This window comes from Flavobacterium aeripolare (assembly GCF_013294025.1).
GTDB lineage: Bacteria > Bacteroidota > Bacteroidia > Flavobacteriales > Flavobacteriaceae > Flavobacterium.
This window is the reverse complement of sequence record NZ_JABSNL010000001.1, coordinates 168,095-225,765: the sequence shown is the minus strand read 5'-3', so window position 1 is coordinate 225,765 and position 57,671 is coordinate 168,095. Positions and strand designations below refer to the sequence as shown.

Sequence of the window (57,671 nt, the reverse complement as noted above, 5' to 3'; positions counted from 1 at the left end):
GAATGATAGTCCTATAGTCAGAATATCCTCGTACTTCTTTAAAGTTTTTACTAGTTGCCATGATCGCAAAGTTTCTAACCTTAGGGTTTTTATACTCTATAGAAGAAAGAATCTTAGACTTATTAGGGAACGGTAATAATTTAGAAATGATAATATCCTGAGGGTAGGGATTATCAGACATGGTGTAAATCATAGAATCGTAATCTTCATAAACGCTATTAAAACCGTAGTTCCCAAAAACAGTTCCGTAGAAAAGCACCAAGATATATACAATCATACAAATGATTATAATGGTTCTTAGTAGCCTTAAAACAAGTTGGATTACAATTATTAAAAGGATAAACAATAAAATTCGATCTAAATTGAATTCCCAGTTTAGCTCTATTAAATTTTGATGCGCAATGATGAAAACCGGAACAGCTATCAAAATATTCAAAACAAAGATTATCACATCATCCCACGGCTTTTGAACCCTGAGTTTCTGCTTAATATCTTGAAAAGAAAAGTTTTTAATATCCATTTTGTATTTTCGAAAATGTAAAAATCAAAACGTTTTTACAATTTCATCAAAAGTAACTTTTTTATCAATGATTTTGAGATCAAATAACTGATTTTGGACATTGTTTAACAAATTTTTAGCCAATGGTTTTTGTGACCATGTTGTTAATGAGAGCCACTCCTGAATGTCAGCTGTTTTTTGATGGTATTTGTGGGCTAGAATTTGATCTATGTTGGTAATGTCCTTAAATCCTTCGGTTTTATGATTGATGATTTCGAGAATCGTCTTAATGACTTCAGGTTGCTGTTCTAAAAGTTCTTCACGCACAGCAATCACAAAGCAAGGCCATGGAGTAGGGCAGTCACCCACACGTCTAAACGTACCTTTGTCAACCAGTGGTTTTGTCATGAAACGTTCCCACATGAAATAATCTGCGGTTCCCGCAGTTAAAGCTTCTACAGCGCCATCGATAGTATTGATGATTTCAAATTGCAGATCGTTAGTATTCCAATTTTGATTTCCCGCATTGGCATAAGCCATCAATTGCGAGCCAGAACCTACTCTTGAAATAGCACATTTAGTGTTTTCTAAGTCGGCTATTGTTTTATAAGGCGACTTTGTAGCTACGTGAATTCCCCATATTAAAGGAGAATCAACATACACTTGAACAATCTTTGTAGGGCTACCTGCAACAATATCCTTAACAACACCTTCAGTTAAAATCACAGCAATATCTGTTTCTCCTGAACGTAACATTTGGCACATTTTACCTGTTCCTTCTGGCACATCTGTCCATTGTAGATCTATGTTTTTTGCCTGAAATTCGTTATTATCTATGGCTAAATGCCAAGGCAGATTAAAGTGTTCTGGTACTCCTGCTATTTTAATTGTAGTCATATTAAATCGTTTTATTTTCTAATTCGAACCAAATACACGGAATTTTATTCCACTCAAACTCGTTTTTTGTTTGCATCCCTAATTTTCCCAGAATGTGGCGCGAACCTTTATTATCAATATGTGCCGAAGCATAGATGGTTTTTATATTCATGGTATTAAAACCGTAATCGAGCCAGGCTTTAGCCGATTCATAACCGTAGCCTTTCCCCCAATAGTCTTCGATAAAACGATAGCCTATTTCGTGAAAATTGACATGTCCATTCTCAGGTTCTGTTATGTATTTTATACCACACCAACCTATAAATTGATTGGTTTCTTTAAGAATAACGGCATATCTGCCAATACCGTGCGCTACATACTGTTCCCGGATGTTGTTGATATACTCTTGACTTTTATCAATAGTCAGTATCGGGTTTTTACCCAAATACCTGTGCACATTTGGATTATTGTCTAATGCAAACATTCCTTCGAGATCAGTATCGAGAATTTCTCTTAAAAGCAGTCTTTCGGTTTGGAGGATGATACTCATGGTTATTCATTTTTAGCCCTGATAGGAGCGGCATCTCCCGATATAGAAAAACAAGGCTTTTTTAAGCCGTAGTTTTTATTTATCGGGAATACAGCGGATAGCAGGAAACAGCTCCTAAATAAATTAATTAGTAGCTAATTTGTCTAATGTATAAGCAATTAAGGCGTCGACTGCTTTGTACGGATCAGCACTAAAAGTCCCATTAGCACGATTAGCAATAATTGCGTTTAGTGATAGTGCATGGTGTCCTAAAAGCGCCGAAAGACCATATATTGCTGCCGTTTCCATTTCGAGATTCGTAATGCGATTATTTTCAAATGTAAAGTTGTCCATTTTAGAATTTAAACTTTCATCCTGAATATTAAGACGTAATACACGCCCTTGTGGTCCGTAAAAACCTCCAGCTGTAGCTGTGATTCCTTTGTGCATTTTATCGCTTTCAATAACTTTTTCTAATTTCTCTGAACACGCAATAACATATGGTTTCCCTTTGCGTAAATCCCAATTAGTATGGCTTACAAAAGCATCTTCTATTTTCTCGTTTGATACTTCGTCAATCAAATAAGAACGTAGCATGTTATCTAGTCCTAGACCAAATTTTGACATCACAAAACTATCCACAGGAATATCTGCGTGAAGCGAACCCGAAGTTCCTATACGAATGATGTTTAGACTAGTTAATTCTTTTTTTGGTTGGCGCGTTTCTAAATCGATATTCACTAATGCGTCTAGTTCGTTGACCACAATATCGATATTATCAGGACCTATTCCTGTTGACATCACAGTGAAACGTTTCCCTTTGAACATACCGGTTTGAGTTTTAAACTCTCTTTTTTGAGTCGAAAACTCTACACTGTCAAAAAACTGTGTGATTTTCTCCACACGATTTTGGTCACCCACAAAGATGATGTCGTGTGCAATATTTTCTGGTTTAAGGTTTAAGTGATAAACACTTCCGTCTGGGTTTAATATTAATTCTGATGATTGTATCATAATTTGAGCCCCTATCCCCCGAAGGGGGAATTCCTATTAGAGGTCAATAGGTTTAGTTATAAATTTCTCTTTTGTTCCCCCTTCGGGGGTTAGGGGCTATCCACCCACACGTTTAACTTTGAAACCTTTTAGTTTCAATATTTCCATTATTTTATCGCGGTAATCGCCTTGTATGATAATAGAATCATCTTTGAAGGTACCACCAACACTTAATTTGGTTTTGATTTCTTTGGCTAGGATTTTAAAATCTTCATCAGATCCTTCATAGCCTTCGATAATAGTGGTTGCTTTGCCTTTCCTTTTTTCGAACTTACAAATCATAGGTTCTTTTTGAACGTATAATTCATGAGGTACTTCCGCTGCTTTCTCTTCGGGAAGTGGTTCGTGATCTGGGAAAAGGTTTTTTACTTGGTCTGCTAAGTCCATAACTTATATTTATATTTTTTTTGCTGATGCTTATGTGTCAGTGCCTATTATCCGTTAAATGGAACGCGGATTAAACAGATTGTCACGGATTTTTTTTTATTTGTTTTTTCTTTTAAATGTCAGCGAATTATAATTCGATTAATATTCAAAAAGAAAAAAGACATCAAGTAAACTCAATGTCTTTTATTACTAGTAGTAAAATTAGGAATTATTTTTTTATTAAACCTAAATCTACTAAACGTTCATACAAATATTCACCTGAAGTAATGTCTTCAAATTGCTTAGGATTTTCTGCATCGATACAGTTTTCTAAACAGTTTAACGGCATATCACTAACAGGATGCATAAAAAATGGAACGGAATATCTTGAAGTACCCCATAATTCTCTTGGCGGATTAACCACTTGGTGAATTGTAGATTTCAATTTATTATTAGTATGGCGCGATAACATATCTCCCACATTAATAACTAGTTCGTCCGGTTCAGCAATGGCATCGATCCATTCACCTTCATGGTTTTGAACTTGTAATCCTTTTCCTTGCGCTCCCATTAACAAAGTGATCAAATTGATATCACCATGCGCTGCAGCACGAATTGCATTTGCAGGTTCAGATGTAATAGGAGGGTAGTGAATAGGTCTTAGAATTGAATTTCCATCTTTAGCATAATTGTCAAAGTAGAATTCGTCTAGTCCTAAACGTAAAGCTAGTGCTCTTAAAACATAAACTCCTGTTTTCTCAAGCATTTGATACGCTTCCTTACCTACAGCATTGAATTTAGGCAGTTCTTTTACCTGCACATTTTCAGGATATTCTGAAGCATATTTTGAATTTTCGCTCACATACTGACCGAAATGCCAAAATTCTTTCAAATCACCTTCTTTTCTTCCTTTTGCATGTTCTGTCCCAAAAGATACATAACCGCGTTGTCCTCCAATTCCTGGAATCTCATAACTGCGTTTTGTTTCTAATGGTAAAGAGAAAAAATTTCTAATTTCGCCATACAGTTCCTCCACTAATTGATCATTTAAAAAATGACCTTTAAGTGCTACGAAGCCAATTTCTTCAAAAGCACTTCCGATTTCATTTACAAATTTTTGTTTACGTGCCGGATCATCCGACAGGAAATCACGTAAGTCAACACTAGGAATTTGTTGCATACTTATAAATTTATTTATTAATATAATAGCTATATTAATTTCATTGCCGTAAATGTAATAATTTAATTTGTATTACTTTTTTTATCCAATAACAATTTTTAGTATTCATTAACAGCTAGCAATACTAGATATAGCGTATATTATACTACTTTTGAATTCTATTAACTTAAAGAAAATGCCTTGTTAGATCATTTAAAAATTGCCACAAAAACAAACCATAGTAGCGTTGAGAAGGTATTAGTTCAAAAACTGAAAAACCTCTCTTCACAGGAGGAATATGCTAATTTACTTTTTCAGCTATACGGATTCTATTTTGAATTAGAGAAAAAGGTACACAGCATTATAGATAATACCCTACTTCCTGATATGAGTAAACGTGTTCATGTAGCTAATTTACATACTGATTTAATAAACTTAAATCACAGCGCGGCCATTACTACTGTCAACAATTATCCTGATACGATTAGCTCTATTTCTGAAGCGATTGGGGTTTTGTATGTTATCGAAGGCTCTACTTTAGGTGGACAATTTATCGCAGGAATGTTAAAAAAGCAATTGCCAACATTGACTGACTCCCAAATAAACTATTTTCTATCCTATGGCGAAAACACCATGAAAATGTGGAAGCAATTTAAAATTTCGATAGAAAACACAACGGTAGTCTTAGATGAAGAAAGTGCTTTAAATGCGGCACAAAACACATTTAAAGCACTTGAAATTTGGCTGCAAACTAAGCAATAGGGAAATAGAGGTGTATTTTTACTCCTTGTCCTACTGTACCATCTGCAGTGACAAAGCCATCGTGCTTGGTCATTATTTTTTTACATAAAGCGAGACCTATTCCTGAGCCGTCGTACTCTTCTTTATTATTAAGTCGAGAGAATATTTTAAAAATTTTCTCTTTGTATTCGTTGTCAAAACCTATTCCGTTATCTGCTATTTCGATAATGTGGTAGCGAGGTCCGTCGTTATTGAAAGCCTCCGTTTGATCACTTATGCTGACTTCTAAATTACGAAGCGGACTTTTGAATTTTATAGAATTGTTAATTACATTCGAAAACAACTGCTTAAGTAAAAAGGGAACTCCGTTTATATTAGGCAATTTACCCACAAGCAACGTAGCCTCATTAGTGGTAAAACTATCGATTAACTCCTCCTTATTAAGCTCAGCAAAAAGAATATTCAAGTCAATAGATTCAAAATTAGAATTTTGAGCACCCGTTTTAGTATATTTTAGAATATCGGTGATTAAGTTTTGCATGCGCTCAGCTGAACTTTGCATTTTCAAAATCTTACTTTGTACATCCTCTGGTAAAGCTTTTAACTCATTTCCTCCCACAAGGACCGATGCCATCATCCTAATTTTACGCAGCGGCTCTTGTAAATCATGCGTGCTAATCCAGTTGATGTTTTCTAGCTCTGCATTAGTATCCTTTAAGATGGTATGCAAACGCTTTTGGTTTTCCTTTTCTTCTAATAGCAAAATAGTTCGCAACTGAATTTGGAGGAAATTATGGAAATTAGTAGTAGTACTTAGCTCTGATTTTAACCAAACACGACTGTGGTTTTTTATTGAATCGGCATATTTAGCAAATGATTTTCGTGGTGTCAAACGCTCGATACTGTCGTCACTAATTTTAGGATCACCACCCCAGAAGATGTCTTTGATATATTCTTCACGGTACCAAATAATACAATCTGTCTCGTTATTTAAGGAGTAATAATTTATTCCAGGAAAATACGACGAAATAAAGGAAAGATCGTTACTAATCGAAAGCAAAGAGTCTGTTTGAAAATGATCTCCCTTGACATATTCTGATAGAAATAATGCCAGTCTTTTAGTATTTTCCTCTGAAGGTGTTTTACCTACGCCATATACTTTATCAGCTATAATGGCTGTAAAACCTGCACTGTTACATAATTTTAGTACCGACTCATTTTCGATTAAATGTTGAATATCCGTTCGCTCTAATTCAAATCTTTTTGATATTAGGTCATCTAAGGCAGCGGTAGCTTTTCCTGCAATTTCAAATTCTTCATTCAGTAACCTTACATCAATTTGAGAAGTAATAAAATGCCCGTGTAATTTTACTGCCGATTTTATCTCTTCACTTAAATATTTAGGTTCAGAATGATGACAAGTGATCAACCCCCAAAGTTTGTTTTTATGAAGCAATGAAATCGTTAGCGTGCTTGCTACTTCCATATTTTTAAGGTACTCAATATGTATGGGTGAAACACTACGAAGCACAGACAGACTTAAATCTAATCTAGTACTTTCCTTAGTCTCTAATTTAAAAAGCGGAACAGGAACGTAATCAACATCACCAATAATTCGCAAGTGATTGCGTAAATATAGATCTCTAGCTTGAGCTGGAATATCTGTGTGAGGATAATGCAATCCTAAATAAGAATCTAAGTGCGCTTCTTTGCTTTCGGCAATTACTTCTCCGTTATAATCCTTATCAAAGCGATAAACAAGTACACGATCATACTTGGTTATTTCCTTAATGCCTAATGCCACTACAGCTGCAAGGTCTAGTAGACTATTGGTATTTTCAATGTAAGAAAGTAACTTTTTTGAGGAATTGTAAAGGGAGTTCTTTTCGTCAAACTGTGCGTGTAAAGGCTCAAATTCGATGATAATCTCAGCTACACTTCGATGGATACTAATAATATAATCAGTCTCCTTGAGCGTGTAGTTTATCGTTCTAACCTGCTTAGTATCTTCAACTTTAAATGATTCGATAAAATCTAAAATTGCTGTATCAAATAATTGCGATAAGCTTTTACCTAGCGCCTGCTCATGTGTAATTCCAATGAATTCCTGGCAATTTGCGCTACAAACCGTTATTATTGATGTGCTAGAATCAATTGCTAGTAGAAAACCATGAGGTTGAATTGATCCGGGAATGTGTATTGGTTCGTCGCCGCAATTGTCTAAATTAACGAGACTATCATTAAGAATATTTCTAAAACTCATTAGTATAAAGTATCTTAAGTAAAGTAGGTTTTTAAGTTTAATTATTTGTACAAGAAGTTCTTACAATCAATTATGTGGTTTTCCCAATTAATATCAGCAAATGAAGTAATCAGTTTTATCAAGTCGTTAAAGTCGTAGGGTTTTATAGCATAATAGCTCGCACCTAGTTTTTTGCATCTTTCAATAATCAAATGATCAGAACTCGTTGAATACATTACCACAGGAAAATCTTCTAATTTAGGATCATTTCTAATCTCTTCTAAGAACTGAAAACCCGATTTTAAAGGCATGTTGATATCTAAAAATAGCACGGAATTATGCTCCTCATTATTTTTGATTCCTTCAATTAAATTTTCACCGTCTTTAAAAATATCTAAGCTAATAGGGGAGTGAATAGCCTCAGATATTTGTTCGACAGCCTCATTGAAGAACATCAAATCATCCTCGTCGTCGTCTGCATAAAATATTTTAATATGTCCCATAATATCCCAAGAGTTATTTGATGCGATTAACATTATTTTATGAACCGTGGGCAAAAATAAAACTTTAACATCAAATTACTACTTAAATTTATGATAAAATTGACTGGTACTTAGTAATCAGTTATTTATAATGCTGTAATACTGATATAAATAAAAATATAACATTTTGCGTTGCAAATGTTATATTTCTGTATATTTGATAGATGCAAAAATAGCTAACAATGAAATTTGAAAGAGCCAATTTAACTGATGATGTACTACTAGATCTGTACAAAAAAATACTCAAGCCAAGATTAATAGAGGAGAAAATGCTCATCTTGATAAGACAAGGGAAAGTTTCAAAATGGTTTTCTGGTATTGGTCAGGAAGCAATCGCTGTAGGGGTCACCGCTGCCCTAGACTCAGATGAGTATGTATTACCCATGCACCGCAACCTAGGGGTTTTTACAACCAGGGAGATTCCATTACATCGCCTTTTTTCACAATGGCAAGGTAAGGCAAGTGGTTTTACCAAAGGTCGTGATCGAAGTTTTCACTTTGGTACACAACAGTACAAAATTATAGGTATGATTTCGCATCTGGGTCCGCAGCTAGGAGTTGCAGACGGAATCGCATTAGCAAATAAGCTCAAAAATAATGGAAAAGTAACTGCCGTATTTACTGGTGAAGGAGCTACCTCTGAAGGGGATTTTCATGAAGCATTGAATATTGCTTCTGTGTGGGAATTGCCCGTTTTATTTGTTATCGAAAATAATGGGTACGGACTTTCAACTCCTACAAATGAACAATATCGTTGTGAAAATTTAGCAGATAAAGGCATTGGTTACGGAATGGAAAGCCATATTGTAGATGGAAATAATATTCTAGAGGTCTATAATTTAATTACAGAATTAAAAGCTTCGATGAAAATAAATCCGAGACCTATTTTACTCGAATTCAAAACTTTTAGAATGCGTGGTCATGAGGAGGCGAGTGGCACTAAATATGTTCCTCAAGACCTTATGGATGAATGGGCAGTAAAAGATCCGGTTGAAAATTACAGACAATATTTAAAGGATAATAAAATTCTAATAAACGAGTTTGATGAGAACTTACGCGCAACAATCAAAAAAGAAATTGACGATAGTTTATCTATCGCTAATGCTGAACCTGAGATTGAAGCTTCTTTGAGTGAAGAGTTAAACGATGTTTACAAAGCATTTGACTATAAGGAAGTTGCTCCTTCCCAAGAAAAAGAAAAAATCCGTTTTATTGATGCTATTTCAACTAGTTTGAGAGAGTCAATGGAACGTCATGAGAATTTAGTAATCATGGGTCAGGACATTGCTGAATATGGTGGAGCATTTAAAATCACCGATGGATTTGTGGCTAAATTTGGTAAACAGCGAGTAATCAATACCCCTATTTGTGAGAGTGCTGTAGTTTCAGCTGGAATGGGATTGTCGATCAATGGACACAAAGCAATTGTAGAAATGCAATTTGCAGATTTTGTTTCCACAGGTTTCAATCCAATCGTAAATTTATTAGCAAAGTCTCACTATCGCTGGCTAGAAAAAGCAGATGTGGTGGTACGAATGCCTTGCGGTGGTGGTACACAAGCGGGACCGTTTCATTCACAAACAAATGAAGCATGGTTTACTAAAACTCCTGGTTTAAAAGTGGTTTATCCTGCTTTTCCTTATGATGCTAAGGGTTTACTAAATGAGGCTATAAATGATCCTAATCCCGTGTTGTTTTTTGAACACAAGCAATTGTATCGTTCTGTTTATCAAGCAGTACCTACAAATTATTACACGTTGCCATTGGGTAAAGCGGCATTATTAAAAGAAGGCGAGGAGGTTACCATTATTGCTTTTGGGGCTGCTGTTCATTGGGCTTTAGAAACCTTAAATCAAAATCCTGAGATAGCTGCTGATTTATTAGATTTGCGCACGCTACAACCTTTAGATACGGAAGCTATTTTTAAATCTGTAAAGAAAACCGGACGCGTAATTATCTACCAAGAGGATTCCCTTTTTGGCGGAATTGCGAGTGATATTTCAGCTTTGATTATGGAGGAGTGCTTTAAATATCTAGATGCCCCTGTAAAACGTGTGGGGAGTCTTGATTCTCCCATCCCGTTTACTAAGGCTTTAGAAGATCAGTATTTGCCAAAAGGCCGCTTTGAAAAAGAACTATTGGCATTATTAGCCTATTAAAGATACAACAATACTAGAGACATCCTTTTATGAGTAGCATCATTAAAGGATGTTTGCTTTAACAAAGGTTTGGGATTTTATAGCGCGCAGCCGCCAATTTTTTTTATCTTTATTTCTTTAAATCGTACAAACATGAAAAAACTCGTAGTATCACTTTTTATTTTGGGTGCACTAGCTTCTTGTAAAAAGAAGGAAGACATAAAAAAAACGGAAACGGTAGACTCTAAATTCGAAAAATATAAAGAACATTTTATCAGTAATTTATGGGAAGTTTATCCTGACTGGGCTTCTAGTCAAGGGTACCACAAAGGCGATAGCATTTTAATTGTGGCTGATTCTGCGTATACAAAAATGCAGCTGGATTTTGCACACGTACAGTTGGATTCGCTTCGTTCTTACCCGTTAGAAAAACTTTCGAATAATAATAAAACCGACTTACACCTTATACAAAATCAATTACAAAGTACGATTTTTAACATTGATAATTTAAAATCAGCAGAGTGGAACCCATCGCAGTATAATGTTTGCGGCTCTTTTGCTGAGATTTTGAATGGCAATTACGATTCATTAGAGGCACGTTTGCATAATTTTAATAGCAAACTTAAAAATGTACCTGCCTATTATGAAGCCGCAAAAAAGAATATTAAGAACCCAACAGTAGAACACACTGATTTAGCGATTGCTCAAAATTTAGGTGGGATTTCTGTTTTCGAAAAAGATTTAAATAATGCTTTAAGCAAAAGCAAATTAAAAACAGCTGAGAAAAACCAAATCAAAGAGCGCGCAAAATTAGCAATAACTGCAGTTAAGGATTATGCTAAATGGTTGCAGGAACTAGACAATAGTACGCCCCGTTCGTTTAGATTGGGTGCAGATTTATATGCAAAAAAGTTTGACTTAGACATACAGTCAAGCTTAGAGGTAGATTCAATTTATAGCATTGCAATGACACACAAGAGAGAATTGCATCAAAAAATGTTTGTTATTGCTGATCGACTTTGGGAAAAATACAACAAGAAAGTGGTAAAACCCGCAGATAGCTTGGTATTGATTCGCTCTGTTATCGATAAAATCTCTTTACAGCACACCACTCCAGCTAATTTCCAGTCAGAGATTGAGAAACAAATTCCAGAGTTGGTTGCTTATGTAAAAGAAAAAGACCTACTGTATATTGATCCTTCTAAGCCATTAGTAGTTAGAAAAGAGCCTAGTTATATGGCAGGTGTAGCTGGTGCTTCGATTTCGGCTCCTGGACCATATGATAAAAATGCCAATACCTACTATAATGTAGGGAGTATGGCAGGTTGGGACAAAGCAACATCTGAAAGTTACTTAAGAGAATACAACGATTACATTTTACAAATACTAAATATTCATGAAGCAATTCCTGGACATTACACACAGTTAGTTTATAGCAATCAATCCCCTAGTATTATCAAATCTATTCTAGGTAATGGCGCTATGATTGAGGGGTGGGCAGTATACACTGAGTTGATGATGCTAGAAAGTGGCTATAAAAATTCTGACGAGATGTGGTTAATGTATTATAAGTGGAATTTGCGTACTACTTGCAATATGATTTTAGATTACAGTGTGCACACTAAGGAAATGACAAAAGAAGCTGCTATGCACTTATTAATAGATGAAGCTTTTCAGCAACTAGCAGAGGCAGAAGGTAAGTGGAAGCGTGTTACTTTATCACAAGTCCAACTTAGTTCGTATTTTACAGGTTACACTGAAATTTACGATTTTAGAGAGCAACTTAAAAAGGAGCAAGGAGCACAATTTAATCTTAAGCAATTTCATGAAAAGTTTTTAAGCTACGGTAGTGCTCCAGTGAAATACATAAAAGGACTGATGCTACAAGAAGTTAAAAAGAAATAAAATTTCTAGACATAAAATGAAAAGACCCAATTGGCAAATGCTAGTTGGGTCTTTTGTTATATTAAAAGTATCCTAATATCCAGTAGATAATAACAAAGAGGATGATGGTACCAAAGCAGCCACCACCTAATTTTTTTGCACCCCAGCCTGCGAGTATTGTTTTGAAGAATCCGTTCATGGTAATAATATTGGTTAGTATTTGTTTATTTTTTATAAAAGTAGCCATTAATTAGATTGTTGGTCATTTATAGCAAAATCTTATAAATATTGATGCTAATTGTGATAGAATAGGGGGTATTTAGCATGAAATCAGTCTAAAACACAGTATGTTGAAAATTAAAAACCGTTTGCATAGGCCTTTTTGGCGTGTAGCCAAGTCAAAATCAGGAACGAATTACTTTAATAGATTTTTAATAATTGTGTATTTGCTAAAAAATGATTTAAATGTACCTTTGTTACTTACTAGCCTATTAACTATTCAAATTTTCATGAAGCCGCTACTCGAAAAAAATATTTTAAAAGATGCCACTATAAATAAGGTACAATTTGATCAAGAATGGTTCTATAATTTTGATGATATCGCATTTTACTTGAAAGAAGATTTATCAGAGGTAGATACTATTTTTTTACCCATGACAATTGATGGCGAACAAGAATTTGTAAAATGCTGCACCTATGAAGATATTATAAGAGGTAGAAAAGAATTCAAATAAGCGCTTACCACGGTCCTGACTAGCCATTATAGTCCTATCCTCCATATTTAATAGTAGCAAGCTATAATATTGATTTAATCATTTTCGAATAAAAAGAAAACCTTTAAAAGTACAACAATACCCTTTACTCGTACTGAATACAATAGCTACTTCCTCCATAACTTTGCTACATCACTAATTAAGCTATTTGTACACTATTAATAGTTAGACAGCTATACTTTTTATAGTAAAAAATTAAATTGTTAATTAATTAAAATACAGCTATTTAAATAAAAAATTCACTACTATACTTTATGACCGTTCTTGTGAGTTTTAATTACTATACTTACTTTTGTCGCTATAAAAATGATAGTTTAAAAAAATAAAATTATGAAAGCAATTGGATATAAAGAAAATTTACCTGTAGATAATGTAAAATCACTACAAGATGTAACCGTAGAAACGCCTAAAGCAACTGGAAGAGATATTCTTGTCGAAATCAAAGCCATCTCCGTAAACCCTGCTGATTATAAAGTACGTGCCAATATGCCTGCCGATGGTGACAACTGGAAAATTATTGGTTGGGATGCTACCGGAATCGTGAAAGAAGTGGGTGAAAACGTGACTTTGTTTAAAGTTGGAGACGAAGTAATGTACGCAGGTGATATTACACGCCAAGGAAGTTATGCCGAATATCAAGTGGTAGACGAGCGCATAGTGGGTAAAAAACCAACAAGTTTATCGTATGCCGAAGCTGCTGCTTTGCCATTGACTTCTCTTACCGCTTACGAAATGTTGTTTGACCGATTAGAAGTGGCTAAGGATGACGCTAACAAATCAATTTTGGTTATTGGTGCTGCAGGTGGTGTGGGATCTATTTTGGTTCAATTAGCTAAAAAATTGACAAAACTTAAAATTGTCGGAACCGCTTCACGCGAAGAAACAACAGATTGGCTGAAAGAATTGGGTGCAGACACCGTAATCAACCACCGAAATAAATTGAGCGAAGAATTCGAAAAATACAAGCTTGCTGCTCCAGATTATATTGTAAGCTTAAATGCTACCGAACAACATGCTGAAGAAATTGTAAAAGTGATCAAACCACAAGGAAAATTTGGTTTTATTGATGATCCAAAATCGTTCAACATCATGCCTTTCAAAGCGAAATCGGTTTCTACGCACTGGGAATTTATGTTTACGCGTTCGATGTTTCAAACCGAAGACATGATTCGTCAACACAATATCTTGAACGAAGTAGCCACTTTGATTGACAACGGAACGATAAAAACAACCTTAGGCGAAAATTTCGGAAGCATCAACGCCGAAAATTTGCGTAAAGCCCATGCCTTCTTGGAAACAGGAAAAGCAAAAGGTAAAATTGTTCTAGAAGGTTTTAACAACTAATACAAAATAATGAAATTAAAAATAGCAATCGCAACTGCTATTTTGATAAGCGCATGTAGCGTTCAAAACACAGCGGCACAAGTAAACACCATAGATTCTGTTGCAACTTCAAAAGTGCAGCACTTCAATTTCGACAAAATGAAGTCAGAAACTATTGGTGACGGAATTCAGCGCAAGTGGTTTCATGGAGAAAAGGGACAAATGACGCTTTTTAACCTCGAAAAAGGAGCTCATATTGCGTGGCACAAACACCCAAACGAGCAAATTACCTACATCATGTCGGGTAAGGTCAAAATTAAAACGATCATCGATGGCAAAGAACAATTTGTAGAAGTTGGTGCTGGTGAAGTAATTGTTTTCCCCGAAAATGTACCGCATGAATTCTGGGCTTTGGAGCAAACCGTGGATCTAGATGTGCATGTACCCGTGCGCGAAGATTGGCTTTCAAAAGAAGTTCCAGATTACTTGAACAAAGCAAAATCTAACAAATAGCGATAAAAATGCAGCAGATTGGTTGGCTTTACTATCCAAATTTAACTGAGAAGAGAACGTTAAATTAGGCAGTAAAGCCATCTGAAAGCTGTAATTTTGTTACCATAAAAATAGACAAATCATGAGTATAATAACGGTTGTGGCTAAAATTGTAGCCAAAGAAGAAAATAGAGAATTGGTTAAAACCGAATTACTAAAATTAGTTGCCAGTAGTGTTCAAGAAGCGGGTTGTATCAACTACAACTGCCTTCAAGACAATGACGACGCCAATACATTTACAATGTATGAGAACTGGAAAGATGCTGAGGCACTTACTTTACACGCTGCAACGCCTCATTACGTAGCGTTCCAAACTGCGGCCAAAGATGCTATTGCCGAATTTGCAGTGAACAAAATGACTATGCTTGCATAACTAATAAACCATTTAATTTGAAATAGGAGCTTTTGCGACCAATGTGAATACATGGTCCAAAAGCTTTTTTTTTGTTATAGTTTGAAGATAGTAATTGTTTTTGGAGCTATTTCCAGCTATCCGTTACAATCTTTTGGTAAGGCTGAAAAACGCCTTCCCAAAAGGATTTTCACTTCTATCTGGGCTAGGGATTTTGGGGATGAAAGAAATATTATTTTAACATAACTTTGTTTTGCTAGCATATGTATATGTTTTCATTGTTTTATCTTACATTAGCGTAAAGAATAAAGTTTGTAATTATCACATACTAGTTGCCAGCAATTTTAAAAAAGTCCAGAATTAAAACAACAAAATCAGTAAAAGAATATGAATATTGACACAGATTTCAAATTGGATGACTTAACGTTTATAAAGCATCTTAAAAGTATTGAAAGTCCATTTCTTCCTAAAATTGGAGAGGTTTTTGAATTTGTTAAAGATATTTTAAATAGTAGAATACAATATGTTTTTCCACATTACACTTTACACAATACTGGTCATTCATTTCGAATAATGGAATATATGAGCAAGATAGTTAGTGATGTTTCTAAATTAAATGAACTTGAAATAACGTTACTGATATATTCAGCATTATTACATGATATTGGAATGGCAGTTAGTGAAGAAGATGTAAACTTAATTAAAACTGACTCATTTCCATTTTGTGATGTAAAGTTTTCTGCTATGAAAAAAATAATGAATGGAAACGAAGATTTAGCATTACAAGAATATGTTAGAAGAATACACGCTTCGCTTTCTGGGAGATACATTATTGAAAATCTCAAGGATAATTTAATAATTCCTAAATTAACAAATCTTGATTTTGCAAAAGAACTTGCATTGATATGCCAAGCACATACTGAAGATTATGATTGGATTAAATCGAACTTAAGAACAAATGAAGTTAGAGGAGATTATTCATTTAATTCACAATATATTGCCTCTGTTTTACGTCTTGCTGATATTCTAGATATTGATGGTAATAGAACACCATATAATTTATATAAAATAATTTCTCCAAAAGGAATAAGTGATGAAGAATGGAAACAACATTTCATAATATCTAACAATGATAAAATTATAATAAACGAAAAAACACAACAAAAAAAAGTAGTTTTTCACGGGAAAGCAACAAATGCAAGTATCCATAGAAAAATACTAGTTTATATAAGCTGGGTTAAATATGAATTAACTAATGCTACCGCATTAGTTAATTCTATGCCAACTCAATATAGTTTAGTATATGATACAAATCCTGAAATTAATATACAGACAGAGGGCTATACATTTTCTGACTATAAAATGACATTAGAATTCAAAGCCATTAGTTCATTATTAATGGGAGAAAAAATTTATGGTAGTAAATCTTTGGGACTTCGAGAATTAATACAAAATTCAATTGATTCTTGCAGAATAAGACAAGAAACCGAAGAGATGAAACATGAATTTGGTCAAGATACTTATCAACCTAAAATTAAAATTATTTTAGATATAGATAAAAACCAAGCTATCATTAAGGACAATGGTTCAGGAATGTCTATGGATATAATAAAAAAACATTTCTTAAACATTGGTGTTTCTTATTATAATTCAACAGACTTTTTACTTAAAGATTTTGAATATAAACCAATAGGTAATTTTGGAATTGGGTTTCTCTCTTGCTTTATGCTATCTGATGAAGTTAAAGTATTAACGAGACATTACAAAGCAAAAAACAAATATTTAATTGAGCTTGAAAAAGGAAATGAATGGACTTCTTTAACGGAATCTGAAGATGTATCATTTGATGGAACTGAAGTCATTCTTAATTATATTAACTTCATAAAAGTATTTGAAAATAAACCCCAAAATGTAAAAGTATTTTTAAATAAATATTTCCTCACTGATGGTATTAATTTTGAAGTGGTAGATAAATCATTAAAAGAAATTACAAAAATTGAAAATCCCATAAAACTTTCAACTCCACTTGAAAAGGGTTTTATCAAAATTGACCTTAAAGATTATATAAAAGACATAGAAGGATACGCTTTAATTAAACCAAAAAGTGAGTTTATAAAAAAGTTTGATGAAATAAACTTCCCTGGAACTTTATATAAATACAATGATGATGAAGGTTTAGAAGAAGTTACTGATTTTTCAACTTTAAATATCGACGATTACATCGTTGCTGAAGAAATTAAATATCTTTCAATACCACTCGTTGAAGATAATTTTGAAGATGATTTTAGCAGTGGCATGAAATTTACAAATGAAGATGTAGATGAAGTAATTGACAAAATGGATCGTGAATTAACATGGATTTCGGTAATTTTCCCCAAAGATTATCAAGAATCACTCTATGATGAAATTATTAAATCTGGCAGTTCTATTTTTGAAAAACTTGGTATAGAAGAACTTCAGAAAATTGGACATTCTGATTCTTGTATTACAAAAGCATATGTAAAAGAAATTACTTTATTTGAAGGCAGAAAAAATAATTTGTATTTACCTTTTGATACCCAAGACAAAGATAGTTCAATGTATTCTTGGCGCACTCCCGAAAAAAGAAAAGAACTATTTATGAGAAGTGTTTTAATAAAAGACTTCCGCTTTAATATTCGTATTTCAGCTTCCGTTTTTGAAATTAATACTATCGTTATAAATATAAATTCACGTAAATTTATACCAGATATTTCTCGAAACAATATAGATTCAAAAGCCATAGATACTGTTAATTATATAGTAGGAAAAGCTATTCATTTAGGTGCTATGGATTTAATGAATTTAGATAAAGATGAAAAAGTAACTTTAAAGAACTTCGTAAATAATTTTTTCGAAAGAAAAACAGAATTTGAAAAATAATAACCCGCTACGCAAAGTATAATTCTTAATTCAATTTTCAAAGCTCAATTATATCATGAACGCTGCGCAAATGTCTCCGACTTTGACCCCATTCCTATTGACAATTAAAAGAACTTGACTAAATTCAGATAAATATGTGGTTTTATTTAATTTTAAACGATAAATCTTATATATATAAATGCAGACAATCGAACAACTTATTGCCAAATATCAAGGAACTAGAATAAAATCAATAGCTGAATTAAAACCTATAATAAGCCAAATACAAGAGTTACGGATTTATTATGATATAATGGAAAATTATAGAGGTCACGGTTTAGTCAAATATGAGCTAAATTGTGGCTTAGCCAGAAATAAATTATCTCCTGAAGAATTTATTGAAATTGAAAAAAAATTATATAATGATTTTATGAATTTTGTTGCAAATCAAGATGATTATATTAGACTTCCATTTGGCGAAAATGATAATAATCCAGAATTAAAAAATAAATGGTATGCACTTTATCAAGCACAACATTTAGGATTAAAAACAAGATTCATGGATTGGTCAATCGGTTGGGAAACTGCATTAATGTTTGCTGTAGAGAATGAAAAACATTTTGGACAAGATGGAACCTTTAATGTTTTTTTGGTTCCCAGAGACCAGTTGTTTAATTCAGATAAAATTTCTAAAGCCTCTTCACAACTTGACCCTTTTGAATTAGAAAAAGATATGATGATTAATACTCCAATCTACCTGTTAAATGATAAATTTGATTATGTGGGTGAAAAAAGAATTTCAAGACAAGCTGGGCGTTTTTGGCTACAGTCAGTAAGAAAAGGAGCAATAGATTTAAAAGAGCAACCAGAATATAAAGACTTACTTTTAGAGTTAATTATTGAGGGTGATGCAAAAAAATCTATCAAAGCTGAACTCGAAGCTCATGGCGCAACCATAGATTGGCAGTACTATCGTAAAGACGATAATGTAGATGAAGAATTAAAAGCAATTAATGTAAAAAACTTAGGAGAGTAATTATGGAAATAATATCCCAGCTGTGCGAAGTATATTCCCTAATTCAATTTTCAAACGACAATTCCATCGCGAACGCTGCGCAAATGCCTTCTACTTTGCGCTCATTCCTATTGACAATTACGGTAGTTAAATCCGTTATTAGATAATAGAAATCACCAATAATAATCCTTTAAAATTAAATCTACACCTCAATAAAAAGTAACTCACTGTACGCGATTACCGCGTTCCTCGCAATCACCATGATTGCGGATGCTCGTTGTGTATGCATGTGCGAGATTCTTTCAGAATGACAATCTAGGTGGATTTGCTTTACGCTTCGTTGGGTGCATTTAAGCGGCATAACTTATATATTCTTTAATTTCTTTAATGGTTATAAGTCATAAAGAAGATAAAAACTTAACTAGCTTATATGGTTTAAAAAAGCCAATCTAGAGTAAGTACCAATAATGATCCTTTAAAATCAAATCTACACCTCAATAAAAAGTGACAAACTGTACGTGATTGCCGCGTTACTCGCAATTACCCTGCTTGCGGATATACGTTGTGTATGCGTGTGTGCGATTCTTTCAGAATGACAAACTTAGGTAGATTTGCTTTGCGCTTGGTTGGGTGCATTAAAGCGCCAAAACTTATATGTTCTTTAATTTCTTAAATGGTTTAAAATTCATAAAGAAGATAAAAACTTAAATGGCTTATATGGTTTAAAAAAGCCAATCCAGAGTAAGCAATGAGGAAACAGATGTACATAAATTACGCTTAGCTGCTATGGCTGAAGCTGAAGGCTTCAAATTTGACCTATTTGATGGTATAAAAATGATAGATCGTTTTGTTGCTGATAGTCGCAGTGTAGCTTTAAATCACACTGCTGGTTTATCTACACCACAACAAATTCAAATGTCGTTATTCTCTTTAGCAACTTTAATTGATACTGAAAACAAGTATAAAAAAGATGTAAAAAAATAGGTTAGAAATAGATATAACAAACTGTATAAAGACTTACCTGGCAAACCATTAATATTTGAAGACAATAAGAATGCAGCATATTATTACACTTTGGTAGATTTCTTGAATTTAGCTAGAGATAAATACAATGAAACATTTAGTAAATGGGTTGGCGAGAATTATAACGCTTTAGATCCAGTAATTCGTTTGGCTGAAGAAGAATCTATTGTAGCAATGCCTGGTGGTGGTTTTGACGGTCCAGACTGGACGATTAGATTTTCACTTGCAAATTCTTATTCTGAAGATTCTGAAAAAATAAGCATTTTAATGAATGAAATTCTTGATGAATATTATAATGAATTTCAAAATATTTAAAAAGGATTAAGAAAATATACTTATAAAGTATGAGATTTTCTTTCAATAGAAAATAGGTTATACTAAAATGCTCCCATTAATCACGTGACTAATGGGAGCATTTGTTTTTTAACACTAAAAAGGTGTCTTTATTTTACATCACTCTTTATCAAAATAGGTTTAGGATTTGATACTTCTAAATTGTTATTAGCATCTTCTGCCATTTCTTTTCTAATTTGCTTAATCGTTTGTGTGCTTCCGTCATGACTCCAACCAGGAGCAGCAAAGGCGTATTTAAATTTGTGATACCAATTACTTGATTTTTTCATATCATCCCAAATGTTTTTATACTCGTGTGTTAAAATTATAAACAAGTTATAAGATTCTGGAGGGACAGAAACACCATATTTTATATCAATAGATTGGTCAATTTTTTTCCAAGTCCCAAAAACGCGATCAAATACATTTAGGATTCCACCGTGATTTTTGTCCATGTATTCAATATTCTGAGCGTGGTGCACTTGGTGCATGGTATGTGTATTTAAAAAGATTTCTAAAAATCCTAAGTTTTTTACATACTGCGTATGAAGTTGAAATTGCCATAAAGCTTCAATCCCCATACAAACAACTAACATTTCTGGTGGAAAACCTATAATTACAATCCAAACATAAAAAAAAGGCTTGTAAAAAATAGTAAACCAACCATTTCGTACCGCTGTTCCTAAATTAAAATTGTCTGAAGAGTGATGTACAATATGTGCAGCCCATAAAAAACGGACCATATGGTTTTGTCTATGAAACCAATAATAAGAATAATCGTCTAATAGCATGCAGATTATCCAAACATACCAAGCATATCCAAAAGATTGCCAACCCATAATATTGGTTCTAACACCATCCACAATAGGATTAAATAGCTCATAAGCAAAATTAAAGACTAAAATTACGGCTACTGTTTTTACCAGAGCACCAATTACTGCAGATCCTATTCCAAGTGATAAGCTGGAAAAAAAATCTTTCCATTTGTATAATTCTTTGTCGTCATGAGTTTTGCTGTAAGTAAGTTCTATTGCGATAAAGCCCAAAAAACAAGGAACTCCATAGACTAACGGGTTTGTAAAATCCAATATTGTAGTTATTTTGTGTGTGATTATATAACGGTAATTTCCATTATAAATTTTGTATTTGAGCAATATACTTCAGTTAAATGCAATTTAGCATTGATATTAAATTTTTTAATTTATTATACCAAATACCATTTTTAGATGTTTAAAGGATTAATAATTTATCTAAAGTGTACAAAATGATGACAAATTTTAAAAATAAAGAGTAAGCCTGGCTAATTTACAATCTTTCGAATAAGAGTATAAAAGTTTAGGACTGGCACATGTTCAAAAAGATAGAAGAGGTTTAGATATAAGTCCGTTCCATGTGGAGCGGACTTATTTTATTAACTAAAAAAAGTAATTGCCTTTATGCAGTACCGCCGTTGGCACCAATATTCTGTCCGGTCATCCATTTTGCTTCATCGCTACGCAAAAGCAACACTATCTTCGCAATATCTTCTGGTTCCCTCGCTCCGCAAAGTATAATGCCCAATTTTATTTTTAAACGGTGATTCCATCGTGAAGGCTGCGTAAATGTCTTCGACTTTGCGCTCATTCCTATTGACAATTACCGTAGCTAAATCCATTATTAAATAACAAAAGCACCAATAATAATCGGTTAAAATCAAATCTACACCTCAATAAAAAGCGACTCACTGTACGTGATTGTCGCGTTCCTCGGAATGACCCAGATTGCGGATGCTCGTTGTGTATGCGTGCATGAGATTCTTTCAGAATGACAAACTAGGTAGATTTGCTTTGCGTTTCGTTGGGTGCTTTTAAGCGCCAAAAGGTATATGTTCTTATATTTCTTAAATGGTTTAAAAGTCTCAAAGAAGATAAAAACTTAAATGGCTTATATGGTTAAAAAAGCCAATGCAGAGTAAGCACCAATAATAATCCTTTAAAATCAAATCTACACCTCAATAAATAGTGACGCACTGCACGTGATTGCCGCGTTCCTCGCAATGGCCCTGATTGCGGATGCTCGTTGTGTATGCGTGTGTGCCATTCTTGCAGAATGACAAACTAGGTGGATGTGCTCAGATGTTGGATTAGGTCATTTTTCATAGTTAGCAACAAATCTTTTTAGGTGGCACGAGATGGTGCGCAACCCTAAATATATTGTTTTTTGATTAGAATAGTTAGGCAAGCGCTTATTTAAACGCTTCCTAGATCTTTATTCTTCAAAAATAAATTCGCCTTTGGTTTCTGCAGCCATAAGTCCCCATTCCACAATTGAATTTAAGATAGGCGATAATGTTAAACCAAATTCGGTTAAGGTATATTCTACTCGTAAAGGTGGTTTTTTGGTGAATACTTTTCTAACTACAAAACCGTCTTCTTCCAGTTGTTTGAGTTGCAAACTCAAGGTGCGCTCCGTGATTCCCGGAATTTCTTTGCGTAATTCGTTGTAGCGCTTCGTACCACTAATCAAGTGGGTCAGGATCACACTCTTCCATTTTCCGCCTATCAATTCCATGGCAGCACTTGTGGGGCACCAGGATATTTTGTCGTTGATCTTTATTTTTGGTTTTTTTTCGAAAAGTTCTTTTCTGTCCATAGCATCATTTTTATATACATTATAAAGTGCAAAGATATAGCACTAATTATTAGTGTGCAACTATATTTTTTATAGTTAATTTTAATTTTTTAAACTATTGAAATATAGCTAGTTGAAAATTTATTTTATACTATACTTCGTGACCGTTATTGTATACATTATAAACTATACATACTTTTGCCACTATAAAAATGATAGTATAAATAATCAACTAAATATAAGATTATGATTTTAAGTGAAATATTAAACAACCGTTATTCAGTAAAAGAATTTGATGCTACTAAGAAGATCTCAGAGACAGATTTTGAACAAGTAAAAGATTTATTGCGTTTAAGTCCGTCAAGTATCAACTTACAACCTTGGCATTTTCTTATTGCAGATACTACAGAAGGTAAACAACGTATTGCAAAAGGAACAGAAGGATTTTTTCATTTTAACACACCTAAAGTTTACGATGCCTCTCATGTAATTGTCTTTGCTGCGCGTACCAATGCAGACGAAGCCTATTTGACTAGTATTTTAGAACAAGAAGATGAAGATGGTCGTTTTGCGGCACAAGAATTCAAAGATCAAGTACAAGGTGGACGTAAGTTGTTTGTAGACCTTCATAAATACGATCTTAAAGATTTACAACATTGGATGGAAAAGCAAGTGTATCTAAATATGGGATCATTTTTATTAGGAGTTGCTGCTTTAGGTATTGATGCTTGCCCAATGGAAGGTGTTGATTTAAAAGCATTAGATATTGAGTTTGGCTTACGCGAAAAAGGCTACACAGCGCTTGCAGTGGTGTCTTTAGGGTATAGAAAAGATACTGATTTTAATGCGAAATTGCCAAAATCGAGATTTCCAGAAGAGACCATTATTACAAAATTATAATCCATTTAAAACAATATAAATTATGAAAAAATTCTTAAAAATAGTTGGCGGAATCATCGTTGGCTTACTATTAATTGGAGCCATTGTATTTTTCTTTTTTCCAAAGGTACTTGTAGATCAAACGAATGCTAGTTATGCCAATGCAGCAAATTTAGAAAAGAAAACGGTAGTTGTAAATGGGTACACCGTGCATTTTTACGAAAGCGAAGCAAATAATGATAAACCAAATTTTGTATTAGTACACGGTATGGGAGATGATAAGAACAGCTTTTTGCAAATGGCTAAATATTTGTCCTCAGATTACCATTTAATTTTACCTGATTTAGCAGGACATGGTGAGAATGAAAGAAAACAGGGTTTAGACTATTCTATTGACGGACAAGCCACTTTTCTAAAATCGTTTTTAGCTCAAATTGATGTAAAACAGTTCAACCTAATTGGTAATTCAATGGGCGGACACACAGCTGCTGCCTATGCCGTAAAATATCCTGCTGATGTTACAAATTTAATATTGTTAGATGCAGCCGGAATTACCGTAGATGACCATGTGGTATATAGTGGTTTTGGGAAAAAAATTGAAAACAGAGCGGAGCTAAACAAAGTGCTTCAACGTGTTTTTTACAAAGTACCTGATCTTCCTGGGCCTATTGCTGATTATTTGATAGAAACGGTTAACAACAGTAAAGATTTTGTAGATGGCACTTTAATTCCTGCGATTAAAAACGGAAAGTATTTCAACCTTAAAGAAGATGTTCAGTATATCAAAGCACCAACATTAGTATTACAAGGGAAACACGATGAAGTGGTTCGTTTTAATGTGGCTGAATATTACAAAGATCACATTCCGAATGCGAAGTTGGTTGTTATTGAAAACGCATCGCATTCACCACAATTAGAAGTGCCAGAGGAAGTCGCTAAAGACATTAAAGAATTTATAAAATTATAACAAAATTATAAAATGAAAAGCACCATAGTAAAATTCACCGCAAAACCAGAACACGCAACTAGTTTTGCAGCAACTTTAAAAGAAGCGCAAGCGGCAACACAAAAGTAAGCGGGAAATCACGAAATTAAAGTTTTTATATCGAAAGCAGATGCCAATGTGTTTTTTGTGTACGAACGTTGGGCAGACAAAGCAGCCATCGAATCTCATGACAAAGAGCCTCATACCCAAAAGTTAATGCAAATAGGCCAAACAGCCTTGGCAACCGCACCCGATTTCTACTTTTTAGGTGATACTAATCCGTTACCAGATCGTTCTAAATCTGCAAATGCAGATGACGAACTGTTCATCATTTTCTTCATCTTTAAGTTCGATCCAACTTATAGAAATCAAATTCTAGCCCAATTTGAAGATCATATTACCAACACTCGAAAAGAGGAAGAAGGAAACATCCTTGTTGATTTATACACTGTTGACGGGCAAGAAGATACCTTGGCTGTTTATGAACATTGGAGAAAATAATCTGATGTTTGGGACATTCATTTTAATCAACCATACGCCATGAAAACAAGAAAATTGTTGGAAGAAGCGGTAGATGGAGATTTAAAACAATATATGAATTTCGTAACAGAAATATAATTTAGTTAAAGATGAAAAATATAATTACAGCAATAGTTTACGGATTTATAGTATCATTTGGAATTCAGAATGTTTCAGCTCAAGAACCAAGTATGCGAACTTTTAATGAAAATATAAAAGCAGTGCAATTGAAAAAGGGTACTATGCAAATTTTTGATTACGGAGAAACGAAAGTTCACGTTTATGAAACGAAAGGCTTTTTTAATACTCACGCTTTTTTTATCGAAAAGAAGGGAAAAGGGGTATTAATAGAGACTCCTCCAATGAAAGATAATTACAAGGAACTAGTGGATTATATTGTTGGTTTGGGTTACAAAGATATTGATGTAATGGTTTCGTATCATTTAATTGGAAAGCACTTTTTTGATACTGACAAGCTAAAATTCAATCATATCTATTCTAATCAAGAATCTTTGGATTATATGAAGAATTCCGGAAATGAATCGCTATCTGTCTTGAAAAAAGTCTCAGGACAAGATCTTGACGAAACTACAATTGTACCAACCGATTTATTAAAGGCGGGAGCTCAAGAGATTTCAGGGATTCCTTTTATTATTACGCCTACCGGTTTTGGTTTTGATGTAGAAATGCCAGCAATAAAGGCGGTTCACTTACATATGGTTGGGCACGACAACCATACTATGATTTTCAATACTGAATTTATAGATACGGTAATTAAAGAGCTTACTGCTTTTCAAGAAAAAGGCTATACCACCTATTTTTCTTCACACAGTGCACCGGAAACTTCGGGAGACGTGACCATTAAAATCAACTATCTTAAAGAAATGAAAGCACTACTTTCTGCGGCTAAGAATGAAGAAGAATTCATTCAGAAAATGGATAAAGCCTATCCTAATTTTGGATGGAGAAATTACCTGTTAGGAAGTGCAAAAATGTTATATCAAAAAAAATAATCAACTTAATAGCCCAATCCCTAAAGTATAATTCCGAATTCGATTTTCAAAATTCAATTACATCGTGAGCACTAAGATTATTACAAAAATAGTCTCAGCTTTTTTATTATCGGTAAATGACGAATTACTACTATACAGTAACTAACTCGTAGTGAATTAAATACGATCTAGATTGCAGCGTTGCAACTGCGTACCTTAAAAAGTATACAACATTCAAGAATTAGTATAAATTTTGAGTCTATAGTGTTGCTTATCTTTGTGCTAGACAAATTGTTAGCGTTTGTTTATAGATTTAAATTATAAAATCAGCAAAGAAATATCCATTTACATTAAATAAAAACACCATGGAAAACAAAATAAACACACAAATACCTGATCCCTTAATTTTCAATAGAGATAGAAACAACAAAAAGCAGCGACCTTTTATAGTGGATAAAACGGAATATCCTTTTCAAAGTAATTGGTTCGATAAAGACGGAGTTTCTATGCATTATATTGATGAAGGCGAAGGAATTCCGATTGTATTAACACACGGAAACCCAGATTGGTCTTTTTTGAATCGAAATATTATTAAAGAACTTTCTGGTGAAGCTAGAGTAATCGCTTATGATTTACCTGGTTTTGGTTTTTCGGACACACCAGCAAATTATGGTTTTACGCCACAAGAGCATGCACAATGGATTAGTGCTCTTCTTTTTGAACATTTAAAACTAGATAAGTTTATTATTGTTGTTCAAGATTGGGGAGGTCCAACAGGTTTATCTGTTGCTACTAGTAATCCTGATAAAGTGTTGGGAGTTGTGATAAGCAATACTTGGGCTTGGAAAGCGGAAGGTAAAATGGTCGAATTCTCTATGTACATGAGAACGCCAGAAATGCAAGCAAAAATTATAGACGAAAACTTTTTTGCAACTACATTAATGCAAGGCTCGATTAATTTCAAATCAAGCAGTAACAAAGCCATTACAGATGCATATTCAATGGCTTTCCCAACCAAAGAGTCTAGAAAAGGAACCGCTGTTTTTCCGGCAGAAATTACCTTGGCAGCTGATTGGCTAGAAGAATTAGAAGCAAAATTAAGCACACTACAAGATAAACCAGTTGAACTTATTTTCGGAATAAAAGATGACGTTGTTGCTTCTAAAGAGATTCAAGATAAATGGCGTTCTATTTATCCTACAGCACCAGTACAATTGCTTCCTGAAGCAGGACATTTTACACAAGAAGATAGTCCCAAGAGTTTTGTGTTATCTTTACGAAGAATGCTGAAAAATTTAGAATCAAAATAAATATAAATGGCTGCTTCAACTGATTATTTAGACTTTATTTTGGATCAATTGTCCAATTGGAAAACGATTCATTCCAAACGAATGTTCGGTTGTGTAGGTCTGTATACAGACGATTTGATGTTTGGAATTGTTTCAAAAGAAGTACTCTATTTCAAAGTAGATGAAAGCAATAAAGCGGACTATCTAGCAGCTGGTTCTGAAGCTTTAAAACTTTTTAAAAGTAACAGTGTGGTCGCTTCTTTTTATGAAGTTCCTATCGAAATTCTGGAAGATGCTAACCAAGTTATTGCTTGGGCTAAAGTCTCTTTAGAAATTCAAAAAAATAAAAATAATAAATGAAAGTAATTATAACAGGAACCACGGGTATGGTGGGACGAGGCGTTTTAATAGAATGTTTAGAATCTCCAAATGTTCAAGAAGTATTGGTCATAAACCGAAGCTCTTTGCAAATGCAGCATCCAAAATTGAAAGAAATAATTCATAAAAATTTCTTCGATTTTAGTGCTATTAAGGATCAATTGCAAGGGTATGATGCTTCTTTTCATTGCATGGGAGTTTCATCAATTGGAATGAAAGAAGAAGATTATTATCGATTTACTTACGGAATTACCGAAGCTTTGGCTAAAACGCTTTATGCTAGTAATCCACAAATGGTATTCAATTATGTTTCTGGTGAAGGAACCGATAGTACCGAAAAAGGAAAATTGATGTGGGCCCGTGTAAAAGGTAAAACCGAGAATATGATTTTGAATATGGGCTTTAAAGATGCTTATATGTTTCGACTTCAATTAATTATTCCTTTGAAAGGCATAAAATCAAAAACATCTTGGGTAAATGCATTCTATTTTATCGCTCGTCCGTTTTTTGGACTTTTAGAAAAAAAGAAAAATAACACCACAAGTGTCAACGTTGGTCTCGCTATGATTAATAGCGTTCTTTTTGGAACCGACAACAAACTTTTAGAAAATGAACAGGTTAATAAATTAGCCAAAAAATTAAACCAATCAAAATGAATAAAATATTTAAAACAATAGTTCTAATAGCTGGTATCTTAAACTTCCCAATAGGTATTATGATGATTGTACAAGCAATCTCTAGTAAAACGGGCGAAGCCTTAATAACCAATTCGGTAGCAGGTGCTTTTATAATCTTCGCGGGAGCATCACTAATTTGGGCGATACAAGAAGTAAACACAAGAGCACCCATAATCCTTTGGAATGGTTTTGTGCGCTTATTTAACGTATTTCTAGTATCCTATGCCACAACGGTTGGGGATGTGCCACAAGAAATGATATACACTACGGGAATGGATTTAGTATTAGCAATTGTCTTCATAATTGGAAGTGTAAAAGTTACTGGAATACCATTTTCAAAATTAATAGTAGGAAGAACTAATTAATAAAATTTTAAAAATCAAATACAATGAAAAATAATATAGAAGGTAAAGTAGTAGTAATTACAGGAGGTAGTAGTGGATTAGGAGAAGCTACAGCACGTTTTTTAGCAGAAAAAGGAGCCAAAATAGTTTTAGGTGCTCGTAGACTAGATAAATTAGAGGTAATTGCTGATGAAATAAGAAAAAGCGGAGGAGCAATTGAAGTACTAAAAACAGACGTTACCAAAGCTAATGATGTAAAGGCATTAGTTAAAAAGGCAATTGACAGTTTTGGTAAAATAGATGTAATGATAAATAATGCAGGCATTATGCCATTAGCACCATTAGCTGCACTTAAAGTAGACGAATGGGACAGCATGATTGACGTAAATATCAAAGGAGTGTTATACGGAATTGCTGCAGCATTACCAGAATTCCAGAAACAAAAATCAGGACATTTTATAAATCTTGCATCCGTAGCCGGATTAAAAGTGAGTCCAGGTGGAGCCGTATATAGCGGAACTAAATTTGCTGTAAGAGCGATTAGTGAAGGATTAAGACAAGAAGTAGGCAAGGACATTAGAACCACCATACTTTCGCCAGGTTTAATTGATTCTGAATTGCAACTAGGAAGCTCAGACGAGGCTACATCTCAGTTTGTTCAACAAGTATATAAAGATGCTATTCCTGCAATTTCTATTGCTAAAGCAGTGGCTTATGCTATTGAGCAACCAGATGATGTGGATATTAATGAATTAGTAATTCGTCCTACGGTACAGGAATTTTAATGATATAAAATCTAGTATGAAAAAAACCTTAGTTATAGGAGCAAGTGGGCAAATAGGAAAAATACTTGTTGAAAAATTGCTCCAAGAAGAAAATTCTGTAGTTGCCTTGGTTCGTAATGAACAGAAAGGGCAAGAACTTAAAAAACTAGGTGCAGAAATTGTAGTTGGAGACCTTGAAAACGATTTTGAACACGCTTTTAAAGATTGCGATAAAGTAGTATTTAGTGCTGGTTCTGGAGGTAATACAGGTTACGATAAAACACTTTTAATAGATCTATGGGCAGCCAAAAAGGCTGTTGATTATGCTATAAAAAATGATATACAGCATTTTATTATGGTAAGTGGTCTGGGTGCTGGTGATCCTAACGAGTTTGTATCTGACTTAAAACCATATTTAGTAGCGAAGTATTTTGCCGATTATTATTTATTAGAAAGTGGTTTAGCGTATACGATTTTACAACCTGGTAGTTTAATCAATGAAAAAGCAACGGGTTTAATTAGAACTACAAGATCTGAAAATTTTAAAGAGCTAGTCATTCCTAGAGAAGATGTCGCTAATGTAATTGCGTATTGTCTAGAAAATAACGCTACAAAAGGCAAAACAGTTGAGTTATTTAGCGGAAAAGAATCTATTAGAGAATCTCTAAGTTAATGAACTAGTATTTCCTTCGGTACAAAACAAGAGTTTAGTACCTGTGGAATTCATGAAAAAATACAATAATGGAAAATACATTAGAACAAAGAATTCAAAAATTAGAAGATTTAGAAGCTATAAGAACACTACAGGCTACCTACGGTCATTATGTAGATAAAGGTTGGAATGGAAAGGAAATGTATATTGAGAAGCTTACTGACATATTTACCGAAGATGCTTTATGGGAAGCCCCAGGAGCTGGAGTATTAGCTAATGGGCACAAAGAAATAATGGAATCCTTTACCTCTTTTGATGCAGAAAATAAATTCTTCATTCATAGTTTTACGAACCCCATTATTGAAATTAATGAAGATAAAGCTACTGCAAAATGGATACTTTTTTCTCCAGCTATTGATGGCGAAAAAGTGATTTGTATGCTTGCTAGTTATGATAATGATTATGTTAGAACAAAAAGTGGTTGGCGTATTAAAAGTTTAAGACTTAACATGGCTAATGTACTTGGAGCTTAATAATAGGAATTAAAATAGTGACCTTGGGCACATAGAATTATAGTAAAACAATAGAAGGAAAAGAAGTTAGAGCAACTAGATGAAATAGAGATAAATGAATTGGTTATTGGTCCAATAGTACAAAAAATTAAAACCAACAATTACAAATAATAAAAAATTATGACTCAAAATAAAACAATCCACCTTGATAAAGTACTTGAAGAACATGCTCAAGATATGACAAATAAGGTGGTTGCCATTACAGGCACAACAAGTGGTACCGGATTTGTATTCGCAAGAGAAGTTGCTAAAAAAGGGGCTACAGTCCTATTGCTTAATCGTACAAGTGCAAGATCAGAAAATGCGTATAAGCAGTTAACCGAAGCGGTTCCAAACGGTAAATTTGAAGCTATAGCTTGCGATTTGCAAGATTTAGAAAGTGTAAAACAAGCAGCAGAAAAAATTAAATCGGAGTATAATGTTCTGGATGTTTTAGTCAATAATGCTGGAATTATGGCTGTAAAAGATGAAGCGACTAAAGATGGGTATGATGTTCAGATGCAAACAAATGCTATATCACACTTTCTTTTAACCAAAGAATTATACCCTTTGCTTAAAAACAGTAGTGAAGCTAGAGTCATAAACCAAACGTCGTTATCTAGATTAGGTGGACCATTAGAATCTGCCTATTTTGAGAAAAATGGAGGTAATTTAGGTGGTAATGGAACAGCTGAAGAAACCGCAAATTTTCAAGGCGCCAGATGGGAGCGTTATCACCAAACTAAATTGGCAAATGCAACTTTTACTTATGGTTTAAAAAAGAAACTTTCAGAAGCTAACGTTAAAAATATTATTTCATTATTAGCGCATCCTGGAGTAGCAATAACCAACCTTCAATCAACTTCATCTAAAACCGGTGGAATGGATGTTAACGGAGGAGTTATGAGCCAAGCACAGTCTGCAGAAGATGGTGCGGCTGGAATTATTAGAGCGGCTATGGATAAAGAGGCAAAATCTGGTGATTTTTATGGGCCTACTGAAGGGATAAGTGGTTTTCCTAATTTGTTAGAACCAGAAGAACTACTTTTTGATGAATCTAATGTAGCTATCAATTGGAATGGTTGTGAAAAAGCTGTTGGTGAATTTAAAATATAAAAACACAAACGGTTGGTGATTTCGGTAAATCTACATTAGCGAAAGAAGCCATTCCTACAAGAATTTTATAATAATATGCAAAACTATCTTCAAGAAATAGAAACAATCACTTCTAAAGCAGGTGAAACCGTTCCTTTACAAAGGAAAGCTTTTAATGCCGGCTTTAGTTTTAGCCTTTTAACTTTTAGTGAACAACTAGAGATTTGGAATTATATCTGGACGAATACAAAAGTGTATAGAGCAGAAATGTTTTGTTTGTATTTCTTGGAGGAGCATATTACAAACCAAGAAGAAATGGGTGCTTCTTGGTCAACGATTAAAGTATGGCAAGACAAAATTAATCGTTGGGAAACAAGTGATAGTATTTCAAAAATATATGCGCAATTAGTAGAATATGATGCAGCACTAATTTTGCCAACGTATAAAAAATGGAATACTTCTAAAAACCCATGGCATAGAAGGCAAAGTATAGTAGGTTTACTTTATTATAGCGCACATAGAAAGCACTATTTACCTTTTCATGTACTTATAGATTTGGTAGCACCTTTAATTTCTGACAACGCTTATTATGTGGAGAAAGGCGTGGGTTGGACTCTTAGAGAAATAGGAAATATATACCCTAAAGAGCAGGAAGAATTTCTATTTGAAAATGCAACTAAAATTTGTGCTTATGGATATAGTGCAGGTACGGAAAAATGGGATAAAACAAAACGAGAAAAACTGAAGGAAATTAGAAAAGTGGGAAGAGTTTTAAACCGCAAAAGTTCAATTTCAAAATTTAATAAATAAAAAATATGACCAACAAAAAACAAATATCAGCAGCGTTTCCTTTTGAATCTAAATTCCAAGAAGTATTAGATTCTAAAATGCATTATGTAGATGAAGGAGATAAAAATTCAGAACATACTTTTTTACTAATACACGGTAATCCTACATCAAGTTATTTATGGCGTAATATTATTCCGTATGTAAGTGCCTTAGGTCGTGTAGTTGTTCCAGATCTTATTGGAATGGGTAAATCTGACAAGCCAGATATAGACTACACATTAAAAGATCATATTGCTTATTTAGATGCATTTGTTGAAAAGTTAGGGCTAAAAAACGTCATTCTAGTAATACAAGATTGGGGTTCTGGTTTAGGTTTCAATTATGCCAATCAGCATAGAGAAAATGTAAAAGGAATTGTGTTTTTTGAAGCTATGGTTCAAGTTTCTTATTGGAAAAATACGACTAAAGAGACCGAAGCACTATTCGAAAAATTTCGTGACCCTGTAGAAGGACATAATATGATCGTTAAAAACAACTTCTTTATTGAAGCTATGCTACCCATGATGGCGGGCAGAGAATTAACTCAAGAAGAAATGGACCATTACCGAGCGCCTTATTTGGAAGAAAAGAGCCGTAAACCACTGTTTATGTGGCCTAGTCAAATTTCGTTTGATGGTGTTCCAAAATTCACTACAGACATTGTTAATTCATACAATGAATACCACAAAAATTCTGACGTTCCTAAGTTGTTATTCTATGCAGAACCAGGTCTCATAATTAATCGAGAATTAGGTGAGCATATAGCTGCAACTTGGAAAAATATTACTGCAGTAGATTTAGGTGAAGGAAAGCATTATCTACAAGAATCGCATCCACACGAAATTGGAGAAGGTATTGTAGATTGGTATAAAAAAACACTAAATAAATAAAAAGATAAATCTAGATTTTAGTTTAAGCTTTTCTGTTATAATTGAAAATAACAGGTTACAACTACATATGAAAATAGCAGTTTAGAGCAAGTTTTACAATTTTGTTCTTTTCTTCTATATTTGTTTATAAACCGAGAATCATTAATTGCTGTTAACGCAAATACCTTATAGCCCCAAAGGCTTTAACTTTATACAATGTAAAAATGGAAAACAAAAAGGAAGAAAGTAAAAGCACATTTTTTAAGATTAAAACGATTAGTCAATTGCATGATGTTTTAGAATATGAAAAACCATGTCATCCTTTAATTACTGTTTTAGATTTGTCCAAAGTTGCTTTTACTGATGAAGTGGTGCATAAAAAAGTGAGTGTCCCTTTTTATAATATTACTTTAAAAACCAAAACTTCGAACGCATTTAAGTACGGTCGAGACTATTTTGACTTTACCGAAGGAGCACTATTAGGAGTAGGACCAGATCAAGTAATTGAGATCGATTATATATCCGAGAAAGGCGAACTGGAAGGCTGGTCACTTTATTTTCATCCGGATATAATACGTGGTTCTGGATTAATGGAAAAATTGACAGACTATGGTTTTTTTGGCTATGACACCAACGAAGCGCTTCATATTTCGGATAAAGAAAAGCAAACGCTAAATGGTATTGTTCTAAAAATCCAAGAAGAGTATAGCGCAAACCTAGATGAGTTTAGTCAAGATGTTTTGGTTTCGAATATCGAACTGTTATTCAATTATATAAAACGTTTTTACAACAGGCAGTTTTTGACTCGAAAGTCCCAAAACACAACGGTTCTTAGTCAGTTCAATGGTTTACTAAAGAGCTATTTTGAGTCGGAAGACATTCGTTTGAATGGCTTGCCTAAGGTGCATTATTTTGCTAAAAAATTGCATCTTTCGGACAGTTATTTGAGTGATTTATTGAAAAAGGAAACTGGTAAAAATACCCAAGACCATATTCATTTTTATATGATCGAAAAGGCTAAAAATTTATTGATTAATACGAATAATTCCGTTTCGGAGATAGCATTTAATTTAGGTTTCGAATATCCGCAATACTTTAGCCGATTATTCAAAAGCAAAACAGGACAAACTCCTGTGGCGTATCGCAAGCAGTTGAATTGATCCTAAAATTTAAAATAAACAAAAAAAAGGCGTTTGATTAAAATATCAAACGCCTTTTTCTATTTTCAATATTGATTAATAAGCATCAACAAAAAGTACTTGACCAGTGATGAAACCATCAACTGAACGCTCAAAAGCTTTCCCTACTAATCTACCAGGAACAGGTTCAAATCCAGGCATCATTTCACCATAAACATCCCAAGCTTCTTCTAAAACCGTTGGATTTATAGAGTTGATACGAATACCACGAGGCATTTCAAAAGCAATACATTTAACAAACGTATCTATTGCGCCACTTGTAGTTGCATCGGCAATTGCAAACGGAATTGGTTTTGTATTTAAAATTCCTGTAATTAGCGTGAAAGAACCTTTATCAGCAATGTATTCTTGACCTATACGCACAAGATTAATTTGCCCCATCATTTTGCTCAAAATGGTAGTCATCCATTGTTCTTCGGTCATTTCAGTGAAATTAGCATATTCACAAACTCCAACAGTATTTACTACGGCGTCAAAATGGCCTACATCTTTGTATAACTTTCTTAATGATTCCTCACTTGTGATGTCTACTTGAAAATCGTAGTCAGCAGCCGAACGTCCTGCAGTGATTACTTTATGTTTTCCTAAGCCGCTTAATGCTGCTTGACCCATTTTTCCGTTTGCTCCAATTAAGATTATCGTTTTCATATATTTTTTGTTTTAAAATTATATGCAAATTTATGAAGGACGTAAAGAGTAGGACTAGGACATTTGTCTAATAAGTAATATTGGCCCTAATGCGGCTTAGATGCCTTTGGGTAATTCCTAAATAGGAAGCAATGTGTTGCAAAGGTATTTCTTGAATTAATTTGGGTTGCTTGTTCAATAAATCTAAGTAACGTTGCTGTGCCTTATCTTTTTGATGGTTGAAAATCCAACTCTCAAGATCAACATACTCTTTTTCTGCAATAATTTTTAAAAACTCCAACCATTTGGTATTTGATTTGGCTAACTCTTCCAACTTCTTTTTTGGGATCGAAATAATCTCAGAATCGGAAATAGCTTGCAAGTTTTCCTGAGATTTGTTTCCAGATATAAACGAAGAGTACGCCATTAGTAAACTATTTTGAAAAGTAAAACAATAGGTAATTTGGTCGTCAGCATTCGAATAATAAAAAGACCGAAAAATTCCCGACACCACATAAGATAGATTGTCGCAAATTTCGTCTTGTTGCAAGAAAAAATCATTCTTTTTTATCGTTCTGTATTCACAAAGAGCTAAGAATTGTGTTATTTCTTGACTGGTAAATAGATTAAATTTTTGTAGATATTCTTCCATTACTAATAATGTTTTTTTATGTTTTTCCCAATCGAATGTAACAGAACAGTTGATTCTCTTTTCAATCTAGGAACAATTTAAGAAAATTCATCAAACCACCTCCCGATTAATTCATTTTATGGGTTCGAAATGGCTAAAAATCTAATGTTTATAAGCTTTGCCTTCGCTCGAATATGAATGACTGTAGTTTCAGCGGTTCGTTAGCGCAGAATTGTATTCTGTGCCCGCAAACTAAATCCGTTATTAGATAACAGAAAGCACCAGTAATAATTCTTTAAAATCAAATTTGCAACTCAATAAAAAGCAACCCACCGTTCGTGATTGCCGCGCTCCTAGCAATAACCTTGATTACGAATGTCGTAGTGAATCCGTGCGTTCCATTCTTGCAGAATGACAAACTAGGTAGATTTACTTTGCGTTTTGTTGGGTGCATTTAAGTATCAAAACATATATGTTCTTTAATTTATTAAATGGTTTAAAAGTCTGAAAGGTAAAAATTTAAATAGCTTAAAAAAGGCAACCCACATAGCGCGACTAATAATCTTTTAAGTTTTAATATGGAACGTAATACAAACTATGTTAGCATAATCAAATACATATTTAATGTGAAAATGGAGCTTTTGGTACCAGTGTGAATACATGGTCCAAAAGCCTCATTTTTTATTTATAATTTCCTGAGATTTAAAACCTCAAACGCACTAATAACTATAGTTATGATAAGGGTTGGCAACATTAAATACATCCAGTCAAAATGGGGCTTAGCGGAGTAGAATTTTGCCTCGTACTTGGTCCAATCTACTGCATCAGCCGATTGTGCATCAAAGACTTTTGTATAAAGGCTCAAGCGTAAATCTTCATGGAAGACTGCTAGTGCATTTAAGAATTCTAAATGACTAATCATATCGGATCCTGCTAAGGTATTAAAGCTTAATTGTGCATGCATTGTGGGGATGAGAAGCGCTATTTTTTCGCTAACCGTATTTCGCGACATAATCTTATCTGTCATTTCTTCACTAGTGTCTCTTGCCGCAAGATCACCCATGTATTGCATACCATAATACCAAATCCAACTGAATTTATCTTCGGGAACGGGGTAGCTTTTGAACTGTGGGTATTTTTCTAAGAAGCCAACCATTGTGGCATTTTTTTCTAAATCCCATTTTTCATGGTAACCATCACGTTGTTCGACCATAGCTTCTAGTGCTTCTGGAACTTGGTATCTGTTCAGCACATAATTATTTACAATTGCTGGAAATAAAATCGTTAACAAAACCCATACAGACAATAGGGCAAGAGCATTAAAACTCGAACTTTTTAATAGTGTTACCATCCAAAAGCATAGAGCGCTCCAAAACAATAAGTACGTGATACTTTGAAGAAATAAAGCCCAAAAGTTCTGATTTAAAGGTATTTCTAACACTAAAATCGCAATAACCAACAGCGTAATCAAAAGAACAAGAACGAACAAAATCCTTATGAGTAATTTTTTAAATAAAAACCCAGACTTGTTAGCTGTTTGCGATGCTAAAATTCGCCATGTTCCTAATTCTTTTTCCTCAGAGTACAGGTTAAAAGTCAAGGCAATCAAGACCAACGGAAACAAATATATGATAACAAAACCTAAATCTAAATTACCAGACATTAACAAAGATGGGTTTTCAAAATCAGCGTCGTATTTTTGACCTTCCAGAGCTCTAATAGTGACCTATTACTTCTATCTAAAGTTTAAATAAACACTATTAAATTACTGTTTTACAAAGAATTGTAAAGTTTTTAATCATTTAAATAAATAATTGTAAATCATATTGATTGGTAAATAAATATCTACATAAAAAAGTATATATTGTGAAGTGATTTGGAAAAATAGTTTAGGAAAATAATTTTTGGAAAATATGAAGCAATACGATCTAATTATAATTGGTGGAGGACAGGCGGGTTTGTCAGTTGCCTATTTTTTAAGACGAAGTAATTTAGATTATCTTATTCTCGATAATCAATCAAAGCCAGGTGGTTCTTGGTTGCAAACATGGGATAGTTTGAAATTATTTTCTCCTTCAGAATATAGTTCTCTATCAGGTTGGGGAATGCCTAAAACCGAGCAAGAATATCCTAGCAAAACCGCGTTTATAGCTTATTTGACTGCCTACGAAAACCGATATGATTTTCCCATACAAAGAGACACTGACGTATTAACTGTCATCAAAGAAAACGATCTCTTTAAAATAGAAACATCTAAAGGCATTTTCTACTCAAAAGCGCTTGTAAGTGCAACGGGTACTGCTAGAAAGCCATTTATTCCTAATTATCCAGACAGGGAACAATTTATAGGAGAGCAAATTCACTCTCTACATTATCGAAATACTGATGATTTAAAAAATAAAAAAGTCTTAGTTGTGGGAGCTGGAAATTCTGGAGCCCAAATACTTGCAGAAGTTTCTAAAGATGCGTTTGCAAAATGGGTAACTCTAGAAGAGCCAAACTTTCTAGCAGATGATATTGATGGTCGTCATTTATTTGCGCAGGCAAATGACACTTATTTTGGAAAAACAGATACTGTGCCCAGTTCAAAAATAGCACTTTCTAGTATTGTCATGGTACCATCAGTAAAGGAAGCTAGGGAAAGGAAAGTACTGCATGCCGTACGCCCTTTTAAATCTTTTTATAAGGACGGTGTGGTTTGGGATAACGGTGATAAAGAGCCCTTTGATGCAATTATCTGGTGTACTGGTTTTAAGGCAAATTTAGACCATTTAACTGCTCTTACTGTCATCGAAAACAATCAGGTAAAAACGATTGAAGAAAGCACTAGATCAGCATTAGAACCTAAACTTTGGCTTGTAGGTTATGGAAACTGGACTGGTTTCGCATCGGCAACCATATATGGCGTTGGTAAAACGGCAAGACAAACTGTAAAAGAAATTCAGGCCTTTTTTAATACTGAACTAGGACCACTATAAAAAATAGGGTAGGAGTATGTCCGTGTCAAATTTATAGGACTATAGAAGTAATAATTAGTAGATTGTAGCGTCAATTATAGTATCCTCAAAGAGTAAACCACCTTTATACATGCCTTTAAGTACCGGATGAATTTCTTTGCCTAAATTGGTCAGACTATATTCTACTCGAGGGGGTACTTCAGGAAAAACGGTTCTATTAATTAATCCATCGATTTCTAGTTCTTTTAATTGCTTGCTCATCATTCGTTCGCTAATATCAGGCATCAATTTAACGAGTTCACCGTACCTTTTATCGCCTCTAAAAAGGTGTAAAATAATCGTTCCTTTTCTCTTTCCTTTAATAGTATTTATAAATGTATCGATGGGGCAATAACTTTTTTTCATTTTCATTTTTTCTTTAAAGCATTGAAAACGAACAATACGGTACAAAATGTTCGTGGCAGTACAAATTGTAAGTTGTTGTATAGCAATATGTTTTTACCGAAATTTGATGTAAATTTAAGTAAAACATTCAAATTATATACTATGAACACACAAGCTACATACAAAGCATTTAGAGTGGAGGAAAACGACGGCAAGTTCACTACTGCGATAAAAGACATGCCCTTTTTAGAAATTTCTGAAGGTGAATTACTTATAAAAGTCAGTTACAGTTCACTAAATTATAAAGATGCATTGTCAGCCACAGGAAATAAAGGCGTGACTAGAAATTTTCCACACACACCAGGTATTGATGCGACAGGAGTTATTGTGGCTTCTCATTCGAATAAATTTAAAATAGCAGATGAAGTCATTGTCACTAGTTATGATTTAGGTATGAATACTGATGGTGGCTTTGCAGAATATGTTAAAGTTCCAGTTGAATGGGTAGTTAAATTACCTGCAGGCCTTTCTATGAAAGAGGCAATGATGATTGGTACTGCAGGTCTTACAGCAGGATTGTCAGTATTACGATTAACCGAAACAGTGCAACCTGATAATGGTGCTATCGCCGTTTCTGGAGCTACGGGAGGCGTAGGCTCTGTAAGTCTTGCAATCCTTAACAAATTGGGCTATAAAACGGTGGCTATTACTAGTAAAAATAGCGAGGTTGATTTTTTAAAAAAATTAGGAGCTAACGAAGTTATCCTGCGTGAAGATTTTGAAAACCTAGATAAAAAACCACTTCTAAAACCACTTTATGCTGGAGCAATTGATACAGTAGGAGGTACTATTCTTGAAAATTTGATTAAGTCTGTGAGTCCTATGGGAACAGTAAGTTGTTGCGGAAATGTAGCTTCACCCAAACTAGAACTAACAGTCTTCCCCTTTATATTGAGAGGAGTGTCGCTTATAGGTATTGATTCCCAGAACTACCCGATGGAATATCGCGAAAAAGTATGGTCTAAATTAGCTACCGAATGGAAACTAGATACCTTAGCAGAAACAACCACAGAAATTGCCCTAGAAGATTTACAAGCTAAAATTAATCTAATGCTCGAAGGAAAGTTAAAAGGACGAACAATCATTAAGTTGTAGTTATTTGTTTTCGCTATTTAGTACGATTTAAGCAAATAAAAAACGAGCGAATGCAGTGAGCGATTAATAGCGGACTGCATTCGTTCGTTTAGATATTTAAAATTGGAATTGAAGAAGTAAAACTGCTTTCTATTTTTTTTTATTTTACATTTTTAAAGTAATTTGCACAAAAATTAGCGATTGAAAAATATTCCCAATATATCATTTCAAAGTGTCGAAAAATCAAAAGATTTTGAGTTTCTAAATCTATCCGATTTATTTGCCAGAATGCCCGATATTGTCGATCACAATCCTACACAACCACACCGCATATCTTTTTTTGCTTTATTATTAGTAACTAAAGGATTTGGTACCCACCAAATAGATTTAAAAGAACATGATTTAAAAGCAGGCACAGTGCTTAAAATTGCCAAAGGACAAGTACATGCTTTTCAGAAAAATGCACAATATGAGGGCTATTTAATCATTTTTACCGAAGATTTTGTCGTAAATCATTTTTCGAAATCTTCGATAAATATGATTTCGCATTTGTACAATTACCATATTTCGTCGCCTATATTTAGTAATGAAGCTGGAAACAAAATCTTTTTAGACCAATTAATCGTAGAGGTAAAAAATGAAAATAAGTACGCCAAAGAAAACATCGTTGCTGCTTTACTCAACTTATACTTATTGCGATTGGAGCGAGAATTCAATGATACTTTAGAAAATAACAATTCGAACCATTACGCTATTTTTATTCAGTTCAAAAACTTGGTTGAAGCCCATTATACAAGCACTCGCAACGTAAAAGACTACGCTAATAAATTGTTTATTTCGACCAAACATTTAAACCAAGTAGTCAAAGAATTTACTTTAAACACCGCCAAACATTTTATAGACGATTTTGTGATTCTCGAAACCAAAAGAGCCATGGTGAGTTCTAATAATAGTCTCAAAGAAATTCCCTTTGCAGTTGGTTTTGACGAGCTAACCAATTTTACCAAATTTTTTAAAAAACATACCAATCTCACTCCTAGAGAGTTTAAAGCTTTGTTGTAACCCAATTTCACCATTTTATGCGTCATTTGCTTAAAAATTAGCACGCAGATTTTACTAATTTCAGCAGATCAGTTGTTTTCATCTGTGAAATTTGCTTGTATTAATAGAGGTACGAGCTTAGTTGCAGATTAATAGTACGCATTACCATACAACAAGTTCAGGCGCATATTTACCATTTTCAACCGAGGATTTACCTTTATAAAATGATTAAATAAAGAGACCTTTGTATAAAATAAATTACAAAACATGAGTCAAGTAGCAGTTTGCCCTAGCTGTGGCAACAATTCAAAAATTAAAGAAGTAAATGGAGAAGTCGTATTTCAATCGATACAAGATGAAGAACTGGTCAAAAAAATTAGTCAGTTAAAAAATGTGATGGAAAAATTCAAGTCAAAAGCCGAAGCTTTAGAAAAAGAACTAGAAGCCTTTAAATCAAATAAATAAGCGTATGAATTTAGATCAAAATAAACAAAATGCCATTGCTTTTTACAAAATGGCATATGAAGGAAACCCAGCTCAGGCGGTCGCGTTATATGTAGGCGAAGATTATATTCAGCACAATCCAATGGTGGGTGATGGGCCTCAGGCATTTATAGCTTATTTTGAGAGAATGCAAAAAGAGTTCCCTGTAAAAACCATTGCATTCGTTCGCACCATTGCCGAAGGTGATTTGGTTGCGCTACATACGCATCAAGTTTGGCCAGATGAGGACGAGTATGTCACAATGGATTTCTTTCGTTTTTCTGACGATGGAAAAATAGTGGAGCACTGGGACAGCATTCAGCAAATTCCCAAAACGGCATTGAATGCTAACAAAATGTACTAAGAAGCAGCAAATGAGTTTTATTAAAAAAAATTATGGTTGGATGATAGTCGCCCTAATTGGTGTCTTGCCAATTATCCCGCTTTTAAACTTGGTTACCCTAAATTTCTCCAATGGTTTTTCGATTAGTTTGGTAGCAGGAACCGCTAGCGAAGGCAAGTCTTCCCTAGAAATGCTGTACCATATCTCAGGAGAATTTGCCATTAGGTGGATGACCGCCGTGCTTAGCTGTACGCCCTTTTTTATCCTGTTTGGTGTCAACAATTTATTTGTGCGCCAAGCCATGGGTATCGCAGCAGCAGTTTGGAGTTTTATTCATTTTATTATCTTTATTTGGGCCGAAGGATTTGCAGAAACCTTTACCGAAGCCAATTATATAGCAGGTTTTATAGCTGTCTTAATTTTGATTCCGTTGTTTTTTACTTCGAATAGAAAAGCGATGAAGAAATTAAAGAAGAACTGGAAAAAGATTCAAACTTATTCTTACGCAGCCATTATTTTGAGTTTACTACACGTAGTGCTTCTCGAAAAAACTTGGCTTATCTACGGAATAATAGTGGGTATTGGATTTATTCTTCGTTTGCCATTAGTGAAAAATAAAATTATGAATTTTCGAAATAGTAGAAATTAAATTTTAAATTTATCAGATAAATACCTTATCTATTTTAATTGTATAATACCGGTACTACATCTTAAATAAACTAAAATATGAGCAAAGCAGCCGTTGGACTATTGGGATTGGGTAGTCGCTCTACTTTATATTACATCAAGGAGCTAAACCGATTGTATAATCAAGAAAAAGGCGGTTACAGTACTTTTCCTTTTGTGATGCTCAATGTAGATTTTGATACAATCAATCCACTTTTGCCAAATACTTCAGAGGCTCTAGATACTGTCGTTAAAACGTTTCTAGATGAGCTCGAAAAGTTTGCCATTACCACTATTTTAATTCCGAATATAACGCTACACGAAACCATTGACCGCATAGCTATTCAGAAAAAGATACTTCATCCGCTAGCTTTAACGGTCGAAAAAATAATAGAGCAGGAGTGGAGCACCATCGTTTTATTTGGTTCACTCCATTCTATGGAATCAAATTATATCAGTTCGTATTTTAATGACAAAGGAATAGAAGTCCAACTTCCATCTCAAGAAGACCGTTTGTTTATAGACGAAGTTCGAAAACAAACCTATACCGAAACGGAAACTCCAGATTTGATAGCATCCTACCATTCGATACTGAACAAATACAGCAAAAATTCCCCTGTAGTACTCGCCTGTACAGAATTATCTATCTTCAAATTAACCGACAACTATCGTATTATAGATATGGCACAACTTCAAATAGAACAAGCCGTTTCACAAACAGTATAATAGTCCCAGATTTACCATTATTAGTGATAGATTGATATAAACCACAAAGCAGAAAATAATCATCTTTGTCCGTATCAATTAGATCAAAAGAAGATAGTATGAAAATAGCAGTAACATCAGCAAGCGGACATTTAGGTGCTTCCATCGTCAAACACCTCAGTAACTTAATCGGAAAAGAAAACGTCATCGCCATAGCGAGAACCGTCGAAAAAGCAAAACATCTAGGCGTAGAAGTTCGAAAAGGAGACTACAACAATCGCGCTGAATTTGATGCGGCATTGCAAGGGATCGATACCGTTTTACTCGTTTCGGGCATGGACGAACCACAAAAAAGAATCGAGCAACACCGCAATGTAATAGAAGCCGCAATAAGCGCAGGAGTCAAAAAAATCGTGTACACCAGTATAGTAGGAGCCGAAGAAAACAACGCTTTTAGCCCAATTGTTCAAACCAACAGACAAACCGAAAGAGACGTGCAAGAATCTGGATTATCTTGGGTTATTGGTCGCAACGGAATCTACATCGAGCCTGATTTGGAATATATAGACACCTATAAAAAAGACGGCGAAATTCGAAATTGTGCAGGCGACGGCAAATGCACCTATACAAGCAGGCAAGAGCTGGGTTACGCTTACGCGAAAATGCTAGTGGAAGACCAACACAACGGACAAATATATAATTTGGTTGGCAACGGCATCACCCAAGCCCAATTGGCAGCCGACATAAATACGGTTTTTGGAACTGATTTGGTTTACAATTCCGTTTTTGTAGCGGACTACGCAACAGAAAGAAAATCCGAGTTAGGCGATTTTATGGGAACAGTAATCGCAGGAATCTATGAAGGAATTAGAATGGGAGCCAACGATGTCCCTTCGGATTATGAGAAAGCAGCGGGAAGACCCCATATTTCTGCTTTAGAAATGATGACGAATTTTAAAAATAGAGAGTAGGCTTATCTAATTTGGTTATTTATCAACTCCTTTACTTCAATTCTATTCGGTCAATGAGGAGTTTAAATTGTTCCTTCTTTTTGTTGCCAATCAAAAAAGCAATTTCTTCAAAATAAACTTCCGAAAAATTATGCTGTTCCAGTGTTCTACCTCTAAAGGCAGGATACATGTCTTGAAGCGAAATTTTGATTTCTTCCCACTCTCCCGAAGTCGAAAAAGGAGCAATAAACGAATGTGAATCCCCAGAATTAGTTTTTATCCTAAACTGATATTTTTTGCCATCACCTTTAAGTTTGATAATTATTTTGCTGTAGCCTGCTGTTTTTACCTGTGGAAATCGATAGCGAACAGATGAAAAACCACCATTGTTCTCCAATGAAATAGCACCTTCAAACAGCCCAAACCCATCCGAATCCAATGTGAAGTTGCCCGCCGAAACCCCTCCCATCACCACGTCATCCACAACGCGCCAACCTTGAATGTTTGCTTTTTTTGTAAAATCAAAAAGTAGCTGTGGAGGCATAGAAGAAAATAGTGTCATCATAGAGATTAAGCTTTTCATAGTAATTAGTTTGGTTAAACAATTGTTTTAGCGGTTTCTTGGTTCTTACTCCATTGGGCGCTATGTTACAGCATTCCAACTTTAATAGGCGCGGAATAAATTTCGACAAATAGTTGTAGAAAGATCCCAGCCATCTGACTCTTTTGCCAATTACTACAAAATTAAGGTTACTTTGAGCCAAATCCAATTTGAAATTGGTACTTATTTTATTCTTTTTTGGAGCTGTTTCCAGGTAACGACGGTTCGAGGCGTTACAATCTTTTTGTAAGGCTGAAAAACGATTTCCCAAAAGGATTTTCACTGCTATCTGGGTTAGGGGTTTTGTGCATTTAGAAAAATAAAAATTTGATTGAAATAACATATAGAAACCTTAAAATGATGAAGAGTTATTATCTTTTTCAACACATTATTCCATTTATACTTTATTTTTTTCCATTTCGAAATTCATTGAAATCTCCAATATAAATATCTTTGACTCCAAAAATATTTAATATTGCAAAACATCTATGAAAAGTATCAATTTTTTTTAATTCATCTTTTATCGACAAATCATAAAGATGAAAATAGTCAACATCAAATCGGAAAAGTACTTCTATAAAATCTTCATAAATGTTCAATCTGAATTCCTCCAAAATTAATTCATATTTGAATTGAGGAGTTAATGAGGAGTTTCTTTGGATGAGGCGACCATTATAAATGGATTTTTTACTTTCAAACGTAATAATTAATCCTTCCTGACTCTCAATTTTAACTGTTGCATTTAATTTTAAAGCTAAATCTTTTGCAAGTTGTTCTAATTTTGAAAGCCTGAGTTTATGTTTGCCAACTATAAATGGATGTTTAAATTCGTCCATTATAATATAGGTTTCCAATCCAGTTCCTTTTCAATTAAAGTCCTGTAATGAGTTTGAATTTGTGTTGGAGTTCGTCGAATATATTCTTCGGCTAAAGCACTTTTGTTTCCCTTTAACTTTTTTAAATAGTCAATTCTATCTTCAGAAACAATTGTTTCAATGACTTCGCCACCGTCGTTTTTGATTTCCCATTTTTCACCAAGATTTGTCCAGATTACAGCATCAATATCGGTGGACTTAATCCATTCTAAAATATTATTCTTAAAGAACACATTTTCATGCGAAAAAGTATCAATTGATTTTTCATAACTACCAATTTGCCCTTTTCCAGTACCTTCTCTAACAGCTAAATTCAAAACTGCTTCTGGGAGATTTTCATAACTTGAAATTGCAAAGTACGTTTGCACTTCAGTTGCGTTTTTAGTGATTACAAGAGTCAATCTTCCATCTTTGGAAATTCTTGCAAATTCAATGGGTAAAAAAGGTCCGTTTGCTGTCCAGCCAGTTTCTTTATCAAATTGTAAATCTTTGGGTTGCCATAAAAGTGAACCCCAACCGAGTATTGCTATTTTCATTTCTAATAAATAGTTTTAAATATACTAATAATTAAAAATATAAAACCTATTAGCGCAAATGCAAGTTCCAACCAAAAACTCCACCATGATATATCACCAAGGAGCTTCGTTTTTTTGCCAATATCTTCAAATGTAATTTCATTTTTAATTGCCCTTTTAATAGATCTGGCAGTTTTTCTAAAATCTATTAATTTTGATATGTTCATCACCAAATAAAATAAAATTGAAAATAATAATGCTATAACTGATAATCTTAATAAACTATTAATTGTTTCGCAGCTACAAATTTTATTCTTCATCAAGTAGTTAACTGTGAACCCTATAATTGTTGCGCTAAATGTAAATATAATATTTGAGCTAGTATTTAACTGATTGCGTTGGATGTCTCTCCAATGTTTATAATTGTAAAATTCCTCAAGTTGTTCTTTTTTATTCGTCATATGATTTTTTTAAAAGTCTATTAAATTGACTTTTTATTTTAAATTTTGGTTTACTGATTGCATCTTACTTGTTATTTTGAATATTTTCAAGTAATTTAATTATAAGCTCGTCATCAATATATGGTTTTAATGTGTTCCATATTGCAGTTGGAGATTTATATCGAGGATATATTAATTTGTGAGAATGTTTATGCAGTAATTTTACGTTCCAATTTATACTTTCATTTTTGCTTAAATTCTCCCAATTCCATCTATCAGCATATCTGTTTATAAAATTATATGACCAAGGTAAATTTTTATTACTTGATAAATCAAAATGGCCATCATTCCAATTCCATAAATCTTCATAATCTTTTATGAAATTTTCATTCCAGGGTAATGTTTCAATATTACTTAATCTTTTCCAATTCAACTTGTCTTTATATTGTTCAATCACTACTTCATTCCAAAAGTTACTTTTATTTGATGAAAGTTGATTGAAATCTAATCTACTGCTATATTCCTCTATTAAAATCCATGAAGATTCAAATGTAGAATAATTGAAATCTTTCCAATTTATCTGACTTTCGTATTGTTCAATTAAGTCTATTGTCCATAATATATTTCTATTTTTTGAAAGACTGTCCCAGTCGATATAATTAGCATATCTATCAATAGTTTCTTGTGTAAAATTAACTTTTTCATTGTTGCTTAAGAACTTCCAGTCCCATCGATCAATAAATCTATCAATGATTTCTGTTGTAAAATTAATTCCAATATTATTGCTTAATCCATATTCACCATCCCAAGCCCATTTTTCCTTAAACTCTTCAATTAATTCAATACTAAAAGGAATGTAAGGATTATCACTTAAAGAATGAATACCAGTCCATTGCCATTTATCAGTATATTTTTTAATAAAACCTATCGACCAAGGAAATCCTTTGTTGTGACTCATATTATTGTAATATTCGTCACCCCAAAACCATTTTTCGGCATATTTGTCAATAAATTGTTCTGACCAAGGCAGTCTTTCATTGTAGCTTAATTCGCGCCAACATATTTTATTTTTGTATTTCTCAATTAATTTAAAATCCCATTTTATATGTTGGTTATTTATAACACTGCCATATACATGTCCATCCCAATCTAAAATATTTTCTAGAAAATCTATTTTATCATCAGTCCAAGATAAATCAATATAAGCACTAAAATACGCCAAGTTCCATTTAGTTTTAAAAGTAATTAATAAATCGAAATCCCATTTTAAACTAGTGTTTGTAATTAAGCCTGAGTCTATATATGATGAATACATACCATATTCTTCAAAAATTAAGCTATTTTGATATTTTGTAATGAAAGAAATAGTCCAATTAATATTAAGGTTATTGCTAATAGAGTTCCAATTCCAAATATCTGTACACAAGTCGATTACTTGCTCATTTAATGAGTAATACTCTGAAATTAAATCAGTAAAGAATTTCGGATTACTTTCAAAAATTTCAGCAACCAACTTTTTATTATTTTCAGTAATCAATTTATTTGTAATATCTACACTTGAATTTACTTTATTTAGGAGCGAACTTTGCGATGCAACGGTTAATTTATTATTGTTTTCCATTCTATTGTTCCATTTCTAAAGTTAAATTGTTTAATTCGTCTTTCAGTTGCTCTTTTGTTTCGGTGAAATAATTGTCCCAATTTGTAATGTTATTGATTATTTCAAACGTTTCATTGGTTTTCAATTCAATAATTTCTTTTTCAATGCGTTTCAAGTTGGCTTTTAAATTTTCTAAAATTATCTTGAGCTTCTCCTTTTCAGATGTGGTATCTGATTTGGATTGAAATAATTTGCCTGACTCTAAATCTTTCAAAATTTGATTTACCATTTCAACGTCGTGTTCGTCATACGCTTTTTTTAGATTGATAAAGATGCGTTCGGCTTCTTCTTTTTGTTCATCATTTACTTTGTCAGGATGGCAAAAAGTTGTCGCTTTTCTGAATTTTTTCTTTAAATCTAGTTTTTCTTCATCAGTAAGTTCAAATTGTATTTTCTGCTTTTCAATTTCAAATTGCTCTTGGTAATTATTGAAATCTTCTTCAGTTTCTTTTTCTCTCGATTGGTTTTTAAACTTGATTTTTCGTAATTGGAGTATTTCTAAAATCAATTTCCCTAATTCTATCGTATGTCTGTGCTGAAAATCAGACAGTACTTTCTCTAATTCAATTTTTTCATTATCAAAAGCATTTACTTGGCTTTCTAATATTTTGATTTCTAGTTTAATTCCGGCTATTTCAGGGTCGTTCCATATAGAAAGTTGCTGATAATTGGAGATGAAAAGTTGAATAGATTTTATTGCTTTTCCGTATTCTTTTCCTTGCATAAAAGATATTATGCTGTTGATATCTTCGTTGAATTTGTAGATGAATAACTTCTTTGTGATTGTTTCTAAATCTTCAATATCTTCTAGAAGAATAAGGTTTTTTATAACTTCTAAACGTTTAATTATTTTGTCTAATGGAAAATCAAAATCTTCATTTGTTTGATTAGGAAATTCTTTTTCTACAATACAATTAAACTCTCTGATAAATTGCTGTGCTAATGCAGAATTGTTTGAGTTTATTACAATGTTTTCGTGATTAGTTTCAGCTTTATAACTCCAATTATAGGAGCCAGTTATTACTGTTGTATGGTCAATTATGCAAAATTTATTATGCATAAGATTGGTGTCACCATTCCCAATTTTATATACTTTGCCATTTAATTTTTCTAATATTTCAAAATCTATTTGCGAGTTTTCATTGATTTTGTCATTTGAAATTATGATGTACACTTTACAACCATTCTTTGCTTTGAAAACTAATTTTTCAAATATTAATTTGTTCGTAAACCAAGCAACTGCAATGTAGATGGATTGTTTCGCAATTTCTATTTCGTAGATTATTCTGTCAGGGATGTTCGCGAAAATAGCTTCGACTTGCATAAATTGGTGTTTTAATCAAAAATAGTAAAAATACAATCTTATTTAGGGGTTTTATAAAATATTTCTTAGCTATTGTTGCTATTTTTAGTAAGGATATATATATATGTTTTTTTAAGTTATAGCATCTCTTTAAATACGTGATTGCCGCGTTCCCCGCAATGACCTTGATTACGAATGCTTTTTGTGTATGCCTGTGTGGGATTCTTCCAGAATGACAAATTAGGTAGATTTGTTTTGTGTAAAGTTGGGTGCTTTTAAGCGCCAAAAGGTATATGTTCTTTAATTTTTCATATAGTTTAAAAGTCTCAAAGAAGATAAAACTTAAATGGCTTATCGGGTTAAAAAAGCCAACCCAAAGCAAGCAATCCAATCCGCAAGTATAATCCCTAATTCAATTTTCAAACGGAAATTCGATCGTGAACGCTGCGCAAATGTCTCCGACTTTGCGCCCATTTCTATTGGCAATTACAGTGATCAAGTCCGTTACTAGATAACAAAAAGCACCAATAATAATCGTCCAAAAATAATTTTAAAACTCATTAAAAAGCGACGCACTGTACCCGATTACCGTGTTCCTCGCAATGAGCTTTATTGCGGTTGCTCACTGTGCATGCGTTTGTTAGATTCTTTCAGAATGACAAACTAGATGGATTTGTTTTGTCTTTTCTAAGGGCATTGTTGCTTAGCTTTGAGATACTTCAATAATAATCGTAACAGTTCATTACTATTATCCTGACGGTGGGGGGTAAGTGCTAAAAACTATAAATCCATTACTAAACTATATAGTATTGCTATAGTATACGATTAGAATTAAATATGTAAAAGAAGAAACAATTAGAAAGAATGCTTGATTGTCATGTTTATTGCAATAGTCTTCATAACTATTGAATATTTTTGGGCGCTGTTTAAGAAAGTTGTAAAATTGAAAGTATTGTGTTTAGATTTTTCTACCTTATTTTTTAGAACTGAGATATTCTTAACCTTATTTTATCTTCAATGCTTCAATCATTTCATAAACTCCGTTTTGTGCATTTTCGGTTCCGCTATTGACCATAACTATATATCCAACAGATGTTTCACGATCTATTTGTACATAACAAAAGAACGTTCCATCTGAACCAGCATGTTCAGAAATTTGATCGTAATTACCCCATCCAATAGCATACTCCTCTTTTGCAGTATGTAAATAAGAATATGTTTCAAATTTTAGAAAGTTATCCTCTTTGCACAAACCTTTAATGTTGAGTTGAATGAATTTGGCATAATTGTCTATATTCATGCTTATATCTCCGGCAGGTTCTGCTAAACTTAAATCATATTCCACCTCTGGATTAACAGCAACTAATTTACCGTTTTCCACCCAATGTCCATAGGGCTGATCTTTTAAATTTCTATTTGGCCACCCAAAAACAAAATCAATATCCAACCGTGTCTTTAATAAATCAATGCACAAGTTTTCCCAAGACTTGCCCGATACTTTTTCAAGCATTGTGGTTGCAATACTATAACCGGCATTTGAATAATTATAATGGTCTGGACTGCCAACTCCTGAAAGTGTTAGAACATAACGAGCAAATTGGGCTCTTTTAACTTGTTTACTGCCTTTGAAATTTGGCAATTTTTCATATTCAGCACCGCTAGTATAAGGTTGGATTTTCGCACGATGTGTTAATAAATCCGCTAGTGTAATGTTGTAATAATCTTTATTTGAATTCCTCTTTAGTTCTGGAAATATATCAAAGAATTTTGTGTCCCATTGGATTTTTTTATTATCCACTAAATAACCCGCTATAAAACCAGTTATTGCTTTTGTATTAGACCCCAAATGAAAATAATCAGTGCTATTTGCAGTTAATTTTTCGTTCACTTCACTTATTTTATGATGGCCCAAAACTTTTTTTAGTGCAATATTGTCTTTAGTTACGATTGCAAAAGTCATTTCAGGAATACTATCTTTGAGCATAATATTTTCTGCAATTTTTTCATAATCTTGTGCGTTTATATTGCTAAACACTAGTAATAAAATGAAAATCAAACTTATTCTATTCATCTTTTTTGAGCATATTATTCATTGTAAGTAGCTGTTTAAAGAATTGCTCGCCTAAAGTTTATGTTGTTTTTACTTTTATCAAATCTATTTTAACATTTAAATATGGTTCATAAAAGCTTTGCATTATAAAACGCGATAACAGGCAGTAAATTTAAAAAATTACTAATTATATGCACTTAGAAATAGGTCATTGATAGTGCAATACTTAAGATAGGTGGGGTAGTAGCTTATTAATTTCCTGCAGCAAGTTTGCAATTTTTTCAGTAGCTTTTGGGTCTTTGGCGGTTGTTTGCGTGCTTTTTCTTTCGATTAAAGTTACAGGAATTTTATTCTTTGAGATGCTGTGATCACCGTTTTTAATTTGGTTTGCTATTTTTTGAACTGCTTTACGACCCAGTTCCAGAAAATTTTGGCGCACTGTAGTCAGCGGTGGGTTAAAATAAGCACTGTTTGTGGTATCATCAAAACCGGTTACTGCGATTTGTAAAGGAATTTCTTTTTTGAACTCTGCACAAGCACGCAAGGCACCTAGAGCCATTTGGTCATTACCTACAAGCAAGGCATCAAATTCTATTGCTTTCGAGAGTAATTTAGTGGTTTCAAGGTAGCCACTTTCAGCACTCCAGTTGCCTTCTGCTTGCGCAACAATGCTAGCTTCTGAATTTGTGATTGCATCCATCCAAGCTTTCGTTCTGCAGTTAGCGGCATAGGAAATCGATGGTCCGTTGAGTAATGCAATTTGCTTTCGACCTTGATTTAAAACCAAATCAGCGACTAGTTTAGCTCCTTGATAATGATCTGATGAAACTTGGTTTACTGCAGTTTCATAAGGTACATCTATAAATAAAAACGAAATCTTGCTATGTTTATTTACAATTTTCTCAGCTATTGCTGTGGTAAGTGGCAGGTTTATAAAGATCGCTTCGACCTGTTGTGATTGTAGTTCTTTTATCGCTAACTCGATTTGCTCTTCGCCTTCTTCGGTTACTGCGATCGAAATGTGGTAGCCTATTGCCAAACTTTCTAATCTAATTCCGTCCACAATGCTAGCTGCTCCTTCAAAGGTACTTCCTAGCGATAACACACCAAAAATTTTAGCACTTTTTCGAACCAATAATTGAGCCCCTTTATTAGGAATATAACCAAGGGTGTTGATGGCTTCTTGAACACGTTTTAAGGTAACAGGGTCAACATTTAAACCGCCGTTTGTTACTCTTGAAACCGTTTGAGTAGAGACACCAGCTAGTTTAGCCACCTCTTTAAATGTAATTTTCTTTTCCATAGCACTATGATCTGTTTTACAAATATACATGGTACAAAACGGATATTGACATTTTACTTTTGGGAATAGTTACTTTCGAACAAAATAAAGTACCGTATAAAAGAAAACCCCATTTTAATAGCTGTACTATTAAAATGAGGGTTTGAACTATGGTTAAGCTAAGCGATTGGTTTATATTTTCACTACAAATCCACCTCCAGGCGCCATTCTAATCGTTAATTTATCTGCACTGTTTTCAGTCACTTTAGCAAAATCGACACCGTTCATATCAGCATTGATACCGTCTTTGAATACAGTAACAGTCCCCGATTTACCTGTGATTTCTTGTACGTCTAAGGTAATTTCTCTAGCATCCCAGTTATTTAAACCACCTATGTACCAATCGTTACCGCTTCTACGTGCCGTAACAATGTACTCTCCCATGCTACCTGATATTGTTTTTGACTCGTCCCAAACTGTTGGAATCGCAGCAATAAACGCTGTAGTTACTGGATTTTTTTCATAGTTTGTAGGCGTATCACAAAGCATGTTTAATGGCGAAAGAAAGATCACATATTCTGCTAATTGATGGCAACGTGTTCCTTGACTCATTGGTTTACTAAAGTTAGGGTAGTACTGCGTTTCTACTACATTAGTAATGGTGTTTAATGCTTTTACGGCATTGTTCATCGCACCTTGAGTGTAATCAACAGGTCCCGAAATCATTCTAATAAACGGAATCGTAACATCATAAGTCACTTGGTCTGTAGTAATGGGTTGCCATTTCATTTGCTCTAGTCCGTGAACCCCTTCAAAGTTTAAAATGTTAGGGTAAGTACGTTGTAAACCTGCTGGCTTGTAAGTTCCGTGAAGGTCTGTTAGCAATTTATATTTGGCACACATTTTAGCTGCGCGTTCGTTAAAACTCACCATTTCCTGATCATCACCATTCATAAAGTCAATTTTAAATCCTTTAACGCCCATCTCGCTATAATGCTTACACACTTTTTCCATGTCCTTGTCAAAAGCGTAATATCCAGCCCATAAAATGATTCCTACATTGCGTTCTTTACCGTATGCAATTAGTTCTTCTACATTGATTTCTGGAACAACCTGCATTAAATCATACACCTTATTCACGGCCCATCCTTCATCAAGAATAATATATTCTATTCCGTTTTTAGAAGCAAAGTCAATATAATATTTATAGGTTTCGTTATTTATTCCTGCTTTAAAATCTACTCCTTCAAGATTCCAGTTATTCCACCAGTCCCATGCTACTTTCCCTGGTTTTATCCATTTAGTATCACCTATAACATTTTCTGCAGCCAGTTTAAAAGTCATGGTCGTGTTAGCCAAGTCCACATCGTTAGCCGTTACGATAGCAGCGCGCCAAGGAAAACTACGTTCGCTAGCTACTTTTGCGATATAATCATGACGTTTATTTACAATTACTTGAAGATTGTTGTATCCTGAATGTTCTTTAATTTGGTCACGCAATGGAGCGAAGAATGCTGTTAGAGTATTTTTATTATTACCCGCTTTAAAATACATTCCTGGATAATCTCGCAAATCACTCTCAGTAATAGTAATGCGTTTTTTTGCTGGTGTAGCGACGCTTAACGGGAGAAATATTAAACGCTCTTTGTCTAATTGCGAAATAGGCAAAGTGGTATAGGTATTCTCAAAAGACTGTGATAGCTGATGTTCTTGATCACCCACAGAATATACGTAGGGAACTGTAGCAGTGGCATCATCAGTGAATTTATACTCTGCAACTTCGTTTACAACATTGAATTTTCCTTTCTTTTTTGAAATAAAACGGTAAGCAACACCATCATCATACACTCTAAATTCTAAGCTCCAGTCGCCTTTAAAAGTAAGTACTGCTTTCTTATAATGATCGGTTACTTTTTTAGATTTGTAAAAAGGCGCATCAATTACGGTATTAACCTCGTCTGTTTTTACACTTTTCACAATACTATTGGAACCCCAAATAGTTCCATCTGATAATGTCATCGAAAGGGTAGAAGGGGAGAGCACTTTTTGACCGTCTTGAATGATCGAATATTGTATTGTTTTCCCAACAGTAATATCGGTACTTGTTTTTCCATCCGGAGAATTCAAGCTAATCTTTTTTGATTGTGCGGTTATAGCAACCGAGCCAAACAATGTCAAAGAAAATAGCATTGCTTTTAATGTGGTGTTTTTCATTGTAGTGATTTTTAAAATTGAATAATAGTATTTTTTTAGTCAGTGGAATGTTTACCACCAAATTTCGAATTGTAATCCATAAGTCAAACCAGCTGTTTTGTTACCAAAAGGTGCTCCAGTAGGTCCCGTTCCCACAGTGCCTTTTAGCGCGTCACTCCAGAAAGCATAAGTCACAAACGGACGTAACACAGGGCGGGAGTAGAACCCTTTTTTTAATGAAACCTCAGGTGTAAAAGTGATTTTATCCAGGTTACCCGTTAAATCAAGTTGTTTATTGATAATGTGCTCGTGTGTTACTTCTAAATGTAATTTGAAATAATTATTTAAATAATACATTCCTCTCGCTCCAGCAGTTAACCAGTATAAGGTGCGGCCTTTTCCTTCTAGATATTCTTTGTTATTGGGCGCATTAGGATTGTAATTATATGGTAGCGTTCCAAAATCCCTAATCACCGCAGATAAAATTCCGTTGAAAGCAAACTTATCCAAATCATCGTATAAAAAATTGTTGTTCACCTCAAGCGTATAAGCAGTATTTAAGTTGTTGAGCACCGTACTATTATTATTTGGATTCTCCTTTTCAGGAACTCCCGTCCAATGATTTATAGGAACATTTGCCCCTTGTCTAAATAATATTGCGGTGGTATTTGTAATGTACTTTTTTTCGTAATCCAACCAAGCAAAGGCACCAAAACCATCTTTTTGATCGTAAGCCAACTTTTCGTTTTTTGCTCTAATCGAATAATTAACAGCCAGGTTCAATTTACTCGTTCCGGTAATAGGGATGTTTACCCATCGTGCATCAGCGGTGTACGATCTTAGTCTGCTTGTGTCTAATACATTTTGGTAGGATACAACATTGTCTTCATTGAAAGTCCATGCTGCAATTTTCAAATCTTCCTTTGTACCTTTTTTAATTAGTCTCTCAACACCTAAGCCCCAGCCATTTTGTGATGGATTAATCCATTGCTTGTCTAGCATGTGAATAGCTTTTCGATCATAATAACGCTTTCCAGCCCATAAAATTTCACCTTTACCTAGTAGATTGTTTGCGCGAACGTACAGTTGAGCCGTTTTATTGAATTCCATTTTGTTTTTACTACCAAAGGCTTCGTAAAAAGATGACATCCAAACAACATCAAGTGATTGATCCTTAGATTCATTTAAATAGCGGGTGTAATCAAATTCTAATTCTCCGTAAGTATCTGCTTGATTACCTAGGCTGTATTTATTCAATGCTCCAGGACTTTGAAAATTAGCCTGCGTTTTTCCACCTTCACTTTTTCCTATACCTGACCTAATGTATCCTGAGACACCAAATTTACTATTTGCATCCTGCATAATTGTTTGTGCAGTTCCTACGGTAGACAGTGCTATAAACAGCACAGATGCATTAAAACACAGTAAGCCGTTACGGAAATTTCGCCTTGCTTCTTTTGCTACTAGCACTGATTTTCCAGCGGTTACTAAATGGTTATTTTTCATTCAATTGCTTGGTTATTGCTGTTGTTATAGTATCGATTGTTTTCGCAAACATAGTTATAATTATTGATACGATAATTAATTGCGTTTATTTTTTTGATATTATTGTTTTCGAAAGCAAAACGATAGGAATTTAATCAGCTGAATCTGGAAACCAACAGCTTGTTTTAAACATTCGTTAATAAATAGGATATTTTTATTCGAAAGTAAAATCATCAGCATTCATGAAAGTCAGCTCTAAGTAATTGACGATAAATTTAGATTAGCAGAGAATTCGACTAAACAAATTACTGAAGCTGTACATTGGATATTTTTATTCGAAAGTAAAACCATCAGGATTTATGAAAGTCAGCTCTAAATAATTGACGATAAATTTAGATTAGCAGAGAATTCGACTAAACAAATTGCTAGAACTAT

General features: G+C 33.8%; 59 protein-coding genes (1 of these 59 cut by a window edge). 34 read left to right on the top strand and 25 right to left on the bottom strand.

All coding sequences use genetic code 11. The features are described 5' to 3' along the window. The 6 genes from HNQ00_RS00965 to HNQ00_RS00940 form a co-directional block, all read right to left on the bottom strand. A protein-coding gene (locus tag HNQ00_RS00965; protein WP_173836193.1) for a transglutaminase-like domain-containing protein crosses the window boundary here: on the bottom strand, nt 1–520 show its 5' portion. 410 nt of this gene lie to the left of the window's left edge; 520 of the gene's 930 nt are visible here — the first part of the coding sequence; the start codon lies at nt 518–520; the stop codon falls past the left edge of the window. 24 nt (nt 521–544) lie between these two features. Beyond that, nucleotides 545–1,396 (bottom strand): substrate-binding domain-containing protein, encoded by an 852-nt coding sequence (locus HNQ00_RS00960; protein ID WP_173836190.1) that lies wholly within the window; start codon nt 1,394–1,396, stop codon nt 545–547. A 1-nt stretch (nt 1,397) separates the two neighbouring features. Next, nucleotides 1,398–1,925, bottom strand: coding sequence for a GNAT family N-acetyltransferase (locus tag HNQ00_RS00955; protein WP_173836188.1), 528 nt, complete (start codon nt 1,923–1,925; stop codon nt 1,398–1,400). Nucleotides 1,926–2,048: 123 nt separating this feature from the next. Continuing rightward, nucleotides 2,049–2,918, bottom strand: a complete 870-nt coding sequence (locus HNQ00_RS00950) for a nucleoside phosphorylase (RefSeq protein ID WP_173836186.1) — start codon at nt 2,916–2,918, stop codon at nt 2,049–2,051. Nucleotides 2,919–3,014: 96 nt separating this feature from the next. After that, entirely contained in the window at nt 3,015–3,344 is a 330-nt protein-coding gene (locus HNQ00_RS00945; RefSeq protein WP_173836184.1) for a translation initiation factor, read from the bottom strand. Nucleotides 3,345–3,552: 208 nt separating this feature from the next. Then, entirely contained in the window at nt 3,553–4,503 is a 951-nt protein-coding gene (locus tag HNQ00_RS00940; protein WP_173836182.1) for an isopenicillin N synthase family dioxygenase, read from the bottom strand. Nucleotides 4,504–4,683: 180 nt separating this feature from the next. On the opposite strand from HNQ00_RS00940, the gene HNQ00_RS00935 reads away from it, so the two are divergent. After that, nucleotides 4,684–5,244, top strand: coding sequence for a biliverdin-producing heme oxygenase (locus tag HNQ00_RS00935; RefSeq protein ID WP_173836180.1), 561 nt, complete (start codon nt 4,684–4,686; stop codon nt 5,242–5,244). On the opposite strand, the gene HNQ00_RS00930 is transcribed toward HNQ00_RS00935, so the two are convergent. Continuing rightward, nucleotides 5,234–7,486, bottom strand: a complete 2,253-nt coding sequence (locus tag HNQ00_RS00930; protein WP_173836178.1) for an ATP-binding protein — start codon at nt 7,484–7,486, stop codon at nt 5,234–5,236. The two genes, HNQ00_RS00935 and HNQ00_RS00930, sit on opposite strands and share 11 nt — an antisense overlap. Nucleotides 7,487–7,527: 41 nt before the next feature. After that, nucleotides 7,528–8,001, bottom strand: a complete 474-nt coding sequence (locus HNQ00_RS00925) for a response regulator (protein WP_254598409.1) — start codon at nt 7,999–8,001, stop codon at nt 7,528–7,530. Between the two features lie 188 nt (nt 8,002–8,189). Between HNQ00_RS00925 and HNQ00_RS00920 the strand changes: the two genes are divergently transcribed. The 10 genes from HNQ00_RS00920 (at nt 8,190) to HNQ00_RS00875 (ending at nt 20,262) form a co-directional block, all read left to right on the top strand. Then, on the top strand, nt 8,190–10,166 hold the full coding sequence (locus HNQ00_RS00920; RefSeq protein ID WP_173836176.1) for an alpha-ketoacid dehydrogenase subunit alpha/beta: 1,977 nt from the start codon (nt 8,190–8,192) through the stop codon (nt 10,164–10,166). A gap of 132 nt (nt 10,167–10,298) precedes the next feature. Further along, nucleotides 10,299–12,050, top strand: coding sequence for a DUF885 domain-containing protein (locus HNQ00_RS00915; protein WP_173836174.1), 1,752 nt, complete (start codon nt 10,299–10,301; stop codon nt 12,048–12,050). Between the two features lie 326 nt (nt 12,051–12,376). Next, complete coding sequence (locus HNQ00_RS00910; protein ID WP_173836172.1) at nt 12,377–12,763, top strand: hypothetical protein; 387 nt, start codon at nt 12,377–12,379, stop codon at nt 12,761–12,763. 369 nt (nt 12,764–13,132) lie between these two features. Continuing rightward, complete coding sequence (locus HNQ00_RS00905; protein ID WP_173836170.1) at nt 13,133–14,146, top strand: zinc-binding alcohol dehydrogenase family protein; 1,014 nt, start codon at nt 13,133–13,135, stop codon at nt 14,144–14,146. A 9-nt stretch (nt 14,147–14,155) separates the two neighbouring features. Further along, complete coding sequence (locus tag HNQ00_RS00900) at nt 14,156–14,638, top strand: cupin domain-containing protein (protein ID WP_173836168.1); 483 nt, start codon at nt 14,156–14,158, stop codon at nt 14,636–14,638. Between the two features lie 121 nt (nt 14,639–14,759). Then, nucleotides 14,760–15,050, top strand: coding sequence for a putative quinol monooxygenase (locus HNQ00_RS00895; RefSeq protein ID WP_173836166.1), 291 nt, complete (start codon nt 14,760–14,762; stop codon nt 15,048–15,050). Nucleotides 15,051–15,416: 366 nt separating this feature from the next. After that, nucleotides 15,417–17,930 (top strand): HD domain-containing protein, encoded by a 2,514-nt coding sequence (locus HNQ00_RS00890; RefSeq protein WP_173836164.1) that lies wholly within the window; start codon nt 15,417–15,419, stop codon nt 17,928–17,930. Nucleotides 17,931–18,108: 178 nt separating this feature from the next. Further along, a complete protein-coding gene (locus HNQ00_RS00885; RefSeq protein WP_173836162.1) occupies nt 18,109–18,945 on the top strand; it encodes an FRG domain-containing protein in 837 nt (278 codons plus the stop codon). 765 nt (nt 18,946–19,710) lie between these two features. Then, the gene (locus tag HNQ00_RS00880; protein ID WP_173836160.1) at nt 19,711–19,908 is read left to right on the top strand and encodes a hypothetical protein; all 198 of its coding nucleotides are present in this window, start codon (nt 19,711–19,713) and stop codon (nt 19,906–19,908) included. Nucleotides 19,909–20,010: 102 nt separating this feature from the next. Further along, on the top strand, nt 20,011–20,262 hold the full coding sequence (locus HNQ00_RS00875; protein WP_173836158.1) for a hypothetical protein: 252 nt from the start codon (nt 20,011–20,013) through the stop codon (nt 20,260–20,262). Between the two features lie 128 nt (nt 20,263–20,390). Here the strand turns inward: HNQ00_RS00875 and HNQ00_RS00870 are convergent, their stop codons facing one another. From HNQ00_RS00870 to HNQ00_RS00860, 3 genes are all read right to left on the bottom strand, one after another. Then, on the bottom strand, nt 20,391–21,368 hold the full coding sequence (locus tag HNQ00_RS00870; protein WP_173836156.1) for a sterol desaturase family protein: 978 nt from the start codon (nt 21,366–21,368) through the stop codon (nt 20,391–20,393). A 346-nt stretch (nt 21,369–21,714) separates the two neighbouring features. Beyond that, nucleotides 21,715–21,903, bottom strand: a complete 189-nt coding sequence (locus HNQ00_RS16270; RefSeq protein WP_217425234.1) for an SDR family oxidoreductase — start codon at nt 21,901–21,903, stop codon at nt 21,715–21,717. Between the two features lie 624 nt (nt 21,904–22,527). After that, on the bottom strand, nt 22,528–22,911 hold the full coding sequence (locus HNQ00_RS00860; RefSeq protein ID WP_035759080.1) for a winged helix-turn-helix transcriptional regulator: 384 nt from the start codon (nt 22,909–22,911) through the stop codon (nt 22,528–22,530). Nucleotides 22,912–23,136: 225 nt separating this feature from the next. Here HNQ00_RS00860 and nfsB point away from each other — a divergent pair, with 225 nt between their 5' ends. From nfsB to HNQ00_RS00785, 15 genes are all read left to right on the top strand, one after another. Beyond that, entirely contained in the window at nt 23,137–23,790 is a 654-nt protein-coding gene (gene nfsB, locus HNQ00_RS00855) for an oxygen-insensitive NAD(P)H nitroreductase (RefSeq protein ID WP_173836154.1), read from the top strand. 22 nt (nt 23,791–23,812) lie between these two features. Beyond that, nucleotides 23,813–24,736 (top strand): alpha/beta fold hydrolase, encoded by a 924-nt coding sequence (locus tag HNQ00_RS00850; RefSeq protein ID WP_173836152.1) that lies wholly within the window; start codon nt 23,813–23,815, stop codon nt 24,734–24,736. Nucleotides 24,737–24,859: 123 nt separating this feature from the next. Beyond that, nucleotides 24,860–25,255, top strand: a complete 396-nt coding sequence (locus HNQ00_RS16265; protein ID WP_371738725.1) for a putative quinol monooxygenase — start codon at nt 24,860–24,862, stop codon at nt 25,253–25,255. A gap of 128 nt (nt 25,256–25,383) precedes the next feature. Further along, a complete protein-coding gene (locus tag HNQ00_RS00840) occupies nt 25,384–26,286 on the top strand; it encodes a hypothetical protein (protein ID WP_173836150.1) in 903 nt (300 codons plus the stop codon). Nucleotides 26,287–26,630: 344 nt separating this feature from the next. Beyond that, nucleotides 26,631–27,575, top strand: a complete 945-nt coding sequence (locus tag HNQ00_RS00835) for an alpha/beta fold hydrolase (protein ID WP_173836148.1) — start codon at nt 26,631–26,633, stop codon at nt 27,573–27,575. Nucleotides 27,576–27,581: 6 nt separating this feature from the next. Beyond that, on the top strand, nt 27,582–27,914 hold the full coding sequence (locus HNQ00_RS00830; protein ID WP_173836146.1) for a TfoX/Sxy family protein: 333 nt from the start codon (nt 27,582–27,584) through the stop codon (nt 27,912–27,914). Further along, nucleotides 27,911–28,588: an NAD-dependent epimerase/dehydratase family protein gene (locus tag HNQ00_RS00825; RefSeq protein ID WP_173836144.1), complete on the top strand. Its 678-nt coding sequence runs from the start codon at nt 27,911–27,913 to the stop codon at nt 28,586–28,588. Before HNQ00_RS00830 ends, HNQ00_RS00825 begins: the two co-directional genes overlap by 4 nt. After that, nucleotides 28,585–28,974 (top strand): hypothetical protein, encoded by a 390-nt coding sequence (locus HNQ00_RS00820; protein ID WP_173836142.1) that lies wholly within the window; start codon nt 28,585–28,587, stop codon nt 28,972–28,974. Before HNQ00_RS00825 ends, HNQ00_RS00820 begins: the two co-directional genes overlap by 4 nt. Before the next feature lie 23 nt (nt 28,975–28,997). Continuing rightward, the gene (locus HNQ00_RS00815; RefSeq protein WP_173836140.1) at nt 28,998–29,738 is read left to right on the top strand and encodes an SDR family oxidoreductase; all 741 of its coding nucleotides are present in this window, start codon (nt 28,998–29,000) and stop codon (nt 29,736–29,738) included. A 16-nt stretch (nt 29,739–29,754) separates the two neighbouring features. Continuing rightward, nucleotides 29,755–30,390 carry an SDR family oxidoreductase gene (locus tag HNQ00_RS00810; RefSeq protein ID WP_173836138.1) on the top strand — a complete coding sequence of 212 codons (636 nt, stop codon included), beginning with the start codon at nt 29,755–29,757 and terminating at the stop codon, nt 30,388–30,390. Nucleotides 30,391–30,458: 68 nt separating this feature from the next. Beyond that, the gene (locus HNQ00_RS00805; RefSeq protein WP_173836136.1) at nt 30,459–30,902 is read left to right on the top strand and encodes a nuclear transport factor 2 family protein; all 444 of its coding nucleotides are present in this window, start codon (nt 30,459–30,461) and stop codon (nt 30,900–30,902) included. 159 nt (nt 30,903–31,061) lie between these two features. Then, the gene (locus HNQ00_RS00800; protein ID WP_217425232.1) at nt 31,062–32,036 is read left to right on the top strand and encodes an SDR family NAD(P)-dependent oxidoreductase; all 975 of its coding nucleotides are present in this window, start codon (nt 31,062–31,064) and stop codon (nt 32,034–32,036) included. Between the two features lie 75 nt (nt 32,037–32,111). Next, nucleotides 32,112–32,825 (top strand): DNA alkylation repair protein, encoded by a 714-nt coding sequence (locus HNQ00_RS00795; protein WP_173836134.1) that lies wholly within the window; start codon nt 32,112–32,114, stop codon nt 32,823–32,825. Nucleotides 32,826–32,830: 5 nt separating this feature from the next. Beyond that, nucleotides 32,831–33,733 carry a haloalkane dehalogenase gene (locus tag HNQ00_RS00790; protein ID WP_173836132.1) on the top strand — a complete coding sequence of 301 codons (903 nt, stop codon included), beginning with the start codon at nt 32,831–32,833 and terminating at the stop codon, nt 33,731–33,733. 203 nt (nt 33,734–33,936) lie between these two features. After that, a complete protein-coding gene (locus tag HNQ00_RS00785) occupies nt 33,937–34,872 on the top strand; it encodes a helix-turn-helix domain-containing protein (protein ID WP_173836130.1) in 936 nt (311 codons plus the stop codon). Nucleotides 34,873–34,947: 75 nt separating this feature from the next. On the opposite strand, the gene HNQ00_RS00780 is transcribed toward HNQ00_RS00785, so the two are convergent. The 3 genes from HNQ00_RS00780 to HNQ00_RS00770 form a co-directional block, all read right to left on the bottom strand. Further along, the gene (locus HNQ00_RS00780; RefSeq protein WP_173836129.1) at nt 34,948–35,559 is read right to left on the bottom strand and encodes a short chain dehydrogenase; all 612 of its coding nucleotides are present in this window, start codon (nt 35,557–35,559) and stop codon (nt 34,948–34,950) included. Nucleotides 35,560–35,626: 67 nt separating this feature from the next. Then, a complete protein-coding gene (locus HNQ00_RS00775; RefSeq protein WP_173836127.1) occupies nt 35,627–36,190 on the bottom strand; it encodes a Crp/Fnr family transcriptional regulator in 564 nt (187 codons plus the stop codon). Between the two features lie 664 nt (nt 36,191–36,854). Continuing rightward, nucleotides 36,855–37,832 carry a DUF3526 domain-containing protein gene (locus HNQ00_RS00770; RefSeq protein ID WP_173836125.1) on the bottom strand — a complete coding sequence of 326 codons (978 nt, stop codon included), beginning with the start codon at nt 37,830–37,832 and terminating at the stop codon, nt 36,855–36,857. Nucleotides 37,833–38,082: 250 nt separating this feature from the next. On the opposite strand from HNQ00_RS00770, the gene HNQ00_RS00765 reads away from it, so the two are divergent. Next, the gene (locus HNQ00_RS00765) at nt 38,083–39,147 is read left to right on the top strand and encodes an ArsO family NAD(P)H-dependent flavin-containing monooxygenase (protein ID WP_173836123.1); all 1,065 of its coding nucleotides are present in this window, start codon (nt 38,083–38,085) and stop codon (nt 39,145–39,147) included. Nucleotides 39,148–39,201: 54 nt separating this feature from the next. Here HNQ00_RS00765 and HNQ00_RS00760 read toward each other — a convergent pair whose 3' ends face one another. Continuing rightward, nucleotides 39,202–39,531, bottom strand: coding sequence for a winged helix-turn-helix transcriptional regulator (locus HNQ00_RS00760; protein ID WP_173836121.1), 330 nt, complete (start codon nt 39,529–39,531; stop codon nt 39,202–39,204). A gap of 141 nt (nt 39,532–39,672) precedes the next feature. On the opposite strand from HNQ00_RS00760, the gene HNQ00_RS00755 reads away from it, so the two are divergent. The 7 genes from HNQ00_RS00755 (at nt 39,673) to HNQ00_RS00725 (ending at nt 44,853) form a co-directional block, all read left to right on the top strand. After that, a complete protein-coding gene (locus HNQ00_RS00755; protein ID WP_173836119.1) occupies nt 39,673–40,665 on the top strand; it encodes a YhdH/YhfP family quinone oxidoreductase in 993 nt (330 codons plus the stop codon). Nucleotides 40,666–40,845: 180 nt separating this feature from the next. Beyond that, nucleotides 40,846–41,706: an AraC family transcriptional regulator gene (locus tag HNQ00_RS00750; RefSeq protein ID WP_173836117.1), complete on the top strand. Its 861-nt coding sequence runs from the start codon at nt 40,846–40,848 to the stop codon at nt 41,704–41,706. A 246-nt stretch (nt 41,707–41,952) separates the two neighbouring features. Then, nucleotides 41,953–42,150: a hypothetical protein gene (locus HNQ00_RS00745; RefSeq protein ID WP_173836115.1), complete on the top strand. Its 198-nt coding sequence runs from the start codon at nt 41,953–41,955 to the stop codon at nt 42,148–42,150. Between the two features lie 4 nt (nt 42,151–42,154). Beyond that, the gene (locus HNQ00_RS00740) at nt 42,155–42,532 is read left to right on the top strand and encodes a nuclear transport factor 2 family protein (RefSeq protein ID WP_173836113.1); all 378 of its coding nucleotides are present in this window, start codon (nt 42,155–42,157) and stop codon (nt 42,530–42,532) included. A 10-nt stretch (nt 42,533–42,542) separates the two neighbouring features. Next, entirely contained in the window at nt 42,543–43,160 is a 618-nt protein-coding gene (locus HNQ00_RS00735) for a ferric reductase-like transmembrane domain-containing protein (protein ID WP_173836111.1), read from the top strand. A 77-nt stretch (nt 43,161–43,237) separates the two neighbouring features. Then, nucleotides 43,238–43,903, top strand: coding sequence for an aspartate/glutamate racemase family protein (locus HNQ00_RS00730; protein ID WP_173836109.1), 666 nt, complete (start codon nt 43,238–43,240; stop codon nt 43,901–43,903). A gap of 98 nt (nt 43,904–44,001) precedes the next feature. Further along, nucleotides 44,002–44,853: an SDR family oxidoreductase gene (locus HNQ00_RS00725; RefSeq protein ID WP_173836107.1), complete on the top strand. Its 852-nt coding sequence runs from the start codon at nt 44,002–44,004 to the stop codon at nt 44,851–44,853. 31 nt (nt 44,854–44,884) lie between these two features. Here the strand turns inward: HNQ00_RS00725 and HNQ00_RS00720 are convergent, their stop codons facing one another. The 10 genes from HNQ00_RS00720 to HNQ00_RS00675 form a co-directional block, all read right to left on the bottom strand. Continuing rightward, nucleotides 44,885–45,415 carry a CIA30 family protein gene (locus HNQ00_RS00720; RefSeq protein ID WP_254598408.1) on the bottom strand — a complete coding sequence of 177 codons (531 nt, stop codon included), beginning with the start codon at nt 45,413–45,415 and terminating at the stop codon, nt 44,885–44,887. A gap of 422 nt (nt 45,416–45,837) precedes the next feature. Then, nucleotides 45,838–46,269: a hypothetical protein gene (locus HNQ00_RS00715; RefSeq protein ID WP_173836105.1), complete on the bottom strand. Its 432-nt coding sequence runs from the start codon at nt 46,267–46,269 to the stop codon at nt 45,838–45,840. After that, a complete protein-coding gene (locus tag HNQ00_RS00710; RefSeq protein WP_173836103.1) occupies nt 46,269–46,844 on the bottom strand; it encodes a hypothetical protein in 576 nt (191 codons plus the stop codon). Before HNQ00_RS00710 ends, HNQ00_RS00715 begins: the two co-directional genes overlap by 1 nt. 2 nt (nt 46,845–46,846) lie before the next feature. Then, complete coding sequence (locus HNQ00_RS00705) at nt 46,847–47,284, bottom strand: hypothetical protein (protein WP_173836101.1); 438 nt, start codon at nt 47,282–47,284, stop codon at nt 46,847–46,849. Nucleotides 47,285–47,348: 64 nt separating this feature from the next. Further along, nucleotides 47,349–48,884 carry a hypothetical protein gene (locus HNQ00_RS00700; RefSeq protein WP_173836099.1) on the bottom strand — a complete coding sequence of 512 codons (1,536 nt, stop codon included), beginning with the start codon at nt 48,882–48,884 and terminating at the stop codon, nt 47,349–47,351. A 1-nt stretch (nt 48,885) separates the two neighbouring features. Continuing rightward, nucleotides 48,886–50,247 (bottom strand): phospholipase D-like domain-containing protein, encoded by a 1,362-nt coding sequence (locus tag HNQ00_RS00695; protein WP_173836097.1) that lies wholly within the window; start codon nt 50,245–50,247, stop codon nt 48,886–48,888. Between the two features lie 982 nt (nt 50,248–51,229). Further along, nucleotides 51,230–52,297 carry a serine hydrolase domain-containing protein gene (locus tag HNQ00_RS00690; protein ID WP_173836095.1) on the bottom strand — a complete coding sequence of 356 codons (1,068 nt, stop codon included), beginning with the start codon at nt 52,295–52,297 and terminating at the stop codon, nt 51,230–51,232. A gap of 205 nt (nt 52,298–52,502) precedes the next feature. Next, nucleotides 52,503–53,579 carry a LacI family DNA-binding transcriptional regulator gene (locus tag HNQ00_RS00685; RefSeq protein ID WP_173836093.1) on the bottom strand — a complete coding sequence of 359 codons (1,077 nt, stop codon included), beginning with the start codon at nt 53,577–53,579 and terminating at the stop codon, nt 52,503–52,505. Between the two features lie 171 nt (nt 53,580–53,750). Beyond that, nucleotides 53,751–55,772 (bottom strand): glycoside hydrolase family 97 protein, encoded by a 2,022-nt coding sequence (locus HNQ00_RS00680; protein ID WP_173836091.1) that lies wholly within the window; start codon nt 55,770–55,772, stop codon nt 53,751–53,753. Between the two features lie 51 nt (nt 55,773–55,823). Continuing rightward, on the bottom strand, nt 55,824–57,257 hold the full coding sequence (locus HNQ00_RS00675) for a carbohydrate porin (protein WP_173836089.1): 1,434 nt from the start codon (nt 57,255–57,257) through the stop codon (nt 55,824–55,826). Between the last annotated feature and the right edge of the window lie 414 nt (nt 57,258–57,671).

Bases quoted from the DNA above. Each gene is read 5' to 3' on its own strand.
- HNQ00_RS00960 (WP_173836190.1), bottom strand. From the start codon at position 1,396: ATGACTACAATTAAAATAGCAGGAGTACCAGAACACTTTAATCTGCCT.
- HNQ00_RS00955 (WP_173836188.1), bottom strand. From the start codon at position 1,925: ATGAGTATCATCCTCCAAACCGAAAGACTGCTTTTAAGAGAAATTCTC.
- HNQ00_RS00950 (WP_173836186.1), bottom strand. From the start codon at position 2,918: ATGATACAATCATCAGAATTAATATTAAACCCAGACGGAAGTGTTTAT.
- HNQ00_RS00945 (WP_173836184.1), bottom strand. From the start codon at position 3,344: ATGGACTTAGCAGACCAAGTAAAAAACCTTTTCCCAGATCACGAACCA.
- HNQ00_RS00940 (WP_173836182.1), bottom strand. From the start codon at position 4,503: ATGCAACAAATTCCTAGTGTTGACTTACGTGATTTCCTGTCGGATGAT.
- HNQ00_RS00930 (WP_173836178.1), bottom strand. From the start codon at position 7,486: ATGAGTTTTAGAAATATTCTTAATGATAGTCTCGTTAATTTAGACAAT.
- HNQ00_RS00925 (WP_254598409.1), bottom strand. From the start codon at position 8,001: ATGTTAATCGCATCAAATAACTCTTGGGATATTATGGGACATATTAAA.
- HNQ00_RS00920 (WP_173836176.1), top strand. From the start codon at position 8,190: ATGAAATTTGAAAGAGCCAATTTAACTGATGATGTACTACTAGATCTG.
- HNQ00_RS00915 (WP_173836174.1), top strand. From the start codon at position 10,299: ATGAAAAAACTCGTAGTATCACTTTTTATTTTGGGTGCACTAGCTTCT.
- HNQ00_RS00910 (WP_173836172.1), top strand. From the start codon at position 12,377: ATGTTGAAAATTAAAAACCGTTTGCATAGGCCTTTTTGGCGTGTAGCC.
- HNQ00_RS00905 (WP_173836170.1), top strand. From the start codon at position 13,133: ATGAAAGCAATTGGATATAAAGAAAATTTACCTGTAGATAATGTAAAA.
- HNQ00_RS00900 (WP_173836168.1), top strand. From the start codon at position 14,156: ATGAAATTAAAAATAGCAATCGCAACTGCTATTTTGATAAGCGCATGT.
- HNQ00_RS00895 (WP_173836166.1), top strand. From the start codon at position 14,760: ATGAGTATAATAACGGTTGTGGCTAAAATTGTAGCCAAAGAAGAAAAT.
- HNQ00_RS00890 (WP_173836164.1), top strand. From the start codon at position 15,417: ATGAATATTGACACAGATTTCAAATTGGATGACTTAACGTTTATAAAG.
- HNQ00_RS00885 (WP_173836162.1), top strand. From the start codon at position 18,109: ATGCAGACAATCGAACAACTTATTGCCAAATATCAAGGAACTAGAATA.
- HNQ00_RS00880 (WP_173836160.1), top strand. From the start codon at position 19,711: ATGGCTGAAGCTGAAGGCTTCAAATTTGACCTATTTGATGGTATAAAA.
- HNQ00_RS16270 (WP_217425234.1), bottom strand. From the start codon at position 21,903: ATGAGCGCAAAGTCGAAGACATTTACGCAGCCTTCACGATGGAATCAC.
- HNQ00_RS00860 (WP_035759080.1), bottom strand. From the start codon at position 22,911: ATGGACAGAAAAGAACTTTTCGAAAAAAAACCAAAAATAAAGATCAAC.
- nfsB (WP_173836154.1), top strand. From the start codon at position 23,137: ATGATTTTAAGTGAAATATTAAACAACCGTTATTCAGTAAAAGAATTT.
- HNQ00_RS00850 (WP_173836152.1), top strand. From the start codon at position 23,813: ATGAAAAAATTCTTAAAAATAGTTGGCGGAATCATCGTTGGCTTACTA.
- HNQ00_RS00840 (WP_173836150.1), top strand. From the start codon at position 25,384: ATGAAAAATATAATTACAGCAATAGTTTACGGATTTATAGTATCATTT.
- HNQ00_RS00835 (WP_173836148.1), top strand. From the start codon at position 26,631: ATGGAAAACAAAATAAACACACAAATACCTGATCCCTTAATTTTCAAT.
- HNQ00_RS00830 (WP_173836146.1), top strand. From the start codon at position 27,582: ATGGCTGCTTCAACTGATTATTTAGACTTTATTTTGGATCAATTGTCC.
- HNQ00_RS00825 (WP_173836144.1), top strand. From the start codon at position 27,911: ATGAAAGTAATTATAACAGGAACCACGGGTATGGTGGGACGAGGCGTT.
- HNQ00_RS00820 (WP_173836142.1), top strand. From the start codon at position 28,585: ATGAATAAAATATTTAAAACAATAGTTCTAATAGCTGGTATCTTAAAC.
- HNQ00_RS00815 (WP_173836140.1), top strand. From the start codon at position 28,998: ATGAAAAATAATATAGAAGGTAAAGTAGTAGTAATTACAGGAGGTAGT.
- HNQ00_RS00810 (WP_173836138.1), top strand. From the start codon at position 29,755: ATGAAAAAAACCTTAGTTATAGGAGCAAGTGGGCAAATAGGAAAAATA.
- HNQ00_RS00805 (WP_173836136.1), top strand. From the start codon at position 30,459: ATGGAAAATACATTAGAACAAAGAATTCAAAAATTAGAAGATTTAGAA.
- HNQ00_RS00800 (WP_217425232.1), top strand. From the start codon at position 31,062: ATGACTCAAAATAAAACAATCCACCTTGATAAAGTACTTGAAGAACAT.
- HNQ00_RS00795 (WP_173836134.1), top strand. From the start codon at position 32,112: ATGCAAAACTATCTTCAAGAAATAGAAACAATCACTTCTAAAGCAGGT.
- HNQ00_RS00790 (WP_173836132.1), top strand. From the start codon at position 32,831: ATGACCAACAAAAAACAAATATCAGCAGCGTTTCCTTTTGAATCTAAA.
- HNQ00_RS00785 (WP_173836130.1), top strand. From the start codon at position 33,937: ATGGAAAACAAAAAGGAAGAAAGTAAAAGCACATTTTTTAAGATTAAA.
- HNQ00_RS00780 (WP_173836129.1), bottom strand. From the start codon at position 35,559: ATGAAAACGATAATCTTAATTGGAGCAAACGGAAAAATGGGTCAAGCA.
- HNQ00_RS00775 (WP_173836127.1), bottom strand. From the start codon at position 36,190: ATGGAAGAATATCTACAAAAATTTAATCTATTTACCAGTCAAGAAATA.
- HNQ00_RS00770 (WP_173836125.1), bottom strand. From the start codon at position 37,832: ATGTCTGGTAATTTAGATTTAGGTTTTGTTATCATATATTTGTTTCCG.
- HNQ00_RS00765 (WP_173836123.1), top strand. From the start codon at position 38,083: ATGAAGCAATACGATCTAATTATAATTGGTGGAGGACAGGCGGGTTTG.
- HNQ00_RS00760 (WP_173836121.1), bottom strand. From the start codon at position 39,531: ATGAAAAAAAGTTATTGCCCCATCGATACATTTATAAATACTATTAAA.
- HNQ00_RS00755 (WP_173836119.1), top strand. From the start codon at position 39,673: ATGAACACACAAGCTACATACAAAGCATTTAGAGTGGAGGAAAACGAC.
- HNQ00_RS00745 (WP_173836115.1), top strand. From the start codon at position 41,953: ATGAGTCAAGTAGCAGTTTGCCCTAGCTGTGGCAACAATTCAAAAATT.
- HNQ00_RS00740 (WP_173836113.1), top strand. From the start codon at position 42,155: ATGAATTTAGATCAAAATAAACAAAATGCCATTGCTTTTTACAAAATG.
- HNQ00_RS00735 (WP_173836111.1), top strand. From the start codon at position 42,543: ATGAGTTTTATTAAAAAAAATTATGGTTGGATGATAGTCGCCCTAATT.
- HNQ00_RS00730 (WP_173836109.1), top strand. From the start codon at position 43,238: ATGAGCAAAGCAGCCGTTGGACTATTGGGATTGGGTAGTCGCTCTACT.
- HNQ00_RS00725 (WP_173836107.1), top strand. From the start codon at position 44,002: ATGAAAATAGCAGTAACATCAGCAAGCGGACATTTAGGTGCTTCCATC.
- HNQ00_RS00720 (WP_254598408.1), bottom strand. From the start codon at position 45,415: ATGAAAAGCTTAATCTCTATGATGACACTATTTTCTTCTATGCCTCCA.
- HNQ00_RS00715 (WP_173836105.1), bottom strand. From the start codon at position 46,269: ATGGACGAATTTAAACATCCATTTATAGTTGGCAAACATAAACTCAGG.
- HNQ00_RS00710 (WP_173836103.1), bottom strand. From the start codon at position 46,844: ATGAAAATAGCAATACTCGGTTGGGGTTCACTTTTATGGCAACCCAAA.
- HNQ00_RS00705 (WP_173836101.1), bottom strand. From the start codon at position 47,284: ATGACGAATAAAAAAGAACAACTTGAGGAATTTTACAATTATAAACAT.
- HNQ00_RS00700 (WP_173836099.1), bottom strand. From the start codon at position 48,884: ATGGAAAACAATAATAAATTAACCGTTGCATCGCAAAGTTCGCTCCTA.
- HNQ00_RS00695 (WP_173836097.1), bottom strand. From the start codon at position 50,247: ATGCAAGTCGAAGCTATTTTCGCGAACATCCCTGACAGAATAATCTAC.
- HNQ00_RS00690 (WP_173836095.1), bottom strand. From the start codon at position 52,297: ATGAATAGAATAAGTTTGATTTTCATTTTATTACTAGTGTTTAGCAAT.
- HNQ00_RS00685 (WP_173836093.1), bottom strand. From the start codon at position 53,579: ATGGAAAAGAAAATTACATTTAAAGAGGTGGCTAAACTAGCTGGTGTC.
- HNQ00_RS00680 (WP_173836091.1), bottom strand. From the start codon at position 55,772: ATGAAAAACACCACATTAAAAGCAATGCTATTTTCTTTGACATTGTTT.
- HNQ00_RS00675 (WP_173836089.1), bottom strand. From the start codon at position 57,257: ATGAAAAATAACCATTTAGTAACCGCTGGAAAATCAGTGCTAGTAGCA.